50 protein-coding genes and 2 pseudogenes (1 of these 52 running past the window's edge) are annotated in these 57442 nt (G+C 65.1%); 26 read left to right on the top strand and 26 right to left on the bottom strand.

Annotated features, from left to right (window positions below; translation table 11 throughout):
* Positions 1–6: 6 nt before the first annotated feature.
* Positions 7–963, top strand: coding sequence for a SphA family protein (locus tag BCO18175_RS08275; RefSeq protein WP_174980201.1), 957 nt, complete (start codon positions 7–9; stop codon positions 961–963).
* Positions 964–1097: 134 nt separating this feature from the next.
* Positions 1098–2360, top strand: coding sequence for a serine hydrolase domain-containing protein (locus BCO18175_RS08270; RefSeq protein ID WP_174980200.1), 1263 nt, complete (start codon positions 1098–1100; stop codon positions 2358–2360).
* Positions 2361–2522: 162 nt separating this feature from the next.
* Here the strand turns inward: BCO18175_RS08270 and BCO18175_RS08265 are convergent, their stop codons facing one another.
* Positions 2523–3182, bottom strand: a complete 660-nt coding sequence (locus BCO18175_RS08265; RefSeq protein ID WP_174966919.1) for a TetR/AcrR family transcriptional regulator — start codon at positions 3180–3182, stop codon at positions 2523–2525.
* A 213-nt stretch (positions 3183–3395) separates the two neighbouring features.
* On the opposite strand from BCO18175_RS08265, the gene BCO18175_RS08260 reads away from it, so the two are divergent.
* From BCO18175_RS08260 to BCO18175_RS08245, 4 genes are read left to right on the top strand one after another with little or no spacing between them, the layout of a single operon-like run.
* Entirely contained in the window at positions 3396–4550 is a 1155-nt protein-coding gene (locus tag BCO18175_RS08260) for an acyl-CoA dehydrogenase family protein (protein WP_174980199.1), read from the top strand.
* Between the two features lie 47 nt (positions 4551–4597).
* Positions 4598–5803: an acetyl-CoA C-acetyltransferase gene (locus tag BCO18175_RS08255; RefSeq protein WP_174966921.1), complete on the top strand. Its 1206-nt coding sequence runs from the start codon at positions 4598–4600 to the stop codon at positions 5801–5803.
* Between the two features lie 14 nt (positions 5804–5817).
* On the top strand, positions 5818–7965 hold the full coding sequence (locus BCO18175_RS08250) for a 3-hydroxyacyl-CoA dehydrogenase NAD-binding domain-containing protein (RefSeq protein ID WP_174980198.1): 2148 nt from the start codon (positions 5818–5820) through the stop codon (positions 7963–7965).
* Entirely contained in the window at positions 7958–9010 is a 1053-nt protein-coding gene (locus BCO18175_RS08245) for a CaiB/BaiF CoA transferase family protein (protein WP_174980197.1), read from the top strand. Before BCO18175_RS08250 ends, BCO18175_RS08245 begins: the two co-directional genes overlap by 8 nt.
* A gap of 566 nt (positions 9011–9576) precedes the next feature.
* On the opposite strand, the gene BCO18175_RS08240 is transcribed toward BCO18175_RS08245, so the two are convergent.
* The 15 genes from BCO18175_RS08240 to BCO18175_RS08170 all read right to left on the bottom strand — a co-directional run bounded on the left by BCO18175_RS08240 (position 9577) and on the right by BCO18175_RS08170 (position 22560).
* On the bottom strand, positions 9577–10557 hold the full coding sequence (locus BCO18175_RS08240) for a type II secretion system F family protein (protein WP_174980196.1): 981 nt from the start codon (positions 10555–10557) through the stop codon (positions 9577–9579).
* Positions 10558–10593: 36 nt separating this feature from the next.
* On the bottom strand, positions 10594–11571 hold the full coding sequence (locus BCO18175_RS08235) for a type II secretion system F family protein (RefSeq protein ID WP_174980195.1): 978 nt from the start codon (positions 11569–11571) through the stop codon (positions 10594–10596).
* A gap of 33 nt (positions 11572–11604) precedes the next feature.
* Positions 11605–12972 carry a CpaF family protein gene (locus BCO18175_RS08230; protein ID WP_174980194.1) on the bottom strand — a complete coding sequence of 456 codons (1368 nt, stop codon included), beginning with the start codon at positions 12970–12972 and terminating at the stop codon, positions 11605–11607.
* A gap of 18 nt (positions 12973–12990) precedes the next feature.
* On the bottom strand, positions 12991–14199 hold the full coding sequence (locus tag BCO18175_RS08225; RefSeq protein ID WP_174980193.1) for an AAA family ATPase: 1209 nt from the start codon (positions 14197–14199) through the stop codon (positions 12991–12993).
* A gap of 22 nt (positions 14200–14221) precedes the next feature.
* The gene (locus tag BCO18175_RS08220) at positions 14222–14665 is read right to left on the bottom strand and encodes a TadE/TadG family type IV pilus assembly protein (protein WP_174980192.1); all 444 of its coding nucleotides are present in this window, start codon (positions 14663–14665) and stop codon (positions 14222–14224) included.
* Entirely contained in the window at positions 14662–15195 is a 534-nt protein-coding gene (locus BCO18175_RS08215) for a TadE/TadG family type IV pilus assembly protein (RefSeq protein ID WP_174980191.1), read from the bottom strand. Before BCO18175_RS08215 ends, BCO18175_RS08220 begins: the two co-directional genes overlap by 4 nt.
* Positions 15196–15208: 13 nt before the next feature.
* A complete protein-coding gene (locus BCO18175_RS08210) occupies positions 15209–16480 on the bottom strand; it encodes a pilus assembly protein TadG-related protein (protein WP_174980190.1) in 1272 nt (423 codons plus the stop codon).
* Between the two features lie 25 nt (positions 16481–16505).
* Positions 16506–16808 carry a hypothetical protein gene (locus BCO18175_RS08205; RefSeq protein ID WP_174980189.1) on the bottom strand — a complete coding sequence of 101 codons (303 nt, stop codon included), beginning with the start codon at positions 16806–16808 and terminating at the stop codon, positions 16506–16508.
* Between the two features lie 20 nt (positions 16809–16828).
* Positions 16829–18772 carry a type II and III secretion system protein family protein gene (locus BCO18175_RS08200; protein WP_174980188.1) on the bottom strand — a complete coding sequence of 648 codons (1944 nt, stop codon included), beginning with the start codon at positions 18770–18772 and terminating at the stop codon, positions 16829–16831.
* A gap of 99 nt (positions 18773–18871) precedes the next feature.
* Complete coding sequence (gene cpaB, locus BCO18175_RS08195; protein WP_174966937.1) at positions 18872–19711, bottom strand: Flp pilus assembly protein CpaB; 840 nt, start codon at positions 19709–19711, stop codon at positions 18872–18874.
* A 35-nt stretch (positions 19712–19746) separates the two neighbouring features.
* Positions 19747–21147: an ATP-binding protein gene (locus BCO18175_RS08190; protein ID WP_174980187.1), complete on the bottom strand. Its 1401-nt coding sequence runs from the start codon at positions 21145–21147 to the stop codon at positions 19747–19749.
* Between the two features lie 32 nt (positions 21148–21179).
* Positions 21180–21719, bottom strand: a complete 540-nt coding sequence (locus tag BCO18175_RS08185) for an A24 family peptidase (protein WP_174980186.1) — start codon at positions 21717–21719, stop codon at positions 21180–21182.
* Between the two features lie 28 nt (positions 21720–21747).
* Positions 21748–21954: a Flp family type IVb pilin gene (locus BCO18175_RS08180; protein ID WP_174966940.1), complete on the bottom strand. Its 207-nt coding sequence runs from the start codon at positions 21952–21954 to the stop codon at positions 21748–21750.
* An 82-nt stretch (positions 21955–22036) separates the two neighbouring features.
* Positions 22037–22228, bottom strand: a complete 192-nt coding sequence (locus BCO18175_RS08175) for a Flp family type IVb pilin (protein ID WP_011349893.1) — start codon at positions 22226–22228, stop codon at positions 22037–22039.
* Between the two features lie 140 nt (positions 22229–22368).
* Positions 22369–22560 carry a Flp family type IVb pilin gene (locus BCO18175_RS08170; protein WP_174980185.1) on the bottom strand — a complete coding sequence of 64 codons (192 nt, stop codon included), beginning with the start codon at positions 22558–22560 and terminating at the stop codon, positions 22369–22371.
* Positions 22561–23612: 1052 nt separating this feature from the next.
* Here BCO18175_RS08170 and BCO18175_RS08165 point away from each other — a divergent pair.
* The 6 genes from BCO18175_RS08165 to BCO18175_RS40495 all read left to right on the top strand — a co-directional run bounded on the left by BCO18175_RS08165 (position 23613) and on the right by BCO18175_RS40495 (position 29456).
* Positions 23613–24851, top strand: coding sequence for a glycosyltransferase family 87 protein (locus tag BCO18175_RS08165; RefSeq protein ID WP_174980184.1), 1239 nt, complete (start codon positions 23613–23615; stop codon positions 24849–24851).
* A complete protein-coding gene (locus BCO18175_RS08160) occupies positions 24848–26227 on the top strand; it encodes a glycosyltransferase family 87 protein (protein WP_174980183.1) in 1380 nt (459 codons plus the stop codon). The genes BCO18175_RS08165 and BCO18175_RS08160 overlap by 4 nt, the downstream gene beginning before the upstream one ends.
* Positions 26228–26251: 24 nt before the next feature.
* On the top strand, positions 26252–27295 hold the full coding sequence (locus tag BCO18175_RS08155) for a glycosyltransferase family 2 protein (protein ID WP_174980182.1): 1044 nt from the start codon (positions 26252–26254) through the stop codon (positions 27293–27295).
* A gap of 13 nt (positions 27296–27308) precedes the next feature.
* Positions 27309–27692, top strand: coding sequence for a GtrA family protein (locus BCO18175_RS08150; protein ID WP_174980548.1), 384 nt, complete (start codon positions 27309–27311; stop codon positions 27690–27692).
* A gap of 304 nt (positions 27693–27996) precedes the next feature.
* Complete coding sequence (locus BCO18175_RS08145; RefSeq protein ID WP_174980181.1) at positions 27997–28500, top strand: inclusion body family protein; 504 nt, start codon at positions 27997–27999, stop codon at positions 28498–28500.
* A 65-nt stretch (positions 28501–28565) separates the two neighbouring features.
* Complete coding sequence (locus tag BCO18175_RS40495) at positions 28566–29456, top strand: AidA/PixA family protein (RefSeq protein ID WP_254607992.1); 891 nt, start codon at positions 28566–28568, stop codon at positions 29454–29456.
* A 28-nt stretch (positions 29457–29484) separates the two neighbouring features.
* Here BCO18175_RS40495 and BCO18175_RS08135 read toward each other — a convergent pair whose 3' ends face one another.
* Together BCO18175_RS08135 and BCO18175_RS08130 are read right to left on the bottom strand one after the other, a co-directional pair.
* Positions 29485–30423, bottom strand: coding sequence for an ABC transporter substrate-binding protein (locus BCO18175_RS08135; protein ID WP_174980180.1), 939 nt, complete (start codon positions 30421–30423; stop codon positions 29485–29487).
* 97 nt (positions 30424–30520) lie between these two features.
* Positions 30521–31639: a TauD/TfdA family dioxygenase gene (locus BCO18175_RS08130; protein WP_174980179.1), complete on the bottom strand. Its 1119-nt coding sequence runs from the start codon at positions 31637–31639 to the stop codon at positions 30521–30523.
* A gap of 435 nt (positions 31640–32074) precedes the next feature.
* Here BCO18175_RS08130 and BCO18175_RS08125 point away from each other — a divergent pair, with 435 nt between their 5' ends.
* Positions 32075–33508, top strand: a complete 1434-nt coding sequence (locus BCO18175_RS08125) for an MFS transporter (RefSeq protein WP_174980178.1) — start codon at positions 32075–32077, stop codon at positions 33506–33508.
* Between the two features lie 44 nt (positions 33509–33552).
* Positions 33553–34821 carry an ATP-grasp domain-containing protein gene (locus BCO18175_RS08120; protein ID WP_174980177.1) on the top strand — a complete coding sequence of 423 codons (1269 nt, stop codon included), beginning with the start codon at positions 33553–33555 and terminating at the stop codon, positions 34819–34821.
* 171 nt (positions 34822–34992) lie between these two features.
* Here the strand turns inward: BCO18175_RS08120 and BCO18175_RS08115 are convergent, their stop codons facing one another.
* Positions 34993–35877: a LysR family transcriptional regulator gene (locus BCO18175_RS08115; protein WP_174980176.1), complete on the bottom strand. Its 885-nt coding sequence runs from the start codon at positions 35875–35877 to the stop codon at positions 34993–34995.
* Positions 35878–35916: 39 nt separating this feature from the next.
* Positions 35917–36738: a peptidylprolyl isomerase gene (locus tag BCO18175_RS08110; protein ID WP_174980175.1), complete on the bottom strand. Its 822-nt coding sequence runs from the start codon at positions 36736–36738 to the stop codon at positions 35917–35919.
* 909 nt (positions 36739–37647) lie between these two features.
* Between BCO18175_RS08110 and BCO18175_RS08105 the strand changes: the two are divergent.
* From BCO18175_RS08105 to BCO18175_RS08080, 6 genes and pseudogenes are all read left to right on the top strand, one after another.
* Positions 37648–40998 (top strand): annotated as a pseudogene (locus BCO18175_RS08105) (YadA-like family protein); the annotation flags it as partial.
* Between the two features lie 191 nt (positions 40999–41189).
* The gene (locus tag BCO18175_RS08100) at positions 41190–41867 is read left to right on the top strand and encodes an OmpA family protein (protein ID WP_174980174.1); all 678 of its coding nucleotides are present in this window, start codon (positions 41190–41192) and stop codon (positions 41865–41867) included.
* A 156-nt stretch (positions 41868–42023) separates the two neighbouring features.
* On the top strand, positions 42024–43169 hold the full coding sequence (locus tag BCO18175_RS08095; protein ID WP_174980173.1) for a DUF2827 domain-containing protein: 1146 nt from the start codon (positions 42024–42026) through the stop codon (positions 43167–43169).
* Positions 43170–43200: 31 nt separating this feature from the next.
* Positions 43201–43617, top strand: coding sequence for a hypothetical protein (locus tag BCO18175_RS08090; RefSeq protein ID WP_174980172.1), 417 nt, complete (start codon positions 43201–43203; stop codon positions 43615–43617).
* A gap of 53 nt (positions 43618–43670) precedes the next feature.
* On the top strand, positions 43671–44801 hold the full coding sequence (locus tag BCO18175_RS08085) for a DUF2827 domain-containing protein (protein ID WP_254607991.1): 1131 nt from the start codon (positions 43671–43673) through the stop codon (positions 44799–44801).
* Between the two features lie 25 nt (positions 44802–44826).
* Positions 44827–45072: a hypothetical protein gene (locus BCO18175_RS08080; protein ID WP_174980170.1), complete on the top strand. Its 246-nt coding sequence runs from the start codon at positions 44827–44829 to the stop codon at positions 45070–45072.
* A 323-nt stretch (positions 45073–45395) separates the two neighbouring features.
* Here the strand turns inward: BCO18175_RS08080 and BCO18175_RS08075 are convergent, their stop codons facing one another.
* The 3 genes from BCO18175_RS08075 to BCO18175_RS08065 all read right to left on the bottom strand — a co-directional run bounded on the left by BCO18175_RS08075 (position 45396) and on the right by BCO18175_RS08065 (position 48337).
* Complete coding sequence (locus BCO18175_RS08075; protein WP_174980169.1) at positions 45396–46079, bottom strand: response regulator transcription factor; 684 nt, start codon at positions 46077–46079, stop codon at positions 45396–45398.
* 278 nt (positions 46080–46357) lie between these two features.
* Positions 46358–46603: an H-NS histone family protein gene (locus tag BCO18175_RS40955; RefSeq protein ID WP_174980168.1), complete on the bottom strand. Its 246-nt coding sequence runs from the start codon at positions 46601–46603 to the stop codon at positions 46358–46360.
* A 747-nt stretch (positions 46604–47350) separates the two neighbouring features.
* Positions 47351–48337 (bottom strand): zinc-binding dehydrogenase, encoded by a 987-nt coding sequence (locus BCO18175_RS08065; RefSeq protein WP_174980167.1) that lies wholly within the window; start codon positions 48335–48337, stop codon positions 47351–47353.
* 62 nt (positions 48338–48399) lie between these two features.
* Between BCO18175_RS08065 and BCO18175_RS08060 the strand changes: the two genes are divergently transcribed.
* Together BCO18175_RS08060 and BCO18175_RS40490 are read left to right on the top strand one after the other, a co-directional pair.
* Positions 48400–48714: a hypothetical protein gene (locus tag BCO18175_RS08060; protein WP_174980166.1), complete on the top strand. Its 315-nt coding sequence runs from the start codon at positions 48400–48402 to the stop codon at positions 48712–48714.
* Between the two features lie 143 nt (positions 48715–48857).
* Positions 48858–48998, top strand: a pseudogene (locus BCO18175_RS40490) (IS481 family transposase); the annotation flags it as partial.
* Positions 48999–49034: 36 nt separating this feature from the next.
* On the opposite strand, the gene BCO18175_RS08055 reads toward BCO18175_RS40490, so the two are convergent.
* A complete protein-coding gene (locus BCO18175_RS08055) occupies positions 49035–49910 on the bottom strand; it encodes a LysR substrate-binding domain-containing protein (RefSeq protein WP_174980165.1) in 876 nt (291 codons plus the stop codon).
* A 167-nt stretch (positions 49911–50077) separates the two neighbouring features.
* Here BCO18175_RS08055 and BCO18175_RS08050 point away from each other — a divergent pair, with 167 nt between their 5' ends.
* Positions 50078–51022, top strand: a complete 945-nt coding sequence (locus BCO18175_RS08050) for a hypothetical protein (protein WP_174980164.1) — start codon at positions 50078–50080, stop codon at positions 51020–51022.
* A 49-nt stretch (positions 51023–51071) separates the two neighbouring features.
* Entirely contained in the window at positions 51072–52289 is a 1218-nt protein-coding gene (locus tag BCO18175_RS08045; RefSeq protein WP_174980163.1) for an ATP-grasp domain-containing protein, read from the top strand.
* A gap of 76 nt (positions 52290–52365) precedes the next feature.
* Here the strand turns inward: BCO18175_RS08045 and BCO18175_RS08040 are convergent, their stop codons facing one another.
* Positions 52366–52875, bottom strand: a complete 510-nt coding sequence (locus tag BCO18175_RS08040; protein ID WP_217483904.1) for a GNAT family N-acetyltransferase — start codon at positions 52873–52875, stop codon at positions 52366–52368.
* 514 nt (positions 52876–53389) lie between these two features.
* Between BCO18175_RS08040 and BCO18175_RS08035 the strand changes: the two genes are divergently transcribed.
* Positions 53390–54592 (top strand): ATP-binding protein, encoded by a 1203-nt coding sequence (locus BCO18175_RS08035; protein WP_174980546.1) that lies wholly within the window; start codon positions 53390–53392, stop codon positions 54590–54592.
* Positions 54593–54596: 4 nt separating this feature from the next.
* Positions 54597–56300 carry a cobaltochelatase CobT-related protein gene (locus tag BCO18175_RS08030; RefSeq protein WP_174980161.1) on the top strand — a complete coding sequence of 568 codons (1704 nt, stop codon included), beginning with the start codon at positions 54597–54599 and terminating at the stop codon, positions 56298–56300.
* Here BCO18175_RS08030 and BCO18175_RS08025 read toward each other — a convergent pair.
* Positions 56263–57442 carry the 3' portion of a histidine kinase gene (locus BCO18175_RS08025; RefSeq protein WP_174980160.1) on the bottom strand. The gene runs 659 nt beyond the window's last position, so 1180 of the gene's 1839 nt are visible here — the last part of the coding sequence; its start codon lies beyond the right edge, outside the window; its stop codon occupies positions 56263–56265. The two genes, BCO18175_RS08030 and BCO18175_RS08025, sit on opposite strands and share 38 nt — an antisense overlap.

Raw genomic sequence — 57442 nt, 5'->3', positions numbered from 1 at the left:
GTGAACATGAAATTCGGCTCTCGCCTGCTCGTCGTCGCAGGCCTCACGATCGCCGGCATGGCCGCAAGCGCACCCGCCGGCGCGACCGACCTGCCGGCGGTCAACCTCGGCATGACCAGCTTCCTCGACGGCATGCCGCCGGCCGGCTCCGGCTGGTACGGCACGCAGTACCTGCAGTACTACACGGCCGGCCGCGTCAACGACAATGCGGGCAACAAGGTCGGGCTGCCGAAGCAGGACATCGACCTGTTCGCCGGGCTGAGCCAGCTCGTCTATCAGTCGCCGCTGACGTTCGCGGGCATGCATCCCGGCCTCGACGTGATCCTGCCGTGGATCGCGTCCGCGCGGACCGACGACGGCATCGGCAACGTCGCGCTGAATGCGCGTGCGGGCTTCGGCGACCTGCTGATCGGCCCGTTCATCCAGTTCGACCCGGTGATGGGCGCGCAAGGCCCACGCTTCGCGCAGCGCGTGGAATTCCAGTTCATCGCGCCGACCGGCGCGTACGATCCGTCGCGCGCGATCAACCCCGGCAGCCATTTCTGGTCGTTCGATCCGTACTGGGCGGCGACGCTGTGGCTCACGCCCAAGTGGACCGTGTCGTGGCGGCTGCATTATTTGTGGAACGCGACCAACCACCAGCCCGCCACGTCGCTCGGCCCCGACGTGACGTCGACGCAGGCCGGCCAGGCGATCCACGCGAACTTCGCGACCGAGTACGAAGTGCGCCCCGGCCTGCGGCTGGGGCTCAACGGCTACTGGCTGCGCCAGACCACCGACATGAAGGAAAACGGGCAGGACGTGCCGGGCACGCGGGAGGCCGTATTCGCGATCGGCCCGGGGGCCATGTATAGCTTCTCGCCGCAGGACCATCTGATGTTCAACGCGTACTTCGAGACCTACGCGCGGAACCGGCCGCAGGGCACGCGGATGGTGCTGCGTTACGTGCATCACTTTCAGTGACGGCCGCGACCGGGTAAGCGGGCCGGATCACTATCGTCGGATGAAAATGCAGGCTGCCGGCACCCACGCGCCTGTCCTATAGTTTTGGAGAAGACAACGCAGGTAATACGTCACGACCACGAAGGGTCCGCGCCATGGCTACCTCAGCAACCTCCCGGTTCTTGTCGAACGTCGCGCGGCGGCTGGTGCGCGGCATCGTTGCCTTCGCACCGGCCGTGGTCATCGGCATCGCCGTGTCCGCGTGCGGCGGCGACGGTTCGCCTGCCTCGAGTTCGCCCGCGTTCGCGAACGCCGCGCGCCCGCAGATCAACGCACTGCTCACGGACACGCTGACGCCCGGCGCGATCGTCTTTGTTCAATCGCCGCAGGGCAACTGGCTCGAATCGTTCGGCACGGCCGTACGAGGCACGAACACGCCGATACCGACGAATGCGCACTTTCGCGTCGGTAGCGTGACGAAGACCTGGACCGGCACGGTGATCCTGCAACTCGTGCAGGAAGGCCGGCTGAGCCTCGGCGACACCGTCAGCAAGTTCGTCGCGAACGTGCCCAACGGCAATACGATCACGATCGAACAGTTGCTGTCCATGCGCAGCGGCCTCTACAACTATTCGACGAATCTCGCGTTCAACCAGACGCTCGATGCGCAACCGGACAAGGTGTGGACCACGTCCGAGTTGCTGGGGATCGCCGAAGGCCAGCCGGTCTATTTCGCGCCCGGCGCGGATTTTCGCTACTCGAATACGAACACGGTGCTGCTCGGGCTCATCATCGAGCAACTGACCGGCATGAGCGCGGCCGATGCGATGAACGCACGCCTGTTTGCGTCGCTCGGCCTGGCCAATACCTTTCTCCCGCCGCAGCAGGATACGTCGCTGCCGGCGCCGGCACCGCAGGGCTATCAATGGGGCACCAATGCCGAGACGACCGACAGCGACGCGCTGTCGCCCCAGCGCCAGGCTGACGCGAAAAACGGCACGCTGCAGCCGACGAACGTGACCGGCGTCAATACGTCGTGGGCGTGGACGGCCGGCTCCGGCATTTCAACCGTGACGGAACTGGCCGCCTACGTGCAGCGGCTGGTCGGCGGCGGCTACCTGAGCGCCGACCTGCAGGCGCAACGGCTCGCGAGTTGCACGCCGATCGATCCGTCCGACCCGATGTCGGCAAGCTACTGCCTGGGCCTGGCCAAATTCGGCACGTTTTACGGGCACACAGGCGAGATACCGGGCTTCAATACCTTCATGGGCTACGACCCGGTCACGAAAACGACGATCGTCACGTGGACGAACACGGCTGCCGCGCCCGATGGGCGCGCACCGGCCAACGAAATCGCGCGGATCATCATGGGCGAGCTCAGCAAGGCGGCCGAGGTGCCAAGCGAAGGACGGCCGTGATGCGGTGAAGGGGAACGTCGCGACCGGCCATGACGTGTGCCTCAGTCTGCGGCTCAACGGCGACTGCCTGCGGCAGAACACCGGCATGAAGGACGACGCGCACGACGCGCCCGTCAGCGCACGGCATCGGCCGCAACCGCCAGGCCCCCTGGTGAAACGGCGTCATTCACCGGCCGACATCGCCCGCCACAAAATGGCGAACAGTTCGTCGAACTGCGCGGTCAGCGGCCGCGTCTCGCCCCGCATCAGATGCATCACCATCACGCGCCCCAGCACGCCCATGAACACGTCCAGCAGCACCTTGCTGGATACCTTGTTGTTCAACGTGCCGCGCGCCTGCCCGTCCTTGAATACGCCGAGGAAGGCTTCCATCAGCTCCCGGCTCTCATAGATGCCGATGTTCTTGTACCGCGACATGGGCATGGTCGTGAACATCATCAGCATCACCGAAGGATGCTTGTCCATGTAGTCCAGCGTGACCCAGCAGGTCTTGCGCAGGCGCTCGCGCACGTCGTCGATGCCCTGCAGGTGATCGATCATGCGCTCGGCCAGCCGGCCCAGCATCACGTCGAGCATCGCGCAAACCAGCACCTCCTTGCTGCCGAAGTACTTGTAGATGGTTTGCAGCGACACGTTGGCCGCACGGGCCACGTCGGCCAGGCCCACCTCATGGAAATCGCGCCCGGAAAACAGCTCCAGCACGGCCTTCTCGATCCGGGCCAGCGTGTGACCGCGCATCCGCATCAGGAGGGCACGGCGCTCCTCGGGCTTGAGTGCATCGGGCGCCGCCTGGGCGTCAATGGATGGGTTCCTTTCCTTCATGGAAAGGCATGTTACCAAATCATCTCAAAATGAAGATAGGCCCTCCCGTTGCCTTGCCTTTCATCGCTCGCGTTACGAGAATGGCTCGCACTTGATGCCGATTTTTCACGGGTGACGCGTCGCATCAGGCATGCAGAATCGGTAATCAGGATTACCGATATCGGTTGACCCATCGGGAAAACCCGGATCGCAATCACCCGACGAGCACACACCATGGCTATTCAAAATTTCTCCCCGAGCTGGATGACCCATGAGCACCAGATGCTCTTCGATACGGCCAACCGTTTCTTCAAGGAGCAGTGGGTTCCCAGGGACGAAGCCTGGCGCCAGGCCGGCATGATGGACCGGCACGCGTGGGAAGAAGCCGGGGCCAACGGCTTCCTGTGTGCGTCGATGCCCGAGGAATACGGCGGCGCGGGTGGCGACTTCGGGCATGAGGCCGCACTGATCCTGGCCCAGGGCGCAGCGGGAATCGGCGGCTTCGGCGGCTCGCTGCACTCGGGCATCGTCGCCCCCTACATCCTGCGCCACGGCACCGAAGCGCAAAAGCAATGCTGGTTGCCGCGCCTCGCCACGGGCGAGCTGATCGGCGCGATTGCAATGACCGAACCCGGCACGGGGTCGGATCTGCAGGCCGTACGCACCACCGCCACCCGGGATGGCGACCACTACCGGATCAACGGCAGCAAGACCTTCATCACCAACGGCCAGCTCGCCAACCTGGTCATCGTGGTCTGCAAGACCAGCAGGGACGAAGGCGCGCAAGGCATGTCGCTGCTCGTGATCGAGACGGATCAGGCGCCGGGCTTCAGGCGCGGGCGCAACCTCGACAAGCTGGGGATGGATGCGCAGGACACCTCGGAACTGTTCTTCGACGACGTGCGGGTGCCCGTCGACAACCTGCTGGGCGGGAACGAAGGCATGGGCTTCATCCAGCTGATGCAGGAGCTGCCGCAGGAACGGCTGATCGTCGCCGTGGCGGGCATCGCGGCCATGGAGCTGGCGATGCAGGAAACGCTGGCCTACACCAAGGAGCGCCAGGCGTTCGGCAAGCCGATCTTCTCGTTCCAGAACACGCGCTTCAAGCTCGCCGAATGCCAGGCGCTGCTGATGGCGTCGCGCGCGCTCGTGGACGCGGCCATCGTCGCGCACCTCCGCGGCGAGCTGGGCGTGGACCGCGCAGCGCTCATCAAGTACTGGGTCACCGACAACCAGTGCAAGCTGATCGACGAATGCCTGCAGTTCTTCGGCGGCTACGGCTACATGAAGGAATACCCGATCGCCCGCCTGTACGCCGACGCGCGCGTGCAGCGCATCTACGGCGGGACCAACGAAATCATGAAGGAACTGGCTTCGCGCTACCTGTAAGCGCCGGCGCGCCTTCATCCCACCCATCCATCCAGGGAATGTTCCTCATGACCGAAGCCTGTATTTTCGATGCCGTGCGCACGCCGCGCGGCAAGGGCAAGAAAGACGGCGGCCTGCACCAGGCCACCCCCGTATGGCTGCTGCGCACGCTGCTGCAGGCGCTGCAAGCGCGCAGCGGGCTCGACACCGCGCGGGTGGACGACGTGGTGCTGGGCTGCGTGACGCCCGTGGGCGAGCAAGGCGCGGACATTGCCCGCACCGCCGTGCTCGACGCGGGCTGGGCGCAAAGCGTGGCGGGCGTGACGCTGTCGCGCTTCTGCGCGTCGGGGCTGGAGGCCGCCAACCTCGCCGCGGCGAAGATCATGTCGGGGATGGAGGACATGGTGGTGGCCGGCGGTGTCGAATCCATGAGCCGCTGGGCGATGGGCAGCGACGGCGGCGCGTGGGTGATGGATCCGCGCGTCAACAGCGGCACGGCCTTCGTTCCGCAGGGCATCAGCGCCGATCTCGTCGCCACGCTCGAAGGCTTCGGCCGCGGCGATCTCGATGCGTATGCCGCCGAGTCGCATCGCCGTGCAGCGCATGCGCAGGCGCAGGGTTACTTCGCGCGGTCGATCGTCCCGGTGACGGATCTCAACGGCCGGCTCCTGCTGGATCGCGACGAAACGGTCCGCCCCGGCGCCTCGGTCGAATCGCTTGCGCAGATCGGCGCCGCGTTTGAAACGATGGGCGCCATGGGCTTCGATGCCACCGCGCTGGACAAATACACAACCATCGAAAAGATCCACCACCACCACCATGCGGGCAACTCGTCCGGCATCGTCGACGGCGCGGCACTGCTGCTGATGGGCAGCAAGGCCGCGGGCGAGCAGGCGGGGCTCAAGCCGCGCGCCCGGGTGCGCGCGTTCGCGGTCACGGGCACCGAGCCCACCATCATGCTCACCGGCCCCACGCCCGCCGTGCGCAAGGCGCTGGCCAAGGCGGGCATGGCGGCCTCGGACATCGACCTGTGGGAGATCAACGAAGCGTTCGCCACCGTGCCGATGAAGACGGCGCGCGATCTCGGCGTGTCGCTCGACCGCGTGAACGTCAACGGCGGCTCGATCGCGATGGGCCACCCGCTGGGCGCGACGGGCGCCATCCTCCTCGGCACCGCGCTGGACGAACTGGAGCGCACCGGCCAATCCACCGCACTGGCCACCCTGTGCGTCGGCGCCGGCATGGGTATCGCCACCATCATCGAACGCGTTTGAAGAAGGCCCCATACATGACCTCCTACACCACCCTCTCGTTTGATGTGGACGCCAACGGCATCGGCCTGGTCGCCATCGATCAGCCCGGCCGCGCGATGAACGTGCTCGCCCCCGCGCTGATGGAAGATTTCACGCGCGTCATCGGGCACGTGGAACAGGAAGCCGGGATCAGGGGCCTCGTGATCACCTCCGGCAAGCCGAGCTTCATCGCCGGCGCCGACATCGACCAGCTCAGCCGGATCACGTCCGCCGAGCAAGCCTTCCAGTTGAGCGAACAGCTCAAGGCGCTGCTGCGCCGCATGGAAAAATGCGGCAAGCCCGTCGTGGCCGCGCTCAACGGCACCGCGCTCGGCGGCGGACTGGAACTGGCGCTGGCCTGCCATGCGCGCTTTGCGATCGACGACCCCAAGGCAAGGATCGGCCTGCCTGAAGTCAAGCTGGGCCTGTTGCCCGGCGGCGGCGGGACCCAGCGCCTGCCGCGCATGATCGGCATCCAGAAGAGCTTCGAGCTGATCACCCAGGGCACCGAGCTGAGCCCGTCCAAGGCGCTCGGTCTCGGCCTGCTGAACGAACTGGCCGCCACGCGCGAGGAACTGCTGCAACAGGCCCGTGCGTGGTGCGTGGCCAACCCCGCGCCCGTGCAGCCGTGGGACAGCAAGGGTTTTCGCATTCCCGGCGGCGACAGCAAGAGTCCCGCCGTCGTGCAGATGCTGGCCGTCGCGCCCTCCATGGCCAATGCGAAGGCACATGGCAACTACCCGGCGCTTACCCACATCATGAGTTGCCTGTTCGAGGGCTGCCTGCTCGACTTCGACGCCGGCTCGCAGGTGGAGTCGCGCTACTTCGCCGCCTGCGTGATGTCGCAGGTCAGCCGGAACATGATCGGCACGCTGTGGTACCAGCTCAATGCGATCAAGAAGGGGCAGTCGCGCCCCGCCGGCGTGCCGCCGGGCAAAGTGAGGAAGGTCGGGATCCTCGGCGCGGGGATGATGGGCGCGGGCATCGCGTACGTATCGGCCAAGGCGGGGATCGACGTGGTGCTGCTCGACACCACGCAGGAGAACGCCGACAAGGGCAAGGCGTATTCGCAGGGGCTGCTGGAGAAGGCGCTGGCGCGCGGCAAGACCACGCAGGACAAGCGCGACGCCCTGCTCGCGCGCATCCTGCCCACCACGCGCTACGACGACCTGCGGGGCTGCGACCTGGTGGTCGAGGCCGTGTTCGAGGACCGCGCGATCAAGGCCGACTGCACGACGCTGGCCGAGGCCGTCATCGGCGAGGATGCGGTGTTCGCGTCCAACACGTCGACGCTGCCGATCACGGGGCTCGCACACGTGAGCCGCCGCCCGGCCCACTTCATCGGCCTGCACTTCTTCTCGCCCGTGGACAAGATGCCGCTGGTCGAGATCATCGTGGGCGCGAAGACCTCCGACGAAACGCTGGCGCGCGGCTTCGACTACGTGCTGCAGATCGGCAAGACGCCCATCGTGGTGAATGACAGCCGGGGCTTCTACACGTCGCGCGTGTTCGCCACCTACGTGATGGAGGGCATCGCGATGCTGGCCGAAGGCGTGCATCCGCGCTCCATCGAGGTGGCCGGCCTCAAGGCCGGCATGCCCATGCCGCCGCTGGCGCTGCAGGACGAAGTCTCGCTCGGCCTGTCGTTGCACGTGACGGACCAGACACGCCGCGACCTGGAGGCCGAAGGCAAGGTCTACCCGCCGCACCCCGCCGAAGCCGTGCTGCGCAAGGTGGGTCGCGACCTGGGCCGGGTCGGAAAGAAGGCGGGCAAAGGCTTTTACGACTACCAGGGCAAGGAAAAGTCGTTGTGGCCCGAGCTCACCGCGCTCTACCCGCCGCGTGCCGACCAGCCCGCGCAGCAGGAGCTGGTGGATCGCCTGATGTTCATCCAGGCGAACGAGGCCGCGCGCTGCTTCGAGGAAAACGTGGTGCGTTCGGTGGCCGATACCAACATCGGCTCGATCTTCGGCTGGGGCTTTGCGCCACACCATGGCGGGGCCTTGCAGTTCATCAATGCGATGGGCGCGCAACGCTTCGTGCAGCGTGCGCGCGAACTGGCGGCGCAGTATGGCGCGCGTTTCGAGCCCGCGGCGATCGTGGTCGAGCAGGCGCGTGCAGGCGGGAGGTTCGACGATGCATGACGCCGCTTTCGCCGGCGGCGCCTTGCCTCCGTTGCTGTCCGGCCTGCGGGTGCTCGATCTCTCGCGCAACCTTCCCGGCCCGTTTGCGACACGCATGCTGACAGATCTGGGCGCGAGCGTCATCAAGGTGGAGCCGCCCGAGGGCGACCCGACGCGGCCGCTGGCGGGGCTGTTCGACGCCCTCAACCACGGCAAGGAATGCCGCACCATCGACTTTCGCCATGACGCGGACCTGGATCGGCTGCGCACCTGGATCAAGGATGCCGACGTGCTGCTCGACAGCTTCCGCCCAGGCGTATTGCAAAGCCTGGGGCTGGACGGTGCCGCCCTGCATGCGATCAACCCTCGCCTGACCATGGTGTCCATCACCGGCTATGGGCAAAGCGGCCCGTGGGCGTGCAAGGCCGGACATGACCTCAACTTCATGGCGATGTCGGGCGTGCTCGACCAGATGCGCGCCCTAACGGGCGAACCGGCTCAGCCCAATGTGCAATGGGGTGACCTCGCGGGCGGGAGCGCGATGGCCTGCATCGCCGTGCTGTCGGGTGTGTTCGACGCGCGGAGAACGGGACGGGGCAGGCATCTGGACGTGAGCATGACCCACGGACTGCACGCGCAGCTCGTGATGCCGCGTGCCACGGGCGCCATGCTGGCAGCGGTGCTGGGCCGCCGCCCCGGCGCAGGCGAGGACCTGCTCAATGGCGCATTGCCTTGCTATGGCCTGTACGCGACGCAGGACGGTCGCCACCTCGCGGTCGGCGCGCTGGAGTTCAAGTTCTGGAAAGCGGCGTGTGAAGTGTTCGACCGCCCCGACTGGGAGGCACGGCACTGGCAGCGCGGGCAAGTGCCCGGCTCCAGCGACTGCGCGGCCCTGCGCGCCGAGGTGGATCGCCTGATCGCGTCGCAACCGCTGGCGGTCTGGAGCGAACGGTTCGCACCGGCGGACGCCTGCGTGACGCCCGTTCTCACGCTGGAGGAGGCTCACGCACATCCTCTTTTCGCGGGTCACGCCCGGCCGCAGCCCTGGGCCGAGATCGGGGCTTGAGGGGCCGGTGACGGAATCACGAGAAAGGACGGAGACAACGCGCGGCCCGGCACGCCGATCGGCCCTCCTCCGCTCACGGGCCGCGAATGCCCGCGTCGATCCGCAGCAGCTGGCCGGCGTTCGCGATCGCGATGAGCTCGTTCAGATCGCGCGACACCTTGTGCCGGCTCCACAGGTAGATCGGCTACACGGTCAGGCAGGTCATCGCGATAACCGGCGCAATTCCGGCGAGTGTCATCAGCGGGTACGGCGCCGGATTTCGCGAAGCGGCAGGAACGCCGGTCGCGATCCACGCGCGACGCGTCGTCGCGCACAACGTGATGCCGGCAAACTTCGCCGGCATTCAGGTTAGCAGCAGGGGGCAGCCGGTATGGCGGTGGACTACGGCTAGTTCCATGGCCGACCATGGGTCCAGGATGCCTTGACGCCGCTATGGTCAACCTGTCTCGCGGCGCCGCCTGGGGAGGGAGCCTCCATGAAGCCTGTTGCCGTGCCGGCCGGCGGGGGGGAGCCGTCCGGCACGCAAAACCTTTATCGACGAAACCGGCGCAACGCCGGTCCGTTGCTCACTGCCCGATGCCAACAAACGTCGGCAGCAGCACGCGATAGACGTGGATCATGGCCGGCCCGAGCAGCACCAGCATCAGCGCGGGGAAGATGCAGAAGATCAGCGGGAACAGCAGCTTCAGCGCGATCTTCGCGGCCCGCTCTTCCGCGCGCATCCGCCGCCGCGTGCGCAGCATGTCGGACAGCACGCGCAGCGATTCGCTGATGCTCGTGCCGAACCGGTCGGCCTGGATCAGCATCGCGCAGAACGACTCGATGTCCTCCACGCCGGTACGCAGCGCGAGATTGCGCAGCGCCGTCTCCTTCGTGAAGCCGGAGCGCATCTCGAGCAGCAGCAGGTCGAGTTCGCTCGCGACCACCTCGCTGCTGAACCGCAGCTCCTCGCTCACCTTCATCAGCGCCGCATCGAGCCCGAGACCCGCTTCGACGCACACCGTCAACAGGTCGAGCGCATCCGGGAAATCCTCGAAGATCTTCTGCTGGCGCACCTTGACCCGCTGCGACAGCACGATGTTCGGGATGTAGTAGCCGATCCCGGCGAGCGCGACGAGGATCACCGACAGGATCGCGCGCTCGTCGCCAAGCGACGTCGTGATCAGCACCACCAGCGCGGCGCACGGCAGCCCGAGCGCGAGCGCCGTCTTCGCGGTGAAGTACAGTGCGGCCGCGCTCTGGTTGCGCCAGCCGGCATTCATGAGCCGGATGCGCAGCGGTGAATTCTCCCAGCCCTCCTTCGGCACCGACAGCTTCGAGATCGGGGTGGACAGCTCGACCAGCTTCGCGACCCAGCGCGACGCCATGTCGTCGCCGTCGCCGGTGCCCGCCGCGCCGGTCGCGCCCGCCCCGGCCGCGCCGGCCTGCTGGAGCCGGCGCTGGATGCTGCGCGGCGCGAACAGCAGCATCGCGACGAGCACGCCGCCGGCCACGAAGATGAACAAGCCGCCCAGCATCACGGCCTGGACCACGCTCAGATTTTGCATGACAGCCTCGCAATGGTTGGTTATATGACTCGCACGTCAGACGCGAATGCGGACGATGCGGCGGATCCAGAACAGGCCGAACAGCATCGACACCAGCATCCCGCCGACCATCCTGATCCCCGCCGGATCTTCCCAGAGCACCGACAGGAATTCGCGGTTCAGCAGCGCCATCACCGCGGCGGTGCCGAACGGCAGCAGCCCGAGAATCCAAGCCGACAGACGTCCTTCGGCCGACAGCACGCGCACCTTGTCGAACAGCTTGAAGCGCTCGCGGATCAGCGCGGAGATACAGTCGAGCAGCTCGGCCAGGTTGCCGCCCGTCTCGCGCTGGATCAGCACCGCGATCACGAAGTAGCGCAGGTCCTGCACCGGCACGCGCGTCGCGAGGTTCATCAGCGCATCGTGCAGCGACACGCCGTAGTTCACCTCGTCGAACGTGACACGGAACTCGCCACCCATCGGATCGGGAAACTCGTCGCCGACCATCCCGAGCGTGCTGGTGAACGAATGGCCGGAACGCAGCGCGCGCGAGATCATGTCGCAGATGTCCGGCAACTGCCGCTCGAGCTTGCGCATCCGCTTCGCGCGGCAGCGCATCACGTACATCATCGGCAGCCATCCGGCGAACAGCGCGACCGGCAGCGCAGCGAGCTGCGGCAACGTCGCGAAGCTCAGCGCAAGCCAGGCGAACGCTGCGAACACCGCGCTGAGCACGATCAGCTTCGGCAGCGTCCAGTCGAGGCCCGACTGCTGGATCACGAGATCGAGGCGATGCACGCGCGGCATGCGCAGCAGCAACCGGTCGAACGGCTTCGATTCGTCGAGCATCCGCTTCTTCAGGATCGACAGCCGCTCCTGCTGGACGTTGCCGCCGGCCGACATCGAGCGGATGCGCGATTCGATCCGGCGCGCGGCAGAGCCGTGCCGCGCGTTCCACCATTGATAGCCCCCTTCGATCGCGAGTACCACCGCGACGAAGGTGAGAATCACAAAACCGTAAAAGATCGTGTTCATGAAGCCTCCCCGATAGCGAACGGCGCCCTGTCGTCAGTTCGTCTCGTACCGCTGAGACGGGTCGTACAGCGAATCCGGCAGGTTGATGCCGAACGCCTGCAGCCGCTCGACGAACTTCGGCCGCACGCCGGTCGCGCAGAAGTGGCCGCGTACCGCGCCGTCGCGGTCCATGCCCATGCGTTTGAACGTGAAAATCTCCTGCATGTTGATGATGTCGCCTTCCATCCCGGTCAGTTCCTGGATGCTGACGATCTTGCGCTTGCCGTCGGTGAGCCGTGCCGCCTGCACGACCACCGAGATCGTCGACGCGATCTGCTGGCGCATCGTCTTCGGCGGCAGCGTCAGGCCGGAGATGCTGATCATGTTCTCGAGCCGAGTCAGCGCGTCGCGCGGCGTGTTCGCGTGGATCGTCGCGAGCGAGCCTTCGTGGCCGGTGTTCATCGCGTTGAGCATGTCGAGCGCTTCCGCACCGCGCACTTCGCCGAGGATGATCCGGTCCGGGCGCATCCGCAGCGCGTTGCGCACCAGCGTGCGCTGCGTGATCTCGCCCTTGCCCTCGATGTTCGGCGGGCGCGTTTCGAGCCGCAGCACGTGCGGCTGCTGCAGTTGCAGCTCGGCCGCATCCTCGATCGTCACGATCCGTTCGTTGCGCGGAATGTAGCCGGACAGGATGTTGAGCAGCGTCGTCTTGCCGCTGCCGGTACCGCCCGACACCAGCACGTTGATCTTCGCGCGCGACAGCGCGTCGAGCAGCTCGGCCATCGGCGGCGTCAGGCTGTGGTAGCGCACGAGGTCGTCCATCTTCAGCGGATTGACCGCGAAACGCCGGATCGACATCAGCGGCCCGTCGATCGCGGACGGCGGGATGATCGCGTTCACGCGCGAGCCGTCCGGCAGCCGTGCATCGACCATCGGGCTCGATTCGTCGATGCGGCGCCCGACGCGCGACACGATCTTCTCGATCACCTTCATCAGGTGTGCGTCGTCGTAGAACGTCACGTCGGTCAGTTCGAGCTGACCGAAGCGCTCGACATAGACCTGCCGGTACGTGTTCACGAGGATGTCGGAGATGCTCGGGTCACGCAGCAGCGCTTCGAGCGGGCCGAAACCGAACATCTCGTCGTACACGTCGATCGCGAGCTGCCGCCGCTCGATGTCGTTCGCGGGCAGCCGCTCCTCGTCGAGGATGCGCGTGATCAGCAGGCCAATCTCCATGCGGACCGATTCCTGCGGCATCCGCGACAGGCGCTCGAGCTCGACGCGTTCGAGCACGGCCAGGTGGATTTCGCGGCGCAGCTTCTGGTATGCGTCGCGCACCGACGAATGTGCCGGACCGGCCGGCTCGCTGCCCACCGCCAGCGGCTGGGCCCGGTGCAAGGACATCTGTTCGCGCAATGACATGATGGTTCCCCGAATGAGTTACATGGACTTGAGCTTCGGCGTGGCCTTGCGGCCGAAAAGCCTGGACATCAGCGGTTCGCTGCTCGCCGCGCTGTGCCCCGCACGCACTTCGCCTTCGACGAGTTGTTTCGCGCACCCCTGCAACGCACGCACGACCGCGGTACCTCGGGCGAGCCGCGACACCGGATGGCCCTGGTTGATCGCTTCGAGCACGGTGTCGGCATCGTCGGGAATCGTGCAGGCCGCGTGCAGGCCGAGCACTTCCTCGAGCGCGGTGCGGGTGCGGTCGCTCGCGCGCGTCGCGCGGTTCACGATCAGCCGCATCTGGTCGGTCGAGTAGCCGAGCGACACGAGGATCTCCAGCAGCCGGCGGCCGGCGCGCACGTGCGGCATCGCGGGCTGCATCACGAGCTGGATCTGGTCGCTGCGATCCAGCGCGACCATCGACAGCGGATTGATGCAGACGCCGATGTCGAAGATCACGAAGTCGTAGCGCGGCGCGGCGACGCCCAGGATCCATTCGAGCGCGTCCTCGCGCATCTCGGCCGCCTTGACCGGGTCGCCCGCGCCCGCGAGCACGTGAAAGTTCTCCGTCACGTGCGCGACGCTCGCGTCGAGAAACGCGCTGTCGAGCCGCTCGATCTGCGCGCAAAGCTGCGGCAGTGTCGACGGCGGGGTTTCGTCGCTGACGAGGAACGCCGCGTCGGCGAACTGCTGGTTCAGGTCGATCAGCAGCACGCGGCGCTTGAAGCCTTCGGCGATCTCGAACGCGATGTTGCTGGCCGCGAAGCTCGTGCCGGCCCCGCCCTTGCACGACATGAACGACACGATCCGCGTATCGTCGGTGTCGCGCCGCGTGCTTTGCGCGGCCGCCCGTTCGAGCGCGTTGCCGAGCGCCTGCGGATCGAGCGGCCATTGCAGCACGTCGCGCGCGCCTGCGCGCATCGCGTCGAGCAGCATGTGCGGCGATGTATCCGCGGTCACGAGAATGCAGGTCAGGCCAGCGTGCGCGCGGCAGATGCGCTCGATCGCCGACAGTTCGGACGGTTCGAGCGACGTACCGTCGACCAGCAGGATGTCGAATGCGTCGAGCCCGTCGCTGCGGTGCTCGATCTGCGACGGCCGGCCGGTTGCGCGCGTCGCGCGATAGCGTCCGCAGTCGGCAACGAGGCGCGCGATCTGCGTGAGCCGCGCGGTGTCGTCGGAAGCTACGAGGATGTTGATCATTTCGTGTACCTCGTCTGTTCGATCAATTGCAGTTGGCGCCGCCGGTCGACGACGTCAGGCTTTCGCGCGGCAGCGTCGTCGTGAACGGCGGCATCGTCACCGAGACGTTCACGAACGGGATCATCGTCTTGACCGTGACGTTCGTGACGCTGACCGTCACGAACGCGCACGAATTCACGTCACAGCTTGCGGGCGAGTAGTTCACCGATACGTTCGCGTTCGACAGCAGCGGCAGCAGCGATCGCACCCGCTTCACGACGCCGGCCGCATTGACGTCGCAGACCACCGCCGTGCGTGCGCCCAGCCGCACGGCCTCGCTGGCGGTGCTCCAATAGAACAGCACGCGGCCGAACTCGAAGATGCCGATCAGCAGCATGATCAGGACCGACGCGATCAGCGCGAACTCGACGATCGCGGCGCCGCGCTGCGTGCGCCGGCGTGACAGGGGGACGTGGCGCGCGCTCATGACACTTGCCTCATCACGGTGACGATGTTGTTGAAGGTGATCGACGGCAGCCCCGGGAACGCGGGGATCGGCTGGTACTTGTAGCCCTTGATCTTCACCTCGACGACGTTGATCGCGCCCGTCGCCGTGCCGCTCGCCGCGTTGTTGTTCGAGTCGTAGGTCGGCAGGCTCGCGAACTGCGACGGGTCGGACGCGTCGCCGCAGCCGGTCGTGCGCTGCGCGTCGCAGATCGTCACCATCGACGTCGTGAGCCCCGGCACCAGCTCGGTGCCGGCGGCGCCGCACGTCGTGCTGCCGTAGACGACGAGGCACTGCGCCTGCGAGGCCGGATACGCGGCGTCGGTCGGCAACCAGACCGACAGGTAGCGCGCCGCATCGCGCGTCGCCTTGGTCAGCGTCTCGAACTGGTAGATCGCGCGGCCGAACTCCGCCACACCGGTTGCGAGCATGATCATCGGCATCAGCACGAGCGCGAACTCGACGGCGACGGCGCCACGGGTGCGCGAACGGCGAAACGGGGGCTTTTTCATGATCCTTTCTCCGCTATTGAACGAGCATCGGGACCTGGGTCCCGGACGCGCTGCCGCTGCCGGGCAAGCCGTGCGTCGCGCACGGGTTGTTGCCGGAGACCGACGAGCCGAGGTATTCGAGGTGCGCGAGGACCGCGCCGCTGCCTGCGCTGAACGGAAGCGGATCGAGCATCAGCACGCAATCCCATTGCGTGACATGCACCTTGCCGCTGTTGCCCTTCAGCGTCGAGCAGTCGCCCTCCGGCGCGAGCGCGACGCGGCGGTCGCCGCCGTAGGTCTGGTAGTTGCTCGCCGTCACCGTGCCGTTGGTCGAGATCCCGCTGCCCGAAGGCGGCGCGCCATCGCCCTGGTAGGCCTTGAAGGTCGTGCGATCGGTGACGAACTGCGTGTAGGCATCGCCCTTGATGCCCGCCGTTCCCGGCGGCCCGTAGTTCGGCCCGACATACGCGTAGCCGGTGAAGTCGGGCTGGCCGCTCGAGCCGTTCGCGCCGTTCGTATAGATACCGAAGCGCGTATTCCAGGCGCGCAGCGACGCCGACTTCAGGCCCGTGGTGCTGAGGTCCGGCGGGCTCGTGATGTTGCAGGTGTTGCCCGACAGCTCGCCGGCCAGCGTGGTTTCGTTCGTCGAACCGTCGAGTGCCGCCCAGCCGAAGTTGCCCGGCCCGTAGGTCGATGACGACCCGGACGGCGACGTGATCCAGTCGCCGACGTTATACGACGGCGAGCCCGTCGTACGGCATACGAACACCGGGATCGCGCAAGTCGTCTGCCCGCCGCCGACGGTGGCAATCGCGTTGGCCGACACTTCCGCCGCGTTCGCGAGCTTCGTGCCCGGCAGCACGTTCAGCACCTCGATGAACCAGTGCGCGATGTTGCTCAGCGTCGCGGTGCACTGCACGTACTTGATGTTCGCCGGCGTCGTGACCGAGTTCTTCGCCAGGAACGGGTTGGTCAACGAGTCGCTGAACGTGACGTTCGCGTTCGTCGACATCTGCACCGACTTGTTCTGGAAAAACACGAAGTTCAGGTGGCCGGCGGCGATACCGTCCGCTTCGGCCACCGACAGGCTGATGGCCGAAGTCAGGTCACGCGCAGCCGACAGCGCGCAGGCATCGGCGCTGTTCTGCAGTTCGCTGCGCGTGACGTACAGCTTGCCGAGATCCAGCGCGAGTCCGACGAACCCGATCATCACCGCCAATGCGAGACCGACGATGATCGCGACGGCACCGCGCTGGCGATGCAGGCTGCGACGCATGACTTTCGGATGGCGAGCTGCGCTGTTCATGGCGTTCTCCCTGAGCGTGCCGTCGTTACTGGGTGGCCTTGCCGATGCCGATCACGAATGCATTGGCGGGCGGCACGGTTTGCTTGAACGACTTGTCGTAGTTGTCGAGTGCGGCCGCGGCGGCACCGCCGTCGACGCCCGGCGCCGACGCCGAGGCCGCGTGTTCGGCGGCATGCGGGTCGATGATCTGGGCCTGGGTCACGGCGCGGACCGAATCGCCGAAGCGGGTGTCCCACACCGGGGTCGACGACATGCAGCCGGCAAGCGCGAACGCGAGCGGTGCGGCAAGCGCCACGCGGCGCACGATTACGAGGTAGGCGGAGTTCATGAGCTTCCCCTTGGATAGCTTCAACGATCGGTGGATTCAGGTGCCGCGCTCACGCGCACGACCTGCGCCTGGGCCGCCGCCGGAGTCCGGCGCTTCGGCTGCCCCGCCGGCTGGGCCGGCGTGTCGGGGCCGGTCGCCGCGAGGCGCGCGGCGGCGGCTTCGATACGCGCGACGCGGGCCGCGTTTGCTGCGCTTGCCACGTCGTGCTGCGGCGTGGCGGCCGCCACCGGCGCGGGCGTCTTCTGCGGTTCGGCCGGTACCGGCGGCTGTGCGTCCGAGCCCTGCGGTGCGCGCGGCGCGGGCAGCGCGGCGGCCGGGCCGGCGGGCGCTTCCGATTGCGGTGCCGGTGCCGGTGCGGGGGCCGGCGCCTGGGCCGGAGTCTGCGGTGCAGCTGCCGCGCCGTTCGCCGGTTGTGCGCCGTGCTTGCGGAGGCCACCGCGGCCTTCCATGTTGCCCGTCGCATACACGTCGACTTCGTTCGGCTTCGTGAAGCTGTCGGTCGGCAGCGGCACGTCGGCGGTCTGCAGCGGTTTCACCAGGTGCGGCGTGATCACGAAGATCAGTTCGGTGCGGTCCTGCTGGAACGACGTACTGCGGAGCAGCGCGCCGAGCACCGGAATTTCGCCGACACCCGGGAGCGCCTTCAGCGCACCGGTCCCGTTGTCCTTGATCAGCCCGCCGATCGCGAACGTTTCGCCGTCGCCCATCTGGACCGTCGTCGATGCGCGCCGCGTCGTGATCAGCGGCAGGATCGACGTGCCGCCGATGTTGGTCGCGCTCAGCGTGACACCCGTCTGCGACAGCTCCGACACCTCCGGCGCGACCTTCAAGCTGATCCGGCCATTACCCAGCACGGTCGGCGTGAACTTCAGCGCGACGCCGAATTCCTCTTCCTGCAGCGTGATCGACGACGTGCCGTTGCCGCTGCTTTGCGGGATCGGGATGAAGATCTTGCCGCCGGCGAGGAACGTCGCTTCCTGGCCGCTGATCGTCACGAGATTCGGCTCCGCGAGGATCTTGACCAGGTTGTCGGTGTTCTGCGCGTCGGCCGCGAGGTTGAACGGCTTGTTGTTCGCCTTGCTGAAGGCGATCCCGGTTGCGACGCCCGCGAGCAAGTTGCTGACCAGCGCGCCGCTCCACGAACCGAACCCGCCCTGGATGTTGAGCGCGCTGCCCATCTGGTTGATCAGCGTCTTCGACACCTCGGCCACCTTCACCTCGAGCATCACCTGCTGCGGCGACGTGACGTTCAGCATGTTGAGCACCCCGCCACCCGCCTTGCCGCCGCCCGCCGGATCGCTCGCGCTGTCACCGTACGCATGGGCGATCTGCACGGCCTGCTGGGCGGCCATCGAGCTCGACACGGTACCGGCCAGCACGATCGTGCCAGCGGCGGTCGACACATGGATGTCGCGCTCGTTCGGCATCAGCTGCATCAGCGACGCCTGCAGGCCGCCGGCATCCGCGCCGACCGCGACGTCGATCACGCGGCATGCACCGCTCTTGCCCTGCACGATCATGTTGGTCGTGCCGACCGAGAGCCCGAGGATGTACAGCGTCTGCGGCGACACCATCGTGGCCTGCGCGACGGCCGGATTGCCGATCGTCCGATTGCGGACCGGCTCCGGCATCGGCACCAGCAGCGACTTGCCGAGCGGCACGCTGACGCTGGTCGATTCGCGCACCGCGCCGACGCAGTTCGGCCCGCGCAGCGGCCCCGCCGATGCGGCGGGCGCGGCGGCCGCGACCGGCGCCATGCTGATCGTCATCTGCATCGGCCCCTTGCCGACCGCGGCCGGCGCGCTGGCGCCGCCCTTCGTCAGCACCGCCGACTCGACGCCTTCCTGCGCGAGTGCGCCATAAACGGTCAGCCATCCAGAACAGAGGATTGCGGCCATCATCGTGCCCCGTGCCACGCGCGTGCGCAGCGGGCCGGTACCTGTGCATTGCGGTTTGATCTTCATTTCGTCTGATCCCCCGAGAGACCGGCGCCGTGCCGGTTATCGACTTCCAGGGCCGCCGCGCGTTGCAGGCGGCCGTTTATGTGACTTCAATGAACCGATTCAGAAACACTCGACGCTGCCCTTCACGCCCGTCAGCACGCCGACGCAGTCGCGCCGTACTTCCGGCGCCGCGTGCGATGCGACATGCACGCGTACCGTCTTCACACGGACCGGTGCCGGCGGCGCTTCGGGTGCGGGCTCCTTGCCGAGCAGCGTCAGCTTGGTCGCGCCGTCGGTGTTCAGCGTCTTCTGGTCGACCTGGTTGCGCAGCACGAGCGACAGCGTGCCGACGCTGCGTGCGAGGTCGAGCCGTTCGGCCTGGTCGGGCGTGACTTCCAGCGTCACCGCGTTGACGACCTTCGGCGCCGTGTCGTCGCGGCTGACCTGCTGCGCGACGGCGAGCACGAGGATGTGCTCGAGCACGATCTTCGAGATGCTCTGCCCGTCGGTCTTGCCCTGTTGTTCCTGCGTGTTGACGATGACGTCGACGTAGTTGCCCGGCAGCGCGAAGCCCGCGACGCCGACCACGTCGTTCACGCGCACCGTGATCGCGCGGCTGCCGTCGGCGATGACCGCGGACAGCCCGCCCTTCGTGCCGACCGGCGCGAGCTTCGACTCGATCACCGGCTCGCCGCGTGCCAGGCTGGTGCGCACGACGCGCCCTTCGAGCACCTTCGTATCGGTGAACGCGCCGGTGGGCACGCTGCCCGACGGCCAGCTGACCATGTGGATCTGGTTCGGCCCGAGCGGTTCGCCCAGGTTCAGGTCGGTGTTGGCCACCGCGACCGGCGTGACCGAACTCGTGGATGTCTGCACCAGCCAGTGGGACGCGAACACGACCGCGGCAAGACCCGCGACCATCGCGACGACCAGCATCATGACCGCTCGACTGTTTTTCATGGCAATGCTCCTCGACGAATCGTGAAAGAAACCGCTCAACCGGTAACGAACGTACGGCCACCGCGCTCGACGGGCGACGGATGGCTGCCGTCCCGTTCAGGCGCTGCGCCGAAGTAACTCGCCCACGCGTCGTACAGCGCGTCGTGCGTTACCTCGGGCGGATCGCCGCGATAACGCGCGCCGGCGGCCACGAGGCGCAACAGGTCCGCCGGAAAGCATGCGAGAAATGCCTTGCCGGTCGGCAGGTGCAGCCGATGCAGCAGGAAATCGAACGCATCGGTCGCCGATACGAGTCCGAGCGATGCGCAGGCCGCGTTGTACACCTGGCGGTAGTCGTCGATCGACATCGCGCCGACGTGCAGCTTCGAGCCGAGGCGGCGCAGGAATGCGTCGTCGCAGAACTGCTCCGGCGACAGGTTGCTCGAGAACACCGGCCAGACGTCGAACGGCATCACGAAGCGGTTGCCGGATTCGAGCGTCAGGTAATCGACGCCGCGATCGAGCGGGCGCAGCCAGCGATTGAGCAGGTCGCGCGGCTCGACGCGCTGGCGGCCGAGATCGTCGACGACGTACATGCCCATGTTCGCTTTCATGTGCGGGGGCGCCTGGTAGAAACCGGCGGCCTCGTCGCGGCGCAGTTCGAGCTCGTCGAGCGTCAGTTCACCACCGGACATCACGACCGGCCGCTTGCACAGGCGCCAGCGGCGATCGACCGACTGGCCGCCGGACTGGGCTTGCGCGTCCACATGGACGAGCGGGTCGTAGATCTGGATCACTTCGCCGGCCGCGCAGATCGCATGCGGCACCGGCACGCGGCCGCGCATCAGCGAACCGAGCCGCTCGGCGAGGAAGGTCTTGCCGCTGCCGGCCGGGCCGTAGATCAGCAGCGGGCGGCCCGCGTTCAGCGCGGCAGCCGCCGCATCGAGCAGCGACGTGTCGATCACGATGCCTTCGAATGCCGCCCACACTTCGTTCTGGCTGATGTGCAGCTTGCGCACCGAATGCACGTTCAGGCACTCGATATAGGCGTCGAGCGTCACCGGCGCGGGCCCGCTGTAGCCGCTGCGCGAGCGTTCCTCCAGCGCGAGCACGCGGCCCGCGTCGGTCAGGCGGAACGTCACGTCGAGATCGGTCGCGCCGCGATGGGTGAGCTCGACGAGATGCTCGCGCACCAGGAATGCAAAGACGTCGTCGAGCACCGCGAGCGGCAGGCAGTGCCGTTCGACCAGGTCGCCGTACGACGGGCGGCCAAGCATCAGCGTCGACTTCAGCACGAGGCCGGCGACGAACGTCATGCTCAACCCGGTTTCCTCGAGCGAGCGCGGCGCCGTCGGCAGCTGCGCGCCCAGCTTCGTATGCGCTTCCCGCGACGGCAACGGATCGGGCAGGCGTGCCACCTGTGCGTCGCGTCTCGGTTCGGTGTGATTCGTGTTCATGATCGTTGCGTCCTCGTTTCGGATGCGTCGCGCTATGCGCACGACACGAACAGCATGCCCAGCGTGCCGGCCGCGATCGCCACGCCGTACGGCAGCGTGCCGACCGATGCGATTTCGACGGGGCCGCCGGCGGCCTCGGCGCTCGCGCCTTGCGAACGCCGCGTGATCAACGCACGCACGTTCGCCCACATCTGGCGCATCCGCCCGCGCAGCAGCGCGTAGGCGATGGCGCCGATCCCGCCGGCCAGGAAGGTGGCCAGCACGATGAAAAACGTCATTTCCGCGCCGACCCACGCGCCGATCGCGAGCATCAGCTTCACGTCGCCGGCCGCCATGCCGCGCAACAGGTAGAACGGCAACAGCAGGCCGAAGCCGGTCGCGGCGCCGGCGAGCCATCCGAGTGCGCCAGCCAGGACGCCATGCAACATGCACTGGGCAACCAGCGCACCGGCCAGGCCGATCAGCACGAGGCGGTTCGGAATACGGCGGGTCGCGATGTCCGTGCTGGCCGCGGCGACCGCGAGCAGCGTCACGCACAACGGAACCGGGTAAGGCAGCGCAACGGGTAGCATGGCGAACCTCGTGGATCGAATCGGTGGATCAGGAAACCATCGCCAGCGCGGTGGCCACGGCGGCCGTGACGGCCGTTGCGATCACCTCGTACGTGCCGGCAAGCGAGCCTTTCAGGGTGACGACGCTGCCCAGCACCGCGACGGCGAACATGGCCCCGAGCAACGCGTATTCGATCGACGTCACGCCCTGCTCGTCGCCGATCCAGTTGCGTACGACACGCACCTTGGCTTGCATGATGGTCTCCGGTTCCAGGTTGATCAGAAGACCGGGGACGGCTCGAGCGCTGCACCGGCCGAGCCGTCCGCGGCACGGTCCATCAGATGCCGGCTACCGCCGAATCCAGATCGGCCGCGATCGTGCTGAAAACGGTCTTGAGGTCCTTCCCGATCGTCGACAGCGCGAGGATGATGCCGACTGCGATCAGTGCGGCGATCAGGCCGTATTCGATGGCGGTCACGCCGTCTTCGTCACGAACGAAACGGCTGGCTTGTTGAATGAACTTGGACATGATGATCTCCTTGCGTGGTGAATTTCATGGTCCTCGCGTGCCGGCTGGTCGAATGACCGTGCATCGATACGTCGAGGAATGTCGTTAATGCCGTGTGGTGCAGACAAACGAGTTGAATGATTCGCTTGCCGTACCATCCATCAGAAGCCCGCTACTATCGAGTCCAGATCCGCGGCGACCGTACTGAACACGGTCTTCAGATCCGTACCGACCGTCGTCAACGCAACGACGATGCCGATCGCGATCAGTGCAGCGATCAGGCCGTATTCGATGGCCGTCACACCGTCCTGGTCCTGGATGAACCACGCGATCTTTTCGATGATTCTTGACATGGACACTCTCCTTTCGGACTGCTATGAAATTCCCTTCGTCGGTCAGGACGTCGGGGGTGGGCACCACCGGCACTACTCGAAAAATCGGAACGCGACGCTCAGCTGCGGGAGCGGGGATGCACACCCCTGTCCGTGCGAACGGGTATCAGTGACGCAGTGAGCGAGAGAGGCGTGTACGGTGCGACCGGCCGGATAATCCGGGCAATCAGATCGACCTGAACGGCACGGCTGCCATTCGACGCATGGAATCCAGTTGAACGGGAAATAAACTCCCGGATAATCTGCAATGTTTTTTTAATCCGGTTTGCGAACCGTGATGTGCTGTGGTCTTTCATTTTTATTCCCCATTTACGGCTATGCCAATTTCTTATTGCCCTGACGAAACCGGGTCTCATGGGTCACTCGACGAACGCTTGCGCGGTTGATCGACCTGGAGCTGCGTGTTCCCCGACGCGCTCCGGCCCTTCTTTCCGCCCGTGATTCCGAAGCTGGTTCCCTGTTTCTCCTGCCGGAACCGCCCGGTCGTCACATCGTCGACTGCCGTGCCAACGCTTACGCAAAGAGCAGGCCACCTTGGACCAAATCCATACGCAGCAAGGGTTCCAGCGATGCCTGAGTTTCCCGGCCAAGGGCGCGAAACGCGAAATGTTTCAAAATTGATATATGTTTGGTCCGCAAGCGTTGCAAGCCTGAACGCCCGCCGCCGCGCTGCGCCAAGGATCATAAATTTTTACTTGGGACTTTCCCGAACGCCCGAAGCCACTCGCGGCCCACGCGATCGGCGGGGTGCCGAACTGGTCAAAATGACAGAATGTTTCAAGACAGAAACACAAGAACCGGCCGTGTCTATTTCTCATACCTGAAAACGCGGTTTTCACCTGCCTCTTCGGCTAATCCGGATTCCGGCTTTCAGCAGGTGGTTTGCAATGCGCGATTTTTTCTTCAACAATGAACTCACCGGATAACGCCATTTCAGAGCGTTTGGATCCGCAGGCACCAGAACACGAAACGGCTGAGACTGACCAGGCAGCCACCACTAAATACGGGGAATCATGTACACCGCCAATCGCGAAATGCGCGGGCGTGCAATACGCCGCGTTCAATGGCTGACGGCCGACCGGATCATTCCGTACAGCTGCATCATGCTGATGCTCTTCGCCGCGTTGCTGGTTACCTGGGGCATCGTGACGAACGGCTTCACGTCGAGCGCTATCGCGCGCCCCGGCGTCGATTTCTCGGTCTTCTGGACCGCATCGCACCTGGTGTTGCAAGGCCATGCCGCATCGGTCTACGACTCCTCTTCATTCCTGCAGGCCGAGTTCGCGCACTTCGGTGCGTATCTGCAGCACCGGCCGCTTCCCTGGCTCTATCCGCCGACGATGTTGCTGTTCATCGCTCCGGTTGCCCTTGTGCCTTTCCTGCCCGCATATTTCCTCTTTTTCGCGGGCAGTCTTTTATGCTATGCGTTCGCCGTCTCGCGGTTGTCGGGATTGCGCGCGTATCTTCCCGTGCCGCGCGCCGCGGCGCTCGTCGTGGTCGCGTATTCAGCCGTATGCATGGCCGCGCTGTTCGGCCAGAACAGCGTCCTGACCGCCGGCGTCGCCGCGCTCGCGCTGCATCTGCTCGGCAAGCGTCCGGTCGTCGCCGGCGTGCTGATCGGCTTGCTCGCGATCAAGCCGCAACTGGCCGTGGTGTTCCCGTTCGTGCTGATCGCGGCACGTGCGTGGCGCACGTTCGCGGCGGCCGCGATCACCGCGTTGCTGTTCGCGGCCGCCGGCATCGCACTGGCCGGCCCCGGCGCGTTGCACGGGCTCAGTCAGACACTGTCGACGGTGCGCGACCAGCATTTCATGCTCCCGTCGTACTGGCTCGCGTCGCCGACGCCGTTCGCCGCATTGCGGCTCGCGGGCATGCCGGTGGCAACCGCGCTGGCCGCGCAAGCGGCGATCGCGCTGCTCTCGATCGCCTCGGCCGTCGACGTGTGGCGCCGCACGCAGGACATGCGCCTGCGCGGCGCGGTGCTGGCCGTCGCGACGCTGCTGACCACACCGTATCTGTGGAACTACGAACTGACGTGGCTCGGCATCGCGATCTTCTGCCTGATCGCGCACGGCCTCGACAAAGGCTGGCGGCCTGGCGATCAGGGCATCATCGTGCTTGCGTGGCTGCTGCCGATCTTCGAGATGTTCAACCGGCTGATGAAGCTGCCGCAGATCGGGCCGCTCGTGCTGCTCGCGGTGCTGTTCGTCGTCGTGCGCCGCACGGCGCTCGAGTCCCGGAGCGCACGATGAGATCGTCACCTTTTGCGCGCCACGCGCACCCGGACGCCGACGTGCATCCGGAACTCCCGATCGCGGGCCCGCGCCGCTACCCGCACTGGCTCAATCGCGAGCGCGTGCGCCTCTATGCGGGCGCCGCGCTGGTGACCGAGCTGCTGTTCATCTGCATCTACGTGATCCGCGTGTTCCTGTCGCACAACGGCGCGCTGCAACCGCTGTCGCAGGATTTCTCGCCGATCTGGAGCGCCGCGTGGCTCGCCGCGCACGGGCATGCGGCCGACGCATGGCATTTTCCCGCGCTGTTCGCGGTCCAGAAGCTTGCGATCCCGACGATGAATCTCGCGGACGGCACGCTGCCGTGGCTCTATCCGCCCTCCATGCTGCTGCTCGTGCTGCCGCTCGGCTGGCTGCCGTACACGCTGGCGCTCGTGCTGTGGCTCGGGATCACGTATGTGCTGTTCGCGGCGACGATCCGCGCGATCGTGCAGCGCGATGCCGCGTGGCTGTGCGCGCTCGCGTTCCCCGGCGCGTTCCTCACGGTGATCGTCGGACAGACCAGCCTCTTCACCGCGTTGCTCGCCGGTGCCGGCCTGCTCGTGCTGAACCGCCGCCCCGTGTACGCCGGGATCTGCTTCGGCTTGCTGACGATGAAGCCGCAGCTCGCGGTGCTGTTCCCGCTCGCGCTGCTGTGCGCGGGTCAATGGCGCGCACTGGCCGCATGGGCCGCGACGATCGCCTGTAGCGTCGCGCTCACGACACTCGCGTTCGGGTTCGGCCCGTGGCTCACGTTCGCGCATGTGATCGACAACGTCTACGCGATCGTCGGCACCGGCCAGGCCAAGCTCGTGCGCATGCCGTCGGTGTTCGCGCTCGCAACGATGGCCGGCTGGCCCGCGATCGTCGCGAACGGCCTCCAGCTGCTGTCGGTCGCGACCGCTGCCATCGCCGTCGTCTACGCGTGGCGCGGCGCGTGCGCCTATGCGCTGCGCGCCGCGACCCTCGTCTGCGCCTGCCTGCTCGTCAGCCCCTACCTGTACGACTACGACCTGACCTGGTACGGCATCGTGATCGCATGGTACGCGCGCTACGCGTGGACGCACGGCTGGCGGCGCTTCGATCGCGAATGGCTGATGCTGCTGTGGCTGATGCCGCTCGCGGGCCTCGGGGTCGTGCCGCATCTGTCGTTCCAGTTCATGCCGCTCGTCACGCTGGCGTCGCTCGGGCTGCTCGTCAGCCGGATCGCACAGGAAAGACACGACGTGCCGTCGATGCCCGACGCACGCGACAACTCGACCGAGACCGGCTTCGTGCATCCGGCCCGGTCGCACCACCGCCCGGCGTACGAAATGCGCCGCACCGGCCGACCGACCATCGGCGCGCATCGGTGAAGCGACATCACAAGGGGAATCATCATGCGGGAACCACTCTATACACCGCTCATCTCGCTGGTCGTGCCGTTCTATAACGAAGGCGAGGCCGTCGAGCGCTTCTTCGACGTCGTGATTCCGCTGATGACGTCCATCGACGCGATCCGTTTCGAGATCGTCTGCGTGAACGACGGCAGCCGCGACGACACGCTCGAGCGGCTGATCCGGATCAGCACCGGCGAGCGGCGCGTGCGCGTGATCGATCTCACCCGCAACTTCGGCAAGGAAGCCGCGCTCACGGCCGGCCTCGACGAGGCCCTCGGCGACGCGGTGATCCCGCTCGACGCCGACCTGCAGGATCCGCCGAGCCTGATTCCCGTGATGATCGAACACTGGCGCGACGGCGCGGAAGTCGTCGCCGCGAAGCGCAGCAATCGCGCGTGCGACTCGTTCGCGAAGCGCACGGCGGCCGCGATCTACTATCGCGTGCACAACATGCTGTCGGACGTGAAACTGCCGGAAAACGTCGGCGATTTCCGGCTGATGGACCGCAAGGTCGTGAACGCGCTGCGCAACCTGCCCGAACGGCATCGCTTCATGAAGGGGCTGTTCGCGTGGGTCGGTTACCGGACCGTGATCGTCGAATACCAGCGTGACCCGCGCAGCGCCGGGCACTCGAAGTTCTCCGGCTGGAAGCTGTGGAATTTCGCGCTGGAAGGCATCACGAGCTTCAGCACCGTGCCGCTGCGCAGCTGGACCTACATCGGCGTCGGCATCGCCGCGCTCGCGTTCCTGTACGGCTCGTTCATCATCTTCCGCACGCTGCTGTTCGGCAACCCGGTGCTCGGCTACGCGTCGCTGATCTCGGTCACGCTGTTCATCGGCGGCATCGAGCTCATCGGGATCGGGGTCGTCGGCGAATACATCGGGCGGATCTACGACGAGTCCAAGCAACGGCCCGTCTACCTGATCCGCCGCCGCTACCAGGCGCACGGCAAGGTGATCGAACTCCCGGTCGCGCGCGATGCGCGCCGCCAGATCGCCCGCCGGCGCGTGCAGGCGACCCGCGCGCGGGTCGGCGAACGCTGACATGCCGACGGCCATGATCGACCTGCTTTATGCCGAGCGCACCCGGCTCGTGCGCTTCGGCGTGTCCGGGCTCTGCTCGACCGCAATTCACACGCTGGTCGCGGCGGCGCTGTTCGCGCAGTTCGATGCGACGCTCGTGACCGCGAACGCGATCGCATTCCTCTGTGCAACCGCGTTCTCGTATCTCGCGAATACGCTGTGGAGCTTTTCGTCGACGGTGCGCACTCGCAACATGGTGCGCTTTCTCGCGGTCACGCTGGCCGGCTTCGTCGAAACGCTGCTGCTCGCGCGGGCGGCCGAAGCGCTCGACGTGTCCCGCGGGATGAGCATCGTCGCGATCGCGCTGCTGATTCCGCCGACGACGTTCGTACTGCATCGGCTCTGGACCTACCGGTAAGCGATCCCTCCCCCGCCTCGCTGTTCCCGAAAATAGTCCGCCATTCGTTTAACAGATTCAATGTCGTTATATTTATGTAACGCATCGATTCGATTGATTCCGAATTTAAAATTACCACCTGAAATAATATTAAATACCCTGTTTACTTTTACAGCTTCCAGAATTAATCGAACGGGATAACCTGCATCGGCCATCACGCCTGCACGTGCCGAGACAGGCACAAAGCCTTACAGGACAAGGCGATGGCGGACGCGCGAAGAAATTCGCGCAACAACAAGTCCCATTCATTCAAACGGGAGCTTCTATGTCACGCGTCACCGATGTGCTCGTCTCTTTCGATACCGAAACCATTCTCAAAAAATATCCGAATCCCAGCAAGAATCCGGCTGCGCCGACGCTGATCGATTGGCGCTATGTCTATATGGTGACCAACCAGGACAACGTGATCTCCGGGCAGGCCGGTGGCGAACTCGACCTGAAGGCACAGGTCGGCGACCTGATCCGCTGGCGTGAAACGAGCCTGTCGCTGGGCTTCGAGAACCAGGTGGTGTTCTACAAGTTCATCGGCAACGTCGGCAACGAACTGATCTCGACGCCGACGCCGCGCGTCGCGGAAGCGTCGATTCCGGTGCCGAACACCAGCAAGCCCGAGGTGCCGACCTGCCAGAAGGTCGCAAACTACTACTGGTCGTCGGAATGTCTGAAGGTCGGCCGCGTGACCTACCACTTCCAGTTCCAGATCATCGATCGCAACTGCCAGATCCAGGGTTGCTTCTCCTGGGATCCGTTCATCTCGATCCATAACTGATCGCGGCAGGCGGGCGGCCGCGCGGCGGCTGCCCGCGTCATCCACTTGTTGCGGAGGAAGCGCTCATGCCTGGTGTTCGTTGCGATGTGCTGGTGATCGTCGACGCCGTCACGCTGCTGTCGACCTACCCCGAGGCGAGCCGGGACCCCGGCGCGCCGACCGTGATCGACGGCCGCCACCTCTATGTGGTGAGCCCCGGCGATGCCGCTCAGCTCGGCCACAACGACAGCCGCCTCTTTGCCGGCCTGATGCCGGGCGACCAGCTGCACCTGCGCGAAACCGCGCTGGCACTGCGCGCCGAGGTAAGCGTGTTGTTCGTCCGGTTCGCGTTGAAGGATGCGGGCATCGTCGCGCCGATCGAACTCGAAGTGCGCGATGCGGCCACGCCGGTGCCGGATGCCGACGACCTGCTGCATCCGCCGTGCCGGCCGATGAAGGACCACTACTGGCGCAGCGACGTGCTGGCAACGGGCGCCACCACGTGTACGGCTGATTTCGCCGTGTTCGACCGCGACGGCACCGTATCCGGGTATTTCCGCTGGGAAACGTCGATCCAGATCGCCGCTGGCCAGCCGGACACGAAGCACCCCGGTTTCAGGCCATCGTCGGATCGCAACGGCAACTTCACGCTGCCGCCGAATACCGTGTTCAAGGCGATCTTCTACGCGAATGCCGCCGACCGGCAGGACCTGAAACTCTTCATCGACGATGCGCCGGAACCGGCCGCGTCGTTCGCGGGCAACAGCGAGGATGACGTCAGGCTGTTCACGCTGAACTCGAAGGGCGGCAAGATCCGGATCGACGCGTCCGCCAACGGCAGGAAATCCGCGACCGATGCGCGCCTCGCGCCGTTGTCCGCGGGCGACACGGTCTGGCTCGGCTGGTTCGGTGCCGAGGACGGCGCCGATACCGACTACAACGACGGGATCGTGATCCTGCAGTGGCCGATCACCTGAGCGTCACGGCGACCGGCATGCGGGCGGATCAGGTGCGCGGCAGCCCCGGCGGGTTGGTCTGCGACCGGTCGATCGCCTCGGCGTCGAGGCTCCAGCGGCCGAGCACCTTCCGGTAGCTGCCGTTCGCGATCAGCGCATTGATCGCGACCGTCAGCGGATCGGCGAGGCCGCTGCCCTTGCGCGTCGTGATCGCGATATCAGCGGTGCGCGGCCAGCCGCCGCTCACGGTGCCGATCAGCTTCGCATCGCCGCGCAGCGACGCCTGGTACGCGAGCATCGAATTCACGCTGAAGATCGTGTCGACGCGCCCCGACTGCAGCGCGACCCAGCGCTCCGCCGCGTCCGCGTAATACTGGATCTCGACCGGCGCGAGGCCGCCCGCGACGTTCTGCCGGTTCCACTCGAGCAGGATCTTTTCCTGGTTCGTGCCCGAATCGGTCACGACGCGCAGCCCGGCGACGTCCTTCGGCTCGCGGATCGCGGCAATCCGGCTGCCGTTCTTCACGTAGAAGCCGAGCTGATCCTTCCGGTAGGTCGAGAAGTCGAATTTCTCCTTGCGCTGCTCCGTCACGGTCACGTTCGAGATCACCGCGTCGACCTTGCCGGACTGCAACGCGAGCGGCCAGTCGGCCCACGAAAGCGGCACGATCTTCAGCTTGCGGCCGATGCTGTCCGCGACAAGCTGCGCGAGATCGGGATCGAAGCCCACCACCGTTCGCGCATCGGTCGCATAGGTGCTGAGCGGCGGCAGGTTCGGCGCGATGCCGATCGTCAGCGTGTTCGCCTCGGCAAACCGGAAGCCGGCCGGCAACGCCTGCTCGACCGCCGGGTTCACGGTGCCGCGCTGCCGGCCGGGCTGCTCGGGGCTCAGGTCGAACGTCGCGGCCTGCGCGGCAACGCTGCCGCCGATCAGGACGGCGGCCAGCACACGGACGACGCGCACAACGGGAAATGCTGTTCTTCTCATGTCTTGTGGATTCCTTGCTGTTCGATGACACATGTGCCGAACGCGGGCGGGGCGAACGATTTTCACCGTCCGTCTCCGCCTGGCGTTCCCGGCCCGCTCAGGCGGGCGTCGCTTCGAGTTCGGCCGCGGCCGCGCGTTGCGTCACCGGCTGTGCGACCGGCGACGGGCGCGCCGCTTGTGACTCGCCCGCATACAGCGCCTTCGGATCGAACACGCGCGCCTGCAGCGGCGTGAACGCGCGGAAGTTCCACAGGCTGCGCGCGACGAACACGCGCTGCACCCAGCGGAATGCACGATCGTTCTCGTCGTATTGCGGATCGAAACGGTCGCGCGAATGCAGCGTGAAATGGTTGTTGATCAGCACCAGTTTGCCCGGCTGCACCTGCACGCCGAACGACACCTCGCGCACCGCGCGATACAGGTTGGCCAGCGCCTCCTGCGCGCGCGTATTGACCGCCAGCACCATGTCCGGATAGAACGCGACCGTCACGCGCGGCGCATCGAGCGGCCCCGACAGCACGGCGCTCAGGTCGGTGTTGTCGCGCGGCGTCGGCGCCGCGCCGCGCCACCGGTACGGCACGCGGATGATGTAGTGCTCGCCGTAGAGCTGCGCGATATCCTCCGGCGACAGCAGCTGCAGCGCGCGGCGCGCATCGGCGAGCCGCGTGTACGGGCCGCCGCCGGCTTCGCTGCGCACGCCGAGCAGCAGCAACGCGAACGGCGACGTATCGCCTTCCGGCATGTGCGCCTGCGCGGCATTCTCGATATGAAAATCGAGCTCGACCTCCGAGCCGAGGCCCGTATAGTCGCGCGCGGTCGCCTTGTGCGGCGTGAGGTTGTTCACGAGCTCGCGGCCTTCGTGCGCAATCGAATACGGCTCGCCGGCCAGCGTGCTCAGGGCAACCAGCACGTTCTCGCTCAGCACGCCGGCCTTGAACGAGCGGCCGGTTTCCTCGAATCTCGGGCTGCCCTTCACGTCGTCGTCGATCGGCAGGTTGTCGATCTCGATCGAGCCGTGCGCATCGGCGGTTGGCGCCTTCGCGCGGTCGAACGCGTCGACGACCCGGTCGGGAAACGCGTTGTAGGCAAGCTTGCGCACCGCGCTGATGTAGCCCGCGCCGCCGGCCGGATCATAGGCCAGTGCGCCGAGCGTCTTCCGGATGTGACTGGACTCCGCTGCCGTCAAAACGATGCGTTCATCTGCGAGATAGGTCATAGGTCTCTCGTATAAAGATCGGGGGTCGATAAGCGGTATGGCACTACCGCCGCGCGTTGCCGTCCTCGGGGCGCAGCGCTCGACAAGACTAGGAGACCGTCATTGCATTGAGAAATGATATTAATTCGATTGCAAACAAAAATTTTAGATATAAGTTCAGCAACGCGGCCGGCGGCGGGCCGCGCCGTTCGCACCATCGCTTAACACGAATGGTTGTTAAAAAATCGCTGGTTATTATTTGTATTCGCTAACGGGTCGATGCTAGTTTGCTGTCGGATTCGACGATGCGCCGGCCGTCGATCGGCAGCCGGCGCCCTTCCTCCGCCCTACGGAACCCCGTTAGATGAACCGATTCCACCTGCTGCGCAGTTCGCCCGGAAACGACGCGCCGTTGGCTGCGTGCCGCCCCACCCGCCACGCGGCGCGGAGGATGCGATGAGCGATCGCGCTCCGGCACTCGACCGCACGCTGACCGCCGGCGCGCCGTCGCACCGCACGTCGCTGCGCGCGATCTTCCCGACCGTCGCGGCCGCGAGCCTCGGCTTCGCGATCGTCCAGCTCGACGTGACCGTGGTCAACGTCGCGATTCCGAGCCTCGGCCATTCATTCGGATCGAGCGTCCACGGGCTGCAATGGATCGTCGATGCGTACACGCTGTCGTTCGCCGCGCTGCTGCTGACGTCCGGCACGCTGGCCGACCGCTTCGGCAGCCGCCGCCTGTTCGCGTACGGCCTCGCGCTGTTCCTGCTGGCATCGCTCGGCTGCGCGCTCGCGCCGTCGCTGGCCGCGCTGATCGCCGCGCGTGTCGCGCAGGGCGTCGGCGCCGCGATGATCCTGCCCACGTCGCTCGCGCTCATCACCCATGCTTGCGCAAACGATGCCGCCGCACGCGTGCGGGCCGTCGCGTGGTGGAGCGCGACGGGCGGCGCGATCAGCGCGGCCGGGCCGACGCTCGGCGGCCTGCTGATCGATTCGCTCGGCTGGCGCGCGATCTTCTTCATCAATCTGCCGATCTGCGCGGCCGGCCTGTGGCTCACGTTGCGCCATGTGCGTGATTCGGCCGCCGCGCGCACGCGGCTGTTCGATCCGGCCGGCCAGATCGTCGCGGTGCTCGTGCTCGCACTGCTGACGGGCGGGATCATCCGGGCCGGCGCGCAGGGGGTTGGCGATCCGTATGCGGCCGGCGCGCTGGCCGCGTCGGTCGTGCTCGGTGCGCTGTTCGTCGCGATCGAGCGGCGCGTGGCCGCGCCGATGCTGCAGCTCGCATTCTTCCGGATCGCGCGCGTGCCGGGCGTGCTCGCGATCGGCGCGGTCACGAATGCCGCGTTCTACGGGCTGATCTTCTCGCTGAGCCTCTATTTCCAGAACGCACGCGGCTTCACCGCGACCGAGTCGGGGCTCGCGCTCGCGCCGCTCACGATCATCATGCTCGCCAACATCGCGAGCGCGCGTCTCGCCGTCCGCCATGGATTCCGCGCGACCGTCATCGTCGGCCTCGCCGTGTCGCTCGCGGGCTACGTGTGGCTGTGGCAGACGCTCGGCGCGCACACGCCGTATGCACTATTGGCACCGGGGCTCGCGGCGATGGCGATCGGCGGCGGCATCGCGATTCCCGCACTGACGTCGACGATGCTCGGCAGCGTCGAGGCCGGCCGCTCGGCCACCGCGTCGGCGATCCTCAATACCGCTCGCCAGGTGGGCGCAGCCGTCGGTGTCGCGGCGCTCGGCGCGCTGGTCGCGGGCCAGGGCGCGGCGATCGTGGCCGGCGCGGCGCGCGGGTTCGCCGTCGCGGCCGCGCTCGTCGCCCTCTGCATCGTGCTGGCCGCGCGCTGGCCCGGCGATGCGCCCGATACCGGCCCGCGGGCCTGAGTGCCTCCCCCCTTCAACCGATCCCATAGCCCAGCGAGGAATCCATGCCGCATCGTTTCATCGATACCGTCCTGATCGTCGACGGCGCGTCGACAGCCGCCTATCTGGCGCCCGCGTTCCGCGCCTACGGCATCCGTTGCGCGCACGTGATCAGCGACCCCGACCTGCCGGAAATCTACCGGAACCAGTTCGTCCCGTCCGACTATATCCGCCAGGTCCAGCATCGCGGCGATATCGATGCGACGCTTGCGCAACTGAGCGACCTGCGCATCGGCGCGGTGCTGCACGGCCTCGATGCGGCGCTGGAACTGGCCGACACGCTGGCCGAGCGGCTCGACGTGCCCACTCGCAATCCGCTCGCGACCTCGGCCGCGCGGCGCGACAAGTATGCGATGAACGAGCGTATCCGCCAGGCCGGCCTGCGCGCGCCGGCCCACTTCCACAGTACGTCGGTCGACGACGCGCTCGAATGGGCTCGCGCGTACGGCAAGCTGCCGCTCGTGGTGAAGCCGGCGCGCAGCGCGGGCGTGACCGGCGTGAAGATCTGCCGGACGCTCGACCAGGTCGAGGCCGCCGCGCGCGACGTGCTGGCCACCCGTTCGCTGTACAACCAGCCGAACGACGACATCGTGATCCAGAGCTATTCGGAGGGGCAGGAATACATCGTCGATTCGGTGTCGTTCGAAGGCCGCCATCGGGTCGTCAGCCTGTGGGAAGTGCACCGCGACCGCACGCATGCGCCGCGGCTCGACAAGATGCTGGTGCTGAATCACGCCGATCCGCGCTACGCGCCGCTGCTCGACTACGCGGCCGCCGTGCTCGACGCGCTCGACGTGCGATTCGGGCCGACCCATCTCGAGCTGTTCGATACGGCCGAGGGCCCGACGATCGTCGAGCTGAACGCGCGGCTGCACGGCAGCCTCGATCCGCGGCTGACAAGCGCGGTCAGCGGCGAGAATCATGTGTCGGCTGCCGTCGAGGCCGTGCTGCATCCGGAGCGGCTGTTCGGCGACGCCACCACGCCGACGGATTTTCGCGGCTATTGCGGGCACGTGCTGCTGCTGTCGTCGCGCAACGGCGTGCTCCGGCAGGACTTCACGTGGCAGGCGATCCAGGCGCTGCCGTCGTTCGTCGGGCTCAAGCAATGGGCGAAGGTGGGCGACACGCTGCGCGTGACGACCGACCTGCAGACGGCGCTCGGCACCGTCGGCCTCTACAGCCCGACGTTCGAACGCTTGCTCGAGGATTGCCAGCGCATCCGCGAGATCGAGGCCGATTTCTTCGCGGATGAACGGGCGGTTGTGCCGGCGTAGCCGAGCAGCTTCAGCAGGTTGTATCGATGGTTCGTCCAGGCCGAATCCGGGAACCGGAAGCCACCGACCTTCCGGGAACCCGGCCGGATGAACGCCCATCAGAATACCCACTTCACCGACGGTACGGGATGCGACATCCATACCTCAAAGCGTGAGGTTTCGACGTGCCCCCTATGCGATGCTACCTAGCTTCGTGTCCCAGTACGCCTGGCAAAAATCCAGATAGGTCCTTACGATCGATGACGGATATCGATGCGACGGAAACAGCAAATTCACATCAACAGGAGGGAACGGATAGTCGTCCAGCACCGGTATCAGTCGACCTGCACGCAGATCGTCCACCGCCAGAAAAGGCGGGAGCTCAGTCACGACCTGCCCATTGAGCACGCAGTTGCGCAGATGCGAGTAATCGTTGGTCGACAGCACCGGCCGCGGATGAAACTTCGTGTCGCCAAGTTGCCAGACAGGCGGGGCGTACGCGCCGCGCCCCCAGGTCGCACACGGCAGGCCGTGCAAATCATCCGGTGTAACCGGCCGGCCGTGACGTTCCAGCAATGCGGGGCTCGCAACAAGCCGATGCCGATAGGTGGCGATCTTGCGTGCCACCATCGACTCCTGTTCGATGGCACCGACCCGCAATACGACATCGATGCCGTCGAGGATCAGATCGACGCGGCGCTCGGTCGTGTAAACGAACAGGCGAATGCCCGGGTATCGCGCCTGAAACTCGTCCAGCAGCGCCCACCAGATTTCGAACGTCGGTGGCAACGACAGCCGCAAGAACCCTTTCAATTCGTGCTGGGCACCCACCACCGATTCCCGTGCCTCGACCAGTGCTTCGATGCCGCGGCTGGCAAGTTCGTAGAGCCGCACGCCGGCATCGGTCAATCTCGTGCCGCGCACCGATCGTTCCAGCAACTGCACGGCCAGTTCGCTTTCGAGCGCCCGGATTCGACGGCTCAACGTGGGAAGCGGGATACCGGTACGCGTGGCTGCCGCCGACAGGCTGCCCGCCTGCACGACGCTCACGAACATCTCGACAGCATTCAGATCCACATCGGCCTTTCGAATTTGAGCGTGGCCTGCATCCCGCATTTACTGTTCAATCTTCGCATCCTTCACCAATCCGCCCACGAAATCGGCAGTCGCTTTCTGGAGCGCGAGTGCTTGCAGCTGCTGCCGGATCTCCCCCTGCGCTGCGTCGAATGACGGCACCCGAGTCGGGCGCTTCGCATCGATCTTTACGATCGCTCGCGGGCCATTCGCGTCACTCCCCAGCCGAATCGCTTCAGGCGTCACTCCGCCGGCCGGCAATCGGGCCATCGCCTGTGCGACAGCAAGCGGCAATCCTTGAGTATCCTGTTCAGTGGGCGGCGTTTTGAAACTGATCCACGGCAACTCGCCACCGGCAGCACCAGTCGGTGCCTGGCTGTACTGTTGCGCGAGTGATTCGAACGACTGTCCGGACTTCAGCCGTGTCAGCACAATTGCCGCTGTCGCTGCGTCCCGCGTCACGATGATGCGCGGCTTGACCTCGTCCTTGCCAAGTAATCCGACGACCTCGTCGTAACGTGCCTTGACCTGCGTATCGGACACCGGCGCAGGCCTGACGTTGTCCTTCAGATACAGCTGCACTTCGGCATTGGACTTCGCCATGCGTTCCGCAGCCTGAACCTCCGGCTTGTTGCCGTAGCTCGCCCGCTCGGCCGCCTGCTGGATCACCACGCGCGCAATCAATTGATTCTTGATCGCTTGCCGGATTTGCGGCGTATCCGTTTGCTTCGACGCTTGCAATACAGCATTGACTTCCGCGTCTGTGATCGGTGTTCCGTTGACAGTCGTTTCCGCGTGAGCCGGTATCGACAGTTGCCAAGCGAATGCCGTAGCAACCAGAATTCGATAGACCGTGGATTGCATGATTGCCGTCCTTCAGAATAAAAAAATGCAGCGATTCAAGTCACTGCAAGAAAAATGCTCGAACGCGACACGCGATCGAGCATTCGGAGGAAAAAAAGCGCGGCGACCCAACCCGCCGCACAAAGCGGATCAACCCGCGAGGAATGACCAAAGCACGAGGAAAGCGTCCGTGCCGCCGGTTCGCTGCTTCGAGCGTGAGCATTGCGCTTTCATACAAAGCATTTGTCTAGCTCATTTAATTGCAACGCCGATTACTCTTGATTATTCGCACAATAATGACGTGACGAAGCGTCGACAAATCTGAACAACTGTCACATTTGGAGAATAGGTTTCCGCACTCCGTCTCAGAATACGAATCATCCGTTTCACGAAGATTCGCATGCGTGCGGCCCGACCGTCATGAAATTGCGCAAAATGCCCGGTGGCTTCGCCATTGCGATCCGGATTGCCCTGCTCGCGGACGCGACGCTGCGCTCAACATGACTCTGTGCGGTGTGCCGGCCGCACGTCGCCTCTCCCCGATATCTGAACAAGCATGGCCGCTCGGCGCACCCGCGCGAACTCGAGAAACATGCGCCCCCTGCGTTACACGAACCTGCCCGCTTACGGCAAAAAATGCTCTCTCTATAAATATCCAAACAAGCGTTTTAGTTCATTTTCATCAGACGTTTGACCGCTCATCGACCGTTCAATATTTATCACATTCGTGACAGTTGTTCAGATTTCAAGCAGACCCCGAAAACCACAATCCGATCGAGGCCATTCGATCTGAAAACCATCCATTCTCATTCGGTTTTCATCGCCTCTTCATTGTAAAAATTTCTCACACCACACGCCCGGCCAATGCCGTAGGGGGTACTAATGAATAGGTGTTACAAAACCATTTGGAATGACGCGCTTGGTGCATGGGTCGCGGCTTCTGAAAATGACGCTGCTCGCGGAAAGAAGAATAGCAAGGCGTTGGTGCCATTGGTCGCCCTGTCACTTCTGCTCGGGGCGCAGTCGAGCCAGGCGCAATTGGTATCAGGAATTGCATCAACCTCACTCGGTTCACTCATACCAATCCCAGCCCCAGCCTACGCGACCGGATATGGCGACACTGCTATTGGCGCTGGGGCCATTTCGAGCTCGGGGTTTCTTTTAGCCACCAACTTTAAGCCTGCCACGGCTATCGGCTATCTGTCGAACGCAACTGGCGCATACGCGTCGGCACTCGGTTCGCTGTCTGTAGCATCGGCAGCTAATGCGACAGCAGTCGGAGCCACATCGACGGCCTCCGGAACGGGTTCCACGGCGCTTGGCGTTGGCGCGATCGCCTCGAACGCCAACTCCGTCGCATTGGGCTCGAATTCCGTCACGTCCGCTGCGGTTGCGACAACGAGCGCAACGATCGGAGGGATAACCTACAGCTTTGCAGGCACGAGCCCCACGTCGACCGTGAGCGTCGGATCGTCGGGTTCGGAACGCACGATTACGAATGTAGCGGCAGGTTCGATCACGTCGACCAGCACGGATGCGGTCAACGGATCGCAACTGAATGCGACGAATCTCGCAGTCGACTCGCTGTCCACCTCGACATCGACAACGTTGACGTCGCTGTCGACCGGGATTTCGACCGTCGTTTCACTGTCGACTTCGCTCACGAACGGCCTGTCGTCTTTGTCGACCGGCCTTTCGACTGTCTCCTCGGTGTCGACTGCCCTGAGCTCGACCAACAGCAGCCTCGCTTCGCTGTCGACGTCGACGTCTTCCAGCGTCGGCTCGCTGTCCACCGGCCTCTCGTCGACCGACAGCACGGTCACGTCACTGTCGACCTCGACCTCGTCCAGCGTCAGCTCGCTGTCCACTGGCCTGAGCTCGACCGATAGCACCGTCACGTCGCTCTCGACTTCGACTTCGACTGGCCTGTCCTCGGCTAACAGCGCGATCACATCGCTGTCGACCTCGACGTCGTCCAGCGTCAACTCACTGTCCACTGGCTTGAGTTCGACCGACAGCACCGTCGCGTCGCTCTCGACTTCGACTTCGACTGGCCTGTCGTCGACCAACAGCACGGTCACGTCGCTGTCGACCTCGACGTCGTCCAGCGTCAACTCATTGTCCACCGGCCTGAGCTCGACCGACAGCACCGTCGCGTCACTCTCGACTTCGACCTCGACTGGTTTGTCGTCGACCAACAGCACGGTCTCGTCGCTGTCGACCTCGACCTCGTCCAGCGTCAGCTCGCTGTCCACCGGCTTGAGCTCGACTGACAGCACCGTCGCGTCGCTCTCGACTTCGACCTCGACTGGCCTCTCGTCGACCAACAGCACGGTCTCGTCGCTGTCGACCTCGACCTCGTCCAGCGTCAGCTCGCTGTCCACTGGACTGAGCTCGACCGACAGCACCGTCACGTCGCTCTCGACTTCGACCTCGACTGGCCTGTCCTCCGCTAACAGCGCGATCACATCGCTGTCGACCTCGACCTCGTCCAGCGTCAGCTCGTTGTCCACCGGCTTGAGCTCGACTGACAGCACCGTCGCGTCGCTCTCGACCTCGACGTCGTCCAGCGTCAGCTCGCTGTCCACCGGCTTGAGCTCGACTGACAGCACCGTCGCGTCGCTCTCGACTTCGACCTCGACTGGCCTCTCGTCGACCAACAGCACAGTCTCGTCGCTGTCGACCTCGACGTCGTCCAGCGTCAGCTCGCTGTCCACCGGCCTGAGCTCCACCGATAGCACCGTCACGTCGCTCTCGACTTCGGCCTCCACCGGCCTGTCGTCGACCAACAGCGCAGTCACGTCGCTCTCGACCTCCACGTCGTCCAGCGTCGGCTCGTTGTCCACCGGCCTGAGTTCGACCAACAGCAACGTCGCGTCGCTGTCCACGTCGACCTCGGCAAGCCTGTCGTCGACCAACAGTGCGGTCACGTCGCTGTCGACCTCCACGTCGTCCAGCGTCGGCTCGTTGTCCACTGGCCTGAGCTCGACCAACAGCAACGTCGCGTCGCTGTCCACGTCGACCTCGGCAAGCCTGTCGTCGACCAACAGCACGGTCTCGTCGCTGTCGACCTCCACGTCGTCCAGCGTCGGCTCGTTGTCCACTGGCCTGAGTTCGACCACCAGCAGTGTCGCATCGCTCTCGACCTCCACGTCGACGAGCCTGTCTTCGGCCACGAGTGCCATTACGTCGCTCTCCACCTCGACCTCGACGGGCCTCAGTTCGACGAACAGCAATGTGTCGTCCTTGTCGACCGGATTGAGCACGACGAGCAGCAGCGTCGCGTCTCTCTCGACCGGTTTGTCCTCGACAGACGCCACACTGACATCGCTTTCGACTGCGGTCGCGCCGCTGACGGCGATCAAGACCCAGACGACAGATGGCAGCACGTCGCTCGGTTCAGGCGCATCGGCAGCAGCCAGTTCGACGGCCGTCGGCCAAGACGCAACAGCATCGGGCACTCAGTCGACTGCAGTAGGCCAAGGCGCATCGGCATCGGGACAAAACTCGACCGCCGAAGGCCAAGGCTCAACGGCATCGGGTCAAAACTCGACCACCCAAGGCCAAGGCTCAACGGCATCGGGTCAGAACTCGACCGCCCAAGGCCAAGGCTCAACGGCATCGGGGCAGAACTCGACCGCCCAAGGCCAAGGCTCAACGGCTTCGGGTCAGAACTCGACCGCTCAAGGCCAAGGCGCAACGGCATCGGGGCAAAACTCGACCGCCCAAGGTCAAGGCGCCGTCGCATCGGGTACCAACTCGAAGGCGGACGGTCAGGCTGCATCGGCGACCGGCAGCAATTCGACGGCACTTGGCCAGGGTTCGACCGCATCAGGCACCAATACGACCGCGGTGGGACAAGGCAGCGTGGCAAGCGCACCGAATTCCGTCGCGATCGGTGCGGGTTCGATCGCTTCACAGCCGAACACCGTCTCCTTCGGGTCGCCGGGCAACGAACGTCGCCTGACGAACGTCGCGCCAGGGATCAACGGCACGGACGCCGCAAACATGAATCAATTGTGGGGTGTCCAGTCGAGCGTCAATGAAGTGGCTCGCCGTGCGTATTCGGGTGTCGCTGCGGCAACTGCGTTGACCATGATTCCGGAAGTCGATCCCGGGAAGACGATCGCGGTCGGCGTTGGCGCCGGTACCTATCAGGGATACGCAGCAACCGCACTTGGTGTGTCCATCCGTTTCAGTGACGCCGTCAAGGCCAAGCTGGGGGTGGGGATCAGCGGCTCCAGCAGCACCTACGGCGGCGGGATCTCCTACCAGTGGTAAGCCACTGATCACGCTACCCGGGCACGGTCCAGTTTCCGTCGCCCGGGAGCGCCGAATATCGCGATCGGGTCGTATGTACGACGATCAGGTCATGACGGAAGCCGACGGCATCCAATCGCGACAAGCCTGAATCGAGCCCGCCGCGACACGCGTGGCGGGCTTCACTCAAACCAACCATTGAGGATGTAACCGTGAACAAACTCGCTCTTGCGCTCGCGTTTTCCGCAACGGCCCTCGCCGCGTGCTCGACCGCATCCGGCCCGACCTACAGCGCTTCCGAACTGCAGCCGCGCGACGGCGTGCGGACCTTCCGGGTCGACTGCGGCGGCCTGCTGTCCGGCTCGCAAACCTGCATGAAGCCCGCCCGCAAGATCTGCGGCGACCAGCCGGTGCGCGTCGTCGACTCAGTCCGCACGCTGCGCGACAACTCCAACCCCTCGTCGCTGATATTCCAGTGCGGTGCTGCACCGGTCGAACCCGCAGCAGCCGCTCCCGCGCCGGCAGCCCAGCCGGCGCCCGCACCCGTCGAGCACGTGAACCTCTCTGGCGACGCGCTGTTCGCGACCGGCCAAGCCACGCTCGCGCCGACCGCCCGCGCGTCGCTCGACAAGCTGCTCGGCGAACGCGATGACCGCACGTACTCGCAGGTCACGGTCACCGGCTATACCGACTCGGTCGGCGGCGATCAGTACAACCTTGCGCTGTCGAAGCGCCGCGCCGAAGCCGTCGCCGGGTACCTGAAGTCGCACGGGCTGAAGGCGGAAACGCTGACGGTCACGGGACGCGGCAAGGCCGACCCGGTTGCGTCGAACGAAACGGCCGAGGGCCGCACCAGCAACCGCCGCGTCGATATCACACTGCAGCGCTGAACAGCCGGCTGGACGCAACGCCGCGCGCGCTCTGCATCGCATGGCGCGCGGGCAATGCCGGCGCGAACGAAACCAAGATCATTCACGGCGTGCCGACTTCCGTGCCCGGCACCCGAGGTCCGGCTGAGCGCACGACGCCGCAGAGGAAACCAACCGGTGACGGACATCAATGAAGCCGCCTCGGGCGGCACCCGCAAGCAACGGCCGGCCGTCGGCATCTCGCTGTTTGCGCGCGACGGCCAGGCGATCTGGGAAAACGGCATACACCAGAACATCGCGTTCCTCGCGATGATGCTCAAGCGCTCGGATCGCGTCGGCCCCGTCTACTTCCTGAACGGCGGCGACGCCTGCGCGCTGCCGGCCGGCCTCGAACTCGACGGCCTCGACATCCCGCTCGTGAAGCCCTCCGACGTCACGCACGAAGTCGACGTCGTGATTGAAATGGGCGCGCAGCTGCCGGTCGAATGGCTCTGGCACATGAAGGCGCTCGGCAAGAAAATCGCCGCGTTCTTCTGTGGGCACGTGTATGCCGGCCTGTGCGAAACCCCGATCTTCGGCAAACCGTCGGGGCACGTCTTCAACGGTGCACCGTTCGACGAAGTGTGGCTGCTGCCGCAATACGACAAGACGGCCGCGCCGATGCTGCAGACCATCCTGCGCGCGCCGGTACACCTGATGCCGCATATCTGGTCGCCGTACTTCCTCGACCGCCGCATCGCCGCGCTCGCCGCGGAAGGCGCGACGTTCGGCTATCGGCCCGGCCGCCGCCCGTGGCACCTGGCGATGCTCGAACCGAACATCTCGGTCGCCAAGTCCTGCCACTACCCGATGCTCGCGTGCGACGAGTTCTATCGTGCGCGTCCGGACGCGGTTCAACACATGTTCGTCGTGAACGCGTTGCACATGAAGGAGCATCCGACCTTCGTGCACTTCGCGAACAGTCTCGATCTCGTGCGCCAGCACAAGGCGACCTTCGAGCCGCGCCTCGACCTGCCGGGCTTCATGGCGCGCCATGCCGACGCCGTCGTGTCGCACCACTGGGAAAACGGGCAGAACTATCTGTATTACGACGTGCTGTACGGCGGCTATCCGCTGATCCACAACTCGACGCTGATCGGCGACGCCGGCTATTACTACCCGGACTTCGATTCCGCGGCAGGCGGCCGGGCGCTGCTCGACGCGTGGCTGCATCATGACGAACGCCTCGACGACTACCGCGCGAAGGCCGGCCGGCTGCTGCAGTCGGTCTCGATCGACAACCCCGCGAACCTCGACGCGTTTGTCTCGCGTCTGGTCGCCTGAACCCGAGGCACGTATGTCGGGATCTTGTTCGATGAAAGCGCCGATAATGCCCTCCCCTCAGTCGATAAAACCAGATGAGATATGCGTCGAAATAGAGACGGTGTTCCTAGAATGCATCGATCAATTATGCAACTCGCATGACATCTGCGATGGCAGAGGAGGGAGAATTGAAATTCTCATGCAGCATTTTGAATCTCGCGCCCATGCGCTAATCGACAAATATACAAGCCCTGATGACCGAGATAGCGTACAGCTTGCGTACGCTGCCGGCATTGCCAGCGCTGTTTACGGCAAGCGCTCGGCCGTCGCCGACGGGCTACGGAAGCAGTTGGCGGTTGTGCTTGGAAAGCGAAATATCGAATCCAGTCAATCTTATAAATTAATGAGAGCATTTATAAAATTTGGCCGAATATGCGGTACCGATATTTTGCACTCTACACATGAATAAATTGAAACATTATCGATATTGAAAGTATTCCGTTAAAAATGAATGCTCGGCAATTGTGCAGAAAGAATCGCCCGCTCGTCGTCGGCGTGTCGCTGTTCGTGCGCGGCGCCGGCCAGTCGCTGTGGGAAAACGGCATCTTCCAGAACTGCCTGCTGCTGATCCTGCTGCTGCGCCAGTCGCCGCTCGTCGCGGAAGCCGTGATGGTGAACGGCGGCGAACAGGTCGCCGATCCGCAGATGATGCTCGGCGAATGGGACGTGCCGCTGCTGTCGATGGACGAAGCGCTGCAGCGCTGCGACGTGCTGATCGAAATGAGCGCGCAGTTCGGCGCGGACTACCTGCGCGCGTTCCGCGAGCGCGGCGGCAAGGCCGTCACGATGCGGGTCGGCAACGACTACGTGATCGACATCGAACGCGCGATGTTCAACAAGCCGTCGGGTTTCCTGTTCTCGGGCGCGCCGTACGACGCCGTGTGGACGATTCCCGAATTCGAGCGCTCGTGCCTGCACTATTACCAGACGGGCCTGCGCGCGCCCGTCATGATCGTCCCGCACATCTGGCACCCGATGCTGTTCGACAAGGCGCGCGCGACGCTCGGCGCCGGGCTGTCGTTCGGCTATGAGCCCGGCAAGCCGCGCTGGCGCGTGACGATGTTCGAGCCGAACATCTGCATGGTGAAGACGAGCGTCATCCCGATGCTGGTGGCCGAGGAAGCGTATCGGGCCAAGCCCGATTTCATCGAGTTCGTGCGCGTGTGCAACACGCTGCACCTGAAGGAACATGCGACGTTCGTCCACTTCGCGAAGAGCCTCGACATCGTGAACCACGGGATCACGACGTTCGAGAGCCGCTACGCGGTGTACGAGTTCATGGCCGCGTACGGTGACGCAGTGGTGTCGCACACGTGGGAAAACGCGCAGAACTACCTGTACTACGAGCTGCTGTACGGCGACTACCCGCTGATCCACAACTCGCCGTTCCTCGGCAAGGCCGGGTATTTCTATCCGGACTTCGACTGCCAGGCCGGCGGCCGCGCGCTGCTGCAGGCATTCGCCGAGCACGATGCGAACCTGGAGGCGTACCGCGAGCAGTCGAAGCACGTGCTCAGCTCCGTCAGCATCTACAACCCCGAGAACGTCGCCGCTTATACGGACGCGATCGCCACCCTCTATCGCGACGCGTGACGCGCCGCCCCTCCCGGAGCCCGGCATGACAAACGCTCAACCCCGCGCATGGCATTACGCCCTGGCAAATCTCGAGGCAAGCCTGACATCGGATCGAGCTCATATTACCGGTGTGCCGACCGTACGGCTCATGCGACTGGTTGCCTTGATGGGAGCCGTCAACATTCCCCGGTATCAAGATTCGCTCTTGTTCGGGACGCATCGATTAAGCGAATGGAGCGTCAATATGGGAAGCGGAAACCTACCCGGAATCGATTTGCAGCGAATTTGATTTTTTGTACGCCAGAGGGTGGCTGAAATCGCATCACATGTGCGGGCAACGCCGCCTTTCTGGAAACAAGCCGTCATGGAAAATCGATGAATTGCTCACCGCATTTCTCGCGCACATTCTTAAAACGGAATCCCTGGAAGCTTCACTGATACTCATGCAGCGCTTGGTACACAGCAACGCCTGTGTTCAGCCTGGAACAATCACCAATAGAGTGATATTGAAGAATCAAGACTGCAGAGCCGAATTTTCGTCGCCTGCAATGCTGAGCATCCGGAACGATCGATAAATTAAATCGCAGCCGCCAGACCGGGCAGCGATCAATTTCACACCACTTCCAGACGATATCCGATCATGTATACAGACTTCAACAACAATCCATTTTCAGAAGAGAGAGACAGTTTATTCCTCAGTCGATAGACATGAGTATCCAGCGATCGGGACATCACACTTTCCGGCTTCCCCCAAATAATATTAACCAGATGATCTCGCGATATTATCGTTCCAACATTATCAAAAAACTCGACCGCAATATCAAACTCTTTTCTTGTGATCGAAAATTTATTTCCACGGAATGACACACTCCTCGCTTTTTTGTCGACAATATAATCCCCCACCCTGACAATATCCGGAAATTCCCGGAGGTGCATACCACGCCTCGTCAATGCCGCCACTCTCGCGATCAACTCGTTGCGGCCGACAGGCTTCACAACATAATCGTCTGCGCCGGAATTCAATGCCTCTGCAATATGTTGATCAAACTGACGATTGGTTATAAAGATGATCGGAATGAAAGGACCCAGATTGTGGCGAATCCACCTCAGCACATCAAGTCCGGACACCATCGGAACAATCCAGTCCAGGATAACGAGATCAACGCTTGCTTTTTCCAGGATACGTATGGCACGCGTACCATCCTCGGCGATCAGAACTTCGTGACCAGCGCCCCGCAATACCAAATTGATATATTCCAAATAAACCACATCGTCATCAAGCACAAGAATCTTCATTTCACATAGACATTCGAAAAAATTCGCGACAAAATTATTTCAGCTGTCGCCAGCGCCACTGCAAATTTTCACCCACGAATCCGCTAGTGATGCATACGCACAGATCATCACACGGGAAAAATAGGTCTCTACTTTCCGATTTGATATCGATCGAACATTCCAGCAGGCGTTTCAACTTTCCGACATCGATGCCAGCCTTCCTTCTCTCGAAGATCAAAAAAGCAAATCGACACCGCCCTCGGCTACCGCCCGACAAGATCGAACCCCAGCAACGACGTTTAAGTTATTTCAAAATCCTTTCTGCTTCGCCCCTTGATCCACAGTGGTTCCTTACCCACTCCGGACCATGTCTTTCCCGTTACCGGATCGCAATATTTGGCCTTTCGACGCCGCTTCTGATCGGCATCTTTCCCGAAGATATCTGCTTCGGTAATTCCGAAAAGCGCGACACACTCCTTGACCTCCTTGATTACCACTTGCAGAATCCTGAGTCGCTCTCGATCGAGATCGCGCTCGAGTTGCATCTTCCGGTGAAGATATTCCCTATACGATTCCATTATCTATTCAGCTTCATTAGTCACATAAACATTAACTCTCATGCTATGCAAATAAATTCAACCCATTTCTGAACAAATGTCACTTTTTGTAACAGCCCCCCCTACATACCGCCTTCCATTTTTTATATTTCAATTAATACACTTCCGGTCAACCTCACTATCAATCAGAGTCGCCAGAGAGACGGGATAACTTTCGAGTCCATTCAATGCCGGCCGGGAAGCGAAAGACACCTCTTATGTGCGTCGATGCATTTGAATGATGTCGTGTGCACCCTTTGACGCCAGGCAATTTGGCCAGCGACCGGACCGTCATCAGTTCTCCAGTCATCACACGAGCTATCCTGGATTTACGAACGGAACCGGCAATCAGGACCATGTTTTCAGCAGACCGACAACGTGCCGGCTCGACTGCGTGGGAGTCAGATGGCGACTCAAAAAGCGCAATAGTCCGAACTGATTTCCCTTGATGATAGCGCTTACATACATTCCGACTCGCGTGATCCGTCAGCCTTTCAGCCGGTGACCGATCTCCATTGAATGCCGAATGACTGCCAACTCGGATTCGCTTGTCATTCCGGATTCGTCACAAGGCGGCAATCAGGCATTTGCTCAGCGGTGCCTTGAACTTGTTCGCCGTATCGTTGGGTATGAAATTGAACCCGTGGACAGATGCGGGTGCGTCGCTTGTGGTTCCAACACCCGACTCAGACACATTCAGACTCGCACCACCAGCTTTCCATGTGCACGGTTACCCTCGATCCACTCGTGCGCTTCGCGCACCTCATCGAATGCGAACGCATGTTGCAGATGCGACGGCAGATGATCGGCGGCAACATCGTTGACGATCGCACGAAGCGGCGAATCTGCCAGCGGAAGCGCCGCCGAGCCGAGCAACTGCGCCGGAAAGAAGGCAAGCCGCACAGCCGGCGGGAGATCCGCCATCAAATTGAATCGTTCAAGCACCGGTGGGCCGCCCAGCATCCCGATCACCGTGACTGCGCCGAAGGGTCTCAACGTCCGTGCGGTATCGCGCAGCGTTGACGCGCCGACCACCTCGAGCGCGGCATCGATCCCCTTCGGTTGAAGGTGAAGGACTTCGTCCGAGACGTTTCCGCCATCGATGATCACGTCGTCCGCGCCAGCGATGTGAAGCTGCTTCGCGTGAGCTGCCGCGCGTGTCGTCGCGATCACGTGAAGCCCACTCGCCTTCGCGTAGGTGACGGCTGCCAGCCCGATTGTCGACGTCGCGCCGCGCACGAGGAGTGTCTGCCCCATCTCGATCTCCAGGCTGCGACTCAGCGCGCCCCAGATCGTCAGATAGGCCAGCGGCAGCGCCGCAAGTTCTTCCCATGGCATTTCAGTGTTGCCGAGGTCGATCACGCTCGTACGCAACACGGTCACTTCTTCGGCATAGCTGCCGCGGCGAGAAAACTGCAGACCGCCCATCACGGTTGCAACGCGCTGGCCGACCCTGAACGTACCGGACGGATCCTCGATGATTTCACCCACTGCCTCGACGCCCGGTACCCGCATGCCATCGACCGGCCCCATCTTGCCCGCGCGAAGATAAGTCTCGACGCGGTTCAGGCCAAACGCGCGGACCCGGATGCGCACCTCATCCGCGTTCGGCGAAATGGACGGAATGTCACGGAGCTGCAGGACTTCCGGCCCGCCAATTCGGTCAATGACATAGGCTTTCAAGACGCGTCCTTCGTAAGAAAGTGGGCCAATCCGAACGTGCGGATGCGCAGATCGGATGCAACATGACCGGTGCGGTAGAATCCACGCGCTGTCTCGATCGCTCGCTCAAATCGCCGGTTCTGGCGGAGGAGCGGGGACGAAGCCGTCGTAGCGATCCGGATCCTCCGGTCGATCACCTGACTGTCGAGCGCGCGGCCAGGGCCGTACTGGCTGACCGCAGTCACTGCCTGGAAAACGCTACGACCGCGTGCATCCGGCTCGTCGCCGACTCGGGAGTGTCGTCACTATGCCCGTTCAGATCTGATTCCGGAATCGACAAAACTGACAATCACCCTCTCATTTTTGAGAGGATGGCGTTGATCGAGATGCTGATGTGATGTCCTGCGCGTCGTGCAGCGAGGCTCTGACGAGTTCGCTGAAATCACAGGGCGGCTTTCCGGTGAACGGTCGAGCACGTATGTGACGTTGGCAGGATCTTCGCGCGCGGGCGTGGCACGCCGCCGGGAGAGCATCGGCATGCCAGGGCTCGGCCCATCGCATCGGAGCCATGGCGAGCTGGCGTCATCACTCCAGCTCGCATCGCGCTCATCGCGCCATCGGCGGCGTTGCATCGATGGCCAGGCTTCCTGCATCCGGAAGCCACTTCTTGGCGCTTCACAACTCACCTCGCGGACGCGGCCCGCTCCTCGCTCCCCGGCTAGCGCGCGAGCAGCGCCCCCGCCTGCCGCCCCAGCACCGCGCGCACCGTATCGAGTTCCGGCAACTCAGGCGCTTCTTCGGACGTAACGAGATAGGTCGTCACACTGTCGAGATCATCGAACGCGTGCGCCCGCAGTTCCTTGCGCGCCACGTGCTCGGTCGTGATCCGCTTCGGCAGGATCGCGACGCCCATGCCGGCAGCCACGCAGCCGAGGATCGCGCCGAACGTGCCGAACGACGCCACCGACTCGATCGCGATGCCGCGCGCCTTCAGCCAGTGCTCCGCGACCGCGCGATACGGGCAGCCGTCGTGAAACGCAAGCAGCCGCACCGTATTGTCGGCCAGCACCTGCCGCCGCGTGACCGTGGCCGCGCTCACCAGCACCATCTCTTCGGCGAACGCCGGCGCGTAGCGCAACCCGGGCCGCACGACCGCGCGCGCGGTGAGTGCGGCGTCGATCCGGCCGCGCAGCAACGCATCGGCCAGATCCGGCTCGCTGCCGATCTGCACCGCGAGGCCGAGCGCCGGATCGCGCTCCTTCAACGCGGCGGCCAGCGCCGGCAGCCGCGTGGCCGCCGTGCTTTCCATCGAGCCGAGCCGGAAGCTGCGCGCGACCGGCGTCTCGCGTACCACCTGCGTCGCTTCGTCGACGAGGCGCAGGATGCGGTCGCAATACGGGATCAGCCGGCGCCCGGCGTCGTTCAGCACCAGCCGCTTGCCGTGGCGGTCGAACAGCGGCGCGTCGAGCGACTCTTCGAGCTGGCGCAGCCGCGCGGTGACGTTCGACTGCGTGCAACCGAGCCGTTCGGCCGCGCGCAGCGCGCTGCCTTCCTGCACGACGGCCCGGAAGGTTTCGAGCAGAGGGATGTTCATATCACTTTCTCTTGTTACTGATTGTGTTTATATCATTTTACTTCGCCAAAAATCCGGATTAGCCTTGCGCATACCCGGTGCCCGACGGCCCGCTTCCGAGGAATCCGCATGCCATTCTCCGCCTGCCGTGGTCGTACGACCGTCCGCCGTCATCCCGACGCTCGCCCGTGCGTACGCTGATCGCCGCGCTGGTGCGGCGTGGCCCGACCGTGCTCGCGTGCGGCGTCGGCCTCGGGCTGCTGGTGCCGCCGCTCGCGGATCTCGCGCGGCCGCTGATGCCCGTCACGGTGTTCCTGTTCGTGCTCGGCACGCTGCTGCGCGTCGAGCCCAGTGCGGTGCGCGCGGTCGCGCGGCGGCCGGCCGTGTCGCTGCTGCTGCCCGCCGTGACGATGATCGCGTGCCCGGTCGCGCTCGGCGTCGCCGCGCGGCTCGCCGGCATGCCGTACGACTGGGTCGTCGCGCTGGTGATCGCGTACTGCGCGCCACCGTCGAGCGGCACGTCGACGATCGCGCGGATGCTGTCGCTCGACGCCAGCGTCGCGCTCGTCGCAACCCTCGCGTCGATGGTGTTCGTGCCGCTCACCGCGCCGCTGCTGACGGCCTGGTTCAGCCACGATGCAGCCGTGTCGATCTCGCCGCTGAATCTCGCGTTGCGGCTCGCACTGCTGATCGGCAGCGCCGAGGGCGTCGCGCTGCTCGTACGGCACTTCGCCGGTTCGCGGCTCGACCGCTATGCGACGCCGATCGATGCAACCGTCGTCGCCGCGCTGCTGGTGTTCGCGCTCGGCACGATGGCCGGCATGCAGCAATCGATCATCGACGCGCCGCACCGCGCGTTGACCGCGATCGCACTCGCGTTCGCCGTCAACGCGGGCTTCCAGGTCATCGCGTACGGGCTCACGCCCGGCGACGTCCGCACGCGGCTCAATGTCGCGCTGATCGTCGCCAATCGCAACGTCGGCCTGATGTGGGCTGCGCTCGGGCTCGCCGCGACACCCACCATGGCGCTCGTGTTCACGTGCGCGCAGTTGCCGATCTACACGCTGCCGCGCGTCGTCCAGCATCTGCTGCCGCGCCTCGAAGCGCAGCGCCTGCGCCGCCGTGCGCGCTAGCCGGCACGCAATGCCGTTCCACTCTTCCGCCTTCGATCAAGGATCCAGCATGAAGCGACTCATCGTGATCGGCGCCCGCGCCACCGGCAGCAGCCTCGCGCTCGTGCGCGGTGCGCTTGCGCGGCAAGTGGCCGTGACCGTGATCACCGCCCCCGGGCACCGTCTCGACGGCGTCTTTCCGGCGGGCGTCGAGACGATCAATCTCGAACCCGATGCCGGCCAGCTCGCCGGCTGGCTGCGCACGCGCTATCCGGACGAGATCGACACGCTGCGCGTGACGACCGCGCACGACACCTATGCGCGCACCGCCGCGTGGGTCGCCGACGCGCTCGGCCTGCCCGGCCCCGATGCGCGCCACGTCACGCACGCGGTGTCGAAGTCGAACCAGAAAGCGCTGCTCGCCGCGCACGGCATCCCGGCCGCGCAATTCGTCACGGGCACGCTGGCGGCGCCGGCGGCGCTCGCGGCCGCAGCCGACCCGTTGCGTTTCCCGGTCGTCGTCAAGCCGTCGGAAGGCTCGGCGAGCGATGGCGTGCGGCGCTGCGAGGACATCGCCGAAGTGCGCGCGCAGCTCGACGCCCTCGCCGCCGGACAGGCCGATGCACAAGCGCTTGCGACCGAGCGCGTCGTGATCGAGGAATTCCTGAGCGGGAGCGAATACTGCGTCGAGTATTTCGACGGCCGGTACGTCGGTGCGCTGCGCAAGCTGAAACGGCATGGGGCAGGCTTTCTCGAGCGCGGCTATACGTCGGAACTCGACCTCGATGCGGGCACGCTGCGCGCGTTGATCGACGTCGGGTCGCGCGCCACGGCGGCCGCCGGATTGACCTGGGGACCCGTGCACCTGGACTGCATCGTGCACGACGGCGTGCCGCACGTGATCGAACTGAATCCGCGCATCGCGGGCAGCTTCATCTGCGACATCGTGCGCGACGGCTATGGCTTCAACGTGGTCGAAGCATTGCTCGACAAGCTCGATGGACGCCCGGTGGAGATTCCCGAGCTGTTCGAACCGCATGCGTATGCGCGCGCCGAATTCCTGCTCGACAGCGATCCCCGCGCATGGCGTTTCGCTCAGGCGGGGGAGATCCACGACGGCACGGTCACGATCAGTTACGGGCCGCAGGTGCTGCCCGATCGCGAGCGGCGTGCGTTTCTTTACGTGCGGGTTGCGCTGCCGGTCGCGCATGGTGTGGACGCCGCGCCCGCGCATCCCGGATCGTCGGCCCACGGGAATCCCGTCGGGCAGCCCACCGTTTCCGGCTAGCCATGCATCGACCGCCTGCATGCCTTCCCGGGCTCGGCCGATAGCTGTCGTGCCGCGTGGCTTCGGCCATGCACAGTCACAAACGACGCCCCAACAACTGCCCCGGCCACCCTTCCACGGCGAAGGGTGAAATCCGTTCGTATCCGCAGGACTCGTAGAAACGCACCAGCGCGCCGGTCCCGCCGCCATAGCAGTCCACCCGCAAGCGCTCCACCCCGGCCGCCCGGGCGCGCTCATCCGCGAAGGCCATCAGGAGACGGCCGACACCCCGCGCCCGCGCATCGCGCGACGCAACCAGCACGCGCACATAGATTTCCGGCTCGGTCGCGGACGGCACGTAGGGCATGGACTCGCCGAGGATCAATGCGCCCAGGACGCGGCCTTCCTGATCCTCCGCCACCCACGCGTCGGGCAGCGCACAGGCTTCGGTCACGAGTGCAATCCGCTTGGGTTGCGTCGACCAGGGCTCGCGGCCCCATTGCCCCTCGTTGCCGATGGCGACGAACCACGCAATTACGTCATCGAAGATACCCAGCACGGCCGGGGCATCGAGCGCACTGGCACGACGGATCACCACTTCGTCCATTCCTGTCACCGTCACGTTCAACACTCCTTCGCCAGCGTCATCGACCGGCGCGCAATGGGATGTCAAGCCGGGCTGCCCCAGGACACGCGATGGAAGCCAGGCGATCAAGCCTGCTACGGTACTGAAATTCCACCCGATTGATCAAGCTGTGACAGCCCGCGATTCGACGTGACGGGTGCTCTTCCTGAAAAACCCGGGAGATCAGCGCGAGGCGGGGTGTCAATCGACCTTCGCATGCATGGGCGTGGTCGACTCACGCCAACGAGCCGCAACTTCGCCGGCGCGATCGGTACGGCAAAAGCGGTCTAGTGCCGTGACGACGGTGCCGAAAAACCATGCTGCAGCGCATTACCGATAGCGCTCACCTGATCCGGCGGGCCGACGCGCCGCCTGCTTCACCCCGAATCTCAGCGAATCGATTCCCGCGCGAATGTCGTCGCTCACGGCAAAAATATACAATCGACGCGATGCATCGAAGGCACGCGGCGCCAGCCGCCCACTCTCGCTCGCCACCATGAACGCACCCGCTGACTCCAACCCCTCCGCCCCGTCGGTACTCGGCGTCTATCGGCAACTGGCGGACCCGTCCGCCGGGCAATGGATCGTCAGCCGCTCCGAACGCGCGCACATGTACCGCATCCAGCATCACCGGCCCGACGGCAGCACATCGGTCGATACGGTCGTGGATGCGGACAACCTCGATGCGAAGCTGCACAAGTGGATCCAGGAAGGCTTCGTCCGCCGTGAAACAGACGACCGCGCGGCGCCCGCCCATCGCGACCGCTTCATGCAGGCGCTGCGAAGCGCGCACGCGTCGCGACCGGCGGCAGCCGGCGACGCAGCGCACGTCGAGCACGTGGGCGGCGTGCCGATGCTGCGCGGCCCGGGCGGGCCGCTCGTGCCGCCGCTGAACCCGGCCTACCTGTTCACCGCGCGCGCGACGAACGTGCTGGAAGACATCGTCGAGAACCGGCGCATCCTGTTGATCGGCCACACCGGCACGGGCAAAACGAGCCTCATCGAGCAGGCCGCCGCGCTGGCCGGCCACGGCGTGCTGCGCTCGAACATGAACGGGCAGACGACGGTCGGCGACTTCGTCGGGTTCTGGACCGTCAAGGGCGGCGAGACGATCTGGGTCGACGGCGTGCTGCCGACCGCGATGCGCGAAGGGCTGTGGCTCATCGTCGACGAGATCGACTTCGCGGAACCGGCGATCCTCGCGGTGCTGACCGCCGTGCTCGAACCGGCCGGACGCCTGCTGCTGAAGGAAAAAGGCAACGAGATCGTCGTCCCGCATCCGTCGTTCCGGCTGTTCGCGACTGCCAACGCGGTGGGCGCGATGGGGCAGTTTCGCCATCTGTATCAGGGCGCCAACGTGATGAACGAGGCGTTTCTCGACCGCTGGCGCGTGTACCGCCTCGACTATCTGCCGCCTTCCGACGAGGCGCGCGTGCTGCAACGCACGTTCGGTACGGCCATGACCGGGGCAATGGCCGACACGCTCACGGCGATCGCGGCCGACTGCCGCGCCGCGTTCGTCCGCGAGGATCTGGCCAGCGCGTTCTCGACGCGGCGCCTGATCGACTGGGCCGAGCTGATGCTGCGCACCGGCGACCCCGAATCGGCCGCCGGCCCGACGATCTATGCGAAGGTCAGCGCGGAAGACGCCGACCTGATCCGCAGCATCATCCGCCACTACATCGACGTCGAGGCCTGACGCGATGGATCGGGACGACGACGCGCGGTCGCTCCACCTGACCCGGCTGGCCCGCTCGCTCGCGCAACGGCACGGCATCGAGGTGCGGTTCGCGCGCCACGTGCCGGTCGCGCAACGCGAGCTGCTGGTGCTGCCCGACACGCTGCTCGCCGGCGACGTCGACGACGACGCGATCACCGGCCTCGTCGACCTCCATGCGGCGCGCGCGCGCTTCGTCGCGATCCATGACATTGCCGCGCTGGCGTCGCCCGCGGTGCGGGCCATTGCGCAGGCGATCGACGACCGGCGTGCGGCCGGCTGCCTCGCTGCGATCTATCCCGGCGCGATGACGTTCCTGCGGCGGATGCGCGCGGCGACGGCCGCCGACACGCTCCGCCGGTGGCCACGGATGGCGTGGCGCGACAGATTGGTGTGGCGCATCGAGCGTGCGCTGTGGGAAGAACTGCCGTCCTCCGTCGAGCGCATGCCGTCGCTCGACGCCACGCTGGCCGCGTCGGACGATCTCGTCGACGAAGCGCGTGCAACGACATCGACCGCCGACAGCATCCGCGCCGCGCACCGGATCGTCGAACGCGTGCGCGCACTGGCGTCGGCCGGCGCGAACAACATGATGTTCACGGCCGATCCTGGCAGCACGATCGACAGCGACAGCATCGCAGCGGAATTCGAATCGGACGGACCGGGCACGCCGGACGACGCGCGTGCGCCGGTGTCGGCGGAATCGGGCGCCGGTGCGATCGCCAACACGGAATCGTCAACGGAAGCGCCAACGCACGGCGATACGGCACCCGGCACGATCCGCCTGTCCGCCGACAACCGGCCGCTGCTGTCGGTCCCGCTGACCACCGCGTTCGACACGGTGACGGACTTCACCGGCAAGGGCGAGCCGGCGCGCTGGCACCGCCTGCGAAGCGCGGCCCGCGCGCAGACCGAGCCGCTCAAGCTGCGACTCGAACGCGCGTTGAAGGTGGACGAGCAGACGCGCTGGAAACGCGAACAGGAACGCGGCGAGCTCGACCGGATGTCGCTCGCCCGCCTCGTCACTTCGCCCGGCTATCGCACGCCGTTCCGCGTCCGGCGTGCGGCGCCCGGACGCGATGCCGCCGTGAGCCTGCTGATCGATTGCAGCGGATCGATGGCCGGCAGGAAGATCGAGCTCGCCAGGCTGTGCGCGGCGGCGCTGTGCGATGCGCTGACGCAGCTCGGCTTTGCGTGTGAAGTGCTCGGCTACAGCTCGGTCGAAGACGCCGCGATGCGCGCGCATTACCAGCGCTGGATCGGCGCCGGCCGCGACACGTTCGGCTATAACCGGTTCGTCGAACGGCTCGACCTGCGCGTCTACAAGCGGTTCGATTCCGACAACCCGAGCGGCCTCGCCTGCATCGAATGCGGCCACGAGAATCCCGACGGCGAGGCGCTGAGCTGGGCCGCCGAGCGGCTGCTGGCAAAGCGGGCGCGGCGACGGATCCTGATGGTGCTGTCGGACGGCTATCCGGCCACCGGCGACGGCCACCCCGCAATCCTGCGCACCGACCTGCGCACACGCGTCGATGCACTGCGCGAGCGGCGCGTCGAACTGATCGGCGTCGGGATACTCGACGATTCGGTCGAAGCGTTCTATCCGGTCAGCAGCGTGGTCGAGCATCTGCACGAGCTGCCGGGCGCGGCGTTCAGTGTACTGAGCGATACGCTGCTGGATCGCCGCTAGCCTCCGCCGCGGTCGCGGTCGCGGTCGCGGTCGCGGTTACGGTTGCAATCGAACTCGCACTCGTATTGCCGCCGGCCCGCCGGATCGGAATTCGAACGCAGAACGTCGTGCCGCGCCCGGGCTCGCTCGTCACGTCGATCGTGCCGCGATGGCGCTCGACGATGCCGTGCGATACCGACAAGCCGAGCCCCGTGCCCTGCCCGACCGGCTTCGTCGTGAAGAACGGATCGAAGATCCGCCGGACGACGTCGGGCGTCATGCCCGTTCCGGTGTCGCTGATCGCGATCGACACCTGTTCGCCGTCGCTCGACGTGCGGATCGTGATCACGCCGCGCTCGGGAATCGCGTGCGCCGCGTTCACCAGCAGGTTCATGAAAACCTGGTTCAACTGCGACGGCAGGCATTCGACCTGCGGCACGTCGCCGTAATCGCGCACGATTTCGGCCTTGTACTTCAGTTCGTTGTGGACGACGTTGAGCGTGCTTTCCAGGCCCGCGCGGAGATCGACCACGCTCCACTCGTCGCTGGCCGGACGCGAGAAATCGCGCAGATCCTGCACGATGCGCCGCACGCGCAGCGCGCCGTCGATCGATTCGTCGATGAGCGTCACGATCTCGTCGCGCACGTAGTCGAGATCCGCCGTGCGGCCCGTCGCCGTCAGCGCATCACGCGCGGCCGGGTCGAGCTGCGGCAGCGCGGCTTCATGCGCGGCGATCACGTCGAGCAGGCTGCGCACCCACGTCTTCAACGTATTGAGGTTCGCGCTGACGAAACCGATCGGATTGTTGATCTCGTGTGCGACGCCGGCCGCGAGCTGGCCGATCGATGCGAGCTTTTCCGACTGCAGCAACTGCTCGTGGGTTTCTTCGAGCGCCTGCAACAGGCGCCGCTGCTCCTCCTTCTCCTGTTCGAGCCGCGCCTGCGCGGCCTTGCGTTCGTCGATCTCGGTCGCCATGATCTCGCGCGTACGCTGCAGTACCGCTGTCGTCTGTTCGTAGCGGTGCAGCGCGCGCTCCAGTTCCGCGGTTCGCAGCCGCACGAGCCGCTCGAGCGTATCGGTCATTCCGCGCAGGAAGGTTGTGCGCGCATCGAATCGGCTCAGCAACAGCGTGACGACCAGTGTCCCCGTCGTAAACAGCGCG

The sequence above is a fragment of the Burkholderia lata genome (assembly GCF_902499335.1).
GTDB classification, from domain to species: domain Bacteria; phylum Pseudomonadota; class Gammaproteobacteria; order Burkholderiales; family Burkholderiaceae; genus Burkholderia; species Burkholderia lata_B.
Note: the sequence above shows the minus strand (reverse complement) of the source record. Positions and strands in the feature narration are given on the sequence as shown.

Coding starts and splice junctions, on each gene's coding strand:
- BCO18175_RS08275 (WP_174980201.1), top strand. CDS start 7: ATGAAATTCGGCTCTCGCCTGCTCGTCGTCGCAGGCCTCACGATCGCC.
- BCO18175_RS08270 (WP_174980200.1), top strand. CDS start 1,098: ATGGCTACCTCAGCAACCTCCCGGTTCTTGTCGAACGTCGCGCGGCGG.
- BCO18175_RS08265 (WP_174966919.1), bottom strand. CDS start 3,182: ATGAAGGAAAGGAACCCATCCATTGACGCCCAGGCGGCGCCCGATGCA.
- BCO18175_RS08260 (WP_174980199.1), top strand. CDS start 3,396: ATGGCTATTCAAAATTTCTCCCCGAGCTGGATGACCCATGAGCACCAG.
- BCO18175_RS08255 (WP_174966921.1), top strand. CDS start 4,598: ATGACCGAAGCCTGTATTTTCGATGCCGTGCGCACGCCGCGCGGCAAG.
- BCO18175_RS08250 (WP_174980198.1), top strand. CDS start 5,818: ATGACCTCCTACACCACCCTCTCGTTTGATGTGGACGCCAACGGCATC.
- BCO18175_RS08245 (WP_174980197.1), top strand. CDS start 7,958: ATGCATGACGCCGCTTTCGCCGGCGGCGCCTTGCCTCCGTTGCTGTCC.
- BCO18175_RS08240 (WP_174980196.1), bottom strand. CDS start 10,557: ATGCAAAATCTGAGCGTGGTCCAGGCCGTGATGCTGGGCGGCTTGTTC.
- BCO18175_RS08235 (WP_174980195.1), bottom strand. CDS start 11,571: ATGAACACGATCTTTTACGGTTTTGTGATTCTCACCTTCGTCGCGGTG.
- BCO18175_RS08230 (WP_174980194.1), bottom strand. CDS start 12,972: ATGTCATTGCGCGAACAGATGTCCTTGCACCGGGCCCAGCCGCTGGCG.
- BCO18175_RS08225 (WP_174980193.1), bottom strand. CDS start 14,199: ATGATCAACATCCTCGTAGCTTCCGACGACACCGCGCGGCTCACGCAG.
- BCO18175_RS08220 (WP_174980192.1), bottom strand. CDS start 14,665: ATGAGCGCGCGCCACGTCCCCCTGTCACGCCGGCGCACGCAGCGCGGC.
- BCO18175_RS08215 (WP_174980191.1), bottom strand. CDS start 15,195: ATGAAAAAGCCCCCGTTTCGCCGTTCGCGCACCCGTGGCGCCGTCGCC.
- BCO18175_RS08210 (WP_174980190.1), bottom strand. CDS start 16,480: ATGAACAGCGCAGCTCGCCATCCGAAAGTCATGCGTCGCAGCCTGCAT.
- BCO18175_RS08205 (WP_174980189.1), bottom strand. CDS start 16,808: ATGAACTCCGCCTACCTCGTAATCGTGCGCCGCGTGGCGCTTGCCGCA.
- BCO18175_RS08200 (WP_174980188.1), bottom strand. CDS start 18,772: ATGAAGATCAAACCGCAATGCACAGGTACCGGCCCGCTGCGCACGCGC.
- cpaB (WP_174966937.1), bottom strand. CDS start 19,711: ATGAAAAACAGTCGAGCGGTCATGATGCTGGTCGTCGCGATGGTCGCG.
- BCO18175_RS08190 (WP_174980187.1), bottom strand. CDS start 21,147: ATGAACACGAATCACACCGAACCGAGACGCGACGCACAGGTGGCACGC.
- BCO18175_RS08185 (WP_174980186.1), bottom strand. CDS start 21,719: ATGCTACCCGTTGCGCTGCCTTACCCGGTTCCGTTGTGCGTGACGCTG.
- BCO18175_RS08180 (WP_174966940.1), bottom strand. CDS start 21,954: ATGCAAGCCAAGGTGCGTGTCGTACGCAACTGGATCGGCGACGAGCAG.
- BCO18175_RS08175 (WP_011349893.1), bottom strand. CDS start 22,228: ATGTCCAAGTTCATTCAACAAGCCAGCCGTTTCGTTCGTGACGAAGAC.
- BCO18175_RS08170 (WP_174980185.1), bottom strand. CDS start 22,560: ATGTCAAGAATCATCGAAAAGATCGCGTGGTTCATCCAGGACCAGGAC.
- BCO18175_RS08165 (WP_174980184.1), top strand. CDS start 23,613: ATGTACACCGCCAATCGCGAAATGCGCGGGCGTGCAATACGCCGCGTT.
- BCO18175_RS08160 (WP_174980183.1), top strand. CDS start 24,848: ATGAGATCGTCACCTTTTGCGCGCCACGCGCACCCGGACGCCGACGTG.
- BCO18175_RS08155 (WP_174980182.1), top strand. CDS start 26,252: ATGCGGGAACCACTCTATACACCGCTCATCTCGCTGGTCGTGCCGTTC.
- BCO18175_RS08150 (WP_174980548.1), top strand. CDS start 27,309: ATGATCGACCTGCTTTATGCCGAGCGCACCCGGCTCGTGCGCTTCGGC.
- BCO18175_RS08145 (WP_174980181.1), top strand. CDS start 27,997: ATGTCACGCGTCACCGATGTGCTCGTCTCTTTCGATACCGAAACCATT.
- BCO18175_RS40495 (WP_254607992.1), top strand. CDS start 28,566: ATGCCTGGTGTTCGTTGCGATGTGCTGGTGATCGTCGACGCCGTCACG.
- BCO18175_RS08135 (WP_174980180.1), bottom strand. CDS start 30,423: ATGAGAAGAACAGCATTTCCCGTTGTGCGCGTCGTCCGTGTGCTGGCC.
- BCO18175_RS08130 (WP_174980179.1), bottom strand. CDS start 31,639: ATGACCTATCTCGCAGATGAACGCATCGTTTTGACGGCAGCGGAGTCC.
- BCO18175_RS08125 (WP_174980178.1), top strand. CDS start 32,075: ATGAGCGATCGCGCTCCGGCACTCGACCGCACGCTGACCGCCGGCGCG.
- BCO18175_RS08120 (WP_174980177.1), top strand. CDS start 33,553: ATGCCGCATCGTTTCATCGATACCGTCCTGATCGTCGACGGCGCGTCG.
- BCO18175_RS08110 (WP_174980175.1), bottom strand. CDS start 36,738: ATGCAATCCACGGTCTATCGAATTCTGGTTGCTACGGCATTCGCTTGG.
- BCO18175_RS08090 (WP_174980172.1), top strand. CDS start 43,201: ATGAAAGCGCCGATAATGCCCTCCCCTCAGTCGATAAAACCAGATGAG.
- BCO18175_RS08080 (WP_174980170.1), top strand. CDS start 44,827: ATGACAAACGCTCAACCCCGCGCATGGCATTACGCCCTGGCAAATCTC.
- BCO18175_RS08075 (WP_174980169.1), bottom strand. CDS start 46,079: ATGAAGATTCTTGTGCTTGATGACGATGTGGTTTATTTGGAATATATC.
- BCO18175_RS40955 (WP_174980168.1), bottom strand. CDS start 46,603: ATGCAACTCGAGCGCGATCTCGATCGAGAGCGACTCAGGATTCTGCAA.
- BCO18175_RS08060 (WP_174980166.1), top strand. CDS start 48,400: ATGACCGGTGCGGTAGAATCCACGCGCTGTCTCGATCGCTCGCTCAAA.
- BCO18175_RS08055 (WP_174980165.1), bottom strand. CDS start 49,910: ATGAACATCCCTCTGCTCGAAACCTTCCGGGCCGTCGTGCAGGAAGGC.
- BCO18175_RS08045 (WP_174980163.1), top strand. CDS start 51,072: ATGAAGCGACTCATCGTGATCGGCGCCCGCGCCACCGGCAGCAGCCTC.
- BCO18175_RS08040 (WP_217483904.1), bottom strand. CDS start 52,875: ATGGACGAAGTGGTGATCCGTCGTGCCAGTGCGCTCGATGCCCCGGCC.
- BCO18175_RS08035 (WP_174980546.1), top strand. CDS start 53,390: ATGAACGCACCCGCTGACTCCAACCCCTCCGCCCCGTCGGTACTCGGC.
- BCO18175_RS08030 (WP_174980161.1), top strand. CDS start 54,597: ATGGATCGGGACGACGACGCGCGGTCGCTCCACCTGACCCGGCTGGCC.